We start from the raw sequence: 57671 nt of genomic DNA on the forward strand, positions 1-57671 counted from the left end.
GGGGTGGATACAGTTGTTTGTTTGGTGTAACTTGTGCTTGTTCTGCTCGGAGATTGGCAGAGCATGCAGGTTGACCCAAATATTTACACGGAGGTTGGGCGTTATGTTCAAGATTATTCATTGGATGGTGGTGTCACGTTCACATTTGCTGGGTGACTTGCTGGATTGTCGTTGGCCCCAGGAGTTTTTGGTTAAATTGACCAAGGCTGAGCCTGAGGAAATGAGCAATAAATTACACCTCAGCCAAATTTCATTGGTGATAATCGATCTGGCATCTGTGGATATGCAAAAGGCGTATCAGCTTCAGAAGCATATCGAAAGAGAATATTTATCCGTTAAAGTGGTGTTTATTCACTTTCCACGTCAAACAGATGCGCGTTTTCTTATAAATGCTTCGGTTACAGCTGGGGTATTTTATTTTGATTCCAGCCTTGCACAAGTGGGTGAAGGGCTGAGTGAGATCCTCAAAGGCCGTCACCAAATCCCTGCCATGTTGCGTCGCAGTATGACTGGGCAACATGATGAAGAAGACAGCGATAAGCTGACCATTCGTGAGCGAGAGGTATTGCAGGCACTCCTGTCCGGCAATACCAATCAGGATATCGCCAACAGACTTTATGTCAGTGAAAGCACTATTAAAACACATTTGTACCGGGCATTTCGGAAAATTGGTGTATCCAGTCGTGGGCAGGCTATCGCGTGGGCTCAGACACATTTGCACGAAGTGCATGTATAAAGCGCTTGTATCTTACCTGGCATTAATGTCGGACGTAGTAATAGGCTTGCATTGACATAAATTAAAAAAGGCGTGATAGCGCCTTTTTTTAATTCCATACTTCTGCCTTTTAAGTAAGCCCGTCGGGGCGACTTAAATCCAACGGCTTGCCAACGTATTTTCCATTAAATGCAATGATACGGTATCCAGAGGCGCTTCCTGAAGCACCAGCGTTGCGGTATGGAGCTCGTCGCGGCGAAGGAAGTGAATATCCATTTCGTTGCCAACGGCATAACTTTCCAGTTGTTTCTCAAGTCCGGCACCCGCCTGCAAATAATCCACAGCAATCAGTAAATCACCTGCTGAAAGCCCGGCTTGATGGGCGCTGCCACCTTCTGCCACGGTTTGAATGCGCACGCCAACGGCTTCCGGTTTAAATTTTGCACCCAAACAGACCTTAAGAGTGTCGGGCGTTCCGCCACCGGTATCGCTTTGGCCTGAAGCAGGGCGCAGTTCCATCCGAACCCCAAATTCTGCCAGCAGTGGCTCGAGGGGCAGGTCATCTGTGTTATCCAAGTAGGCGAAAATGTCGCCAGCATCTCTGCCCAAAAGTTCACTCACCAGTTCAAGGTGACTGGCTTCTGTAGTGCCTGTGCCTGTAAGGCCAAAACGTTGCCACAAGAGTTGCATCAGAGAATCTATGTTTTTTTCACCGTCGGTTTCTTTGCGAAGTGTCAGGTCAAGATACAGCGCAAACAGGGCTCCTTTGGTGTAATAACTGACGATGGCGTTCTGGGCATTCTCATCCTGTTTGTAAAATTTGGTCCAGGCGTTGAAGCTTGAATCCCGCAGACTTTGCTTAAAGCGCCCTTTGCCGCGGTACACCCGGGTCATGGTTTCACTCAGCATATCCAGGTATGCCTCTGGGTTTACCCGTCCTGCGCGCAGGGTGAGCAGGTCGTCATAGTACGAGGTAATGCCTTCGTAGGCCCACAGCTGGCGGGTGTAGCTCTCGCTATCAAGGGCGTAAGGCAGAAACACCTCGGGCTTGATGCGCTTAACGTTCCAGTTGTGGAAATACTCGTGGCTGCAAAGGGATAAATAAGTGCGGTAGTCCTTGCTGACCGCTTCGTCCATGGTGAGCGGTAAGTCCTTGCGTGAGCACACCAGCGCGGTGGAATTTCTGTGCTCAAGACCGCCAAAACCGTTATCCAGTACCATGGTCATAAACAGGTATTCATCGAAGGGGGCGCTGCCACCAAACAGGCGGATTTGGGTTTCGCAGATGGCCTTGAGGTCGGCGCACAGCCTTGGCATATGGCAGCGATGACGTCCGGTCAGCACTATATGATGGGGCACGCCGCAGGCCTCAAAACTTGCCAGAGTGAAATCCCCCATCTCCACCGGATGGTCAATCAGGGCATCGTAATCATCGGCAATGAAGTCTCCGAAGTGCCATGCCTCGCCGCTTTGCCGTTTGAGTCCGGTGGCAAGGCGCCAGTGAGTAAGGTCAGGTAAATCAGGTGCCTGCATTGAAACCAGCAAAGGCTGCCCGGTTTGACCTTCCACTGCCAGAAACACGCTGGATCCATTGAAAAAGCCGTGGCTCATGTCCAGATGAGCACTTCGCACTGACATATCGAAAGCATACACCTGATACTGCACTGTCAATGGTGCGCCTTGGGCGCATGCCAGCTGCCAGCGCTGTTTATCGAGCTGATTGAAGGCAACAGCTGCGCCGTTTTGGCTGGCACGGATGGAGATCAGATTGCGGGCAAAGTCCCGGATCATATACGAGCCCGGGATCCAGGACGGCAGCGATAAAACCTGGTTTGCCGCAGGGGAAGGAATGTCGATGCTGACCTCAAACAGATGGGCTTTGGGATCGCTTGGAAGAATGCTGTAACGGATCATAATGGTTCCCGATGTTTAGGTGTTGTTGATCTTTTGTGGTTGTATTTTGTTCGAGATAAAAGCGTTTTAATCAAGGCGAGTCTTTGCCGCCTGGTGATTCTAAGCAAAGAGCGTTCGACGCAGAGTAAAACGCCTTTAGCCGAACCCTTCGGGCAGCGTTTGTGGATTCTTTCTCAGGCGTTATAGGCTTATCAGGTCGAATGACTACCTTTGAAATTCTCTGCCTTGTGTAAATAATCCTCAAATTGCTGCGATAATCAGCACGAAAGGTAAACAGCCCCCTGGAATGCTCGCATGCTGCCAAAAAAAGCAGGTGTTGGCAAAGTCTGCAAAAGACGTTCACTCTCTATAGAGGCTCATCCAAAAGACGCTTACCCAAATACCGTTGGCCTTGCTATCATAAGCCCATTGAATTTCTGGCAGAATGCCGAATCATTTTTTAGGGCAAATCTGTCTTTTGGAACAAACTGTCCTTTTAGGGCAACTTTGGGCAAGCCACTGGCAAAGCCTGGCAGCATATGGAGTTCACCATGGCCGAAGAAACCATTTTCAGCAAAATTATCCGTCGCGAAATCCCCGCCGATATCCTGTATCAGGATGAGCTGGTCACCGCTTTTCGGGATATAGCCCCCAAGGCGCCAACCCATATTCTGATTATCCCCAATCATCTTATCCCCACCGCCAATGATGTGAAGGCCTCTGATGAGCAGGCGCTGGGGCGTATGTTTACTGTGGCGGCCAAGCTGGCTGCTGAGGCAGGTATTGCCCAGAGTGGTTACCGTCTTATCATGAACTGCAACAGCGACGGCGGCCAGGAGGTGTACCACATTCATATGCACCTGGTGGGCGGCGAGCCGCTGGGCCCCATGTTGAGCAAGCGATAAGCCATGAAAGTAAATTCGGATTTTTTCCCGTTGACCACACTGGCCAAACGCTTTGTCAGTCAGTTGGCCCAGTGCCGCCGTCTTGGGATTGAGGTGCTTGAGGGCAGCGAGCACCATGTGCTGCTGCAGCTGCCTTATAGCTCAGCGCTGATTGGTTATCCTGATACCGGAGTAATTCATGGCGGGGTTATTACCACCTTGATTGATACTGCCAGCGGTACTGCTGTGGTGTGCGCCATCCAAGAGAAGTTCAGCACCCTGGAAATTTCTCCGACACTGGATTTGCGGGTGGACTACATGCGCCCAGCAGAACCGGGAAAGCCTGTGTACGCATTTGCAGAGTGCTACCGTTTATCAAACAATATCGCCTTTACCCGCGCCATTGCCTATCAGGACAGCATTGACGAGCCTATTGCCCATGCTGTGGGCTCATTTATGCGTATCAGCCCGGAAATGGTCGGTGAGCAGTTCCGCGGCGCCCTGCTTGAAGATGGCGTAGTACTGGGGCCGGAAGTGACCGAGCTTTCTCACTGTCCGGACGAAGCCACCCGCTCAGCGCCCATGGACGTCAAAGAAATCGTTCGCCGGGTCACCGAGCTTAATGACTTTGGTCATCTGTTGGAGCAAGTGCCTTACGCCCGCTTTATCGGCATGGCGGTTGAGCGCTTTGGCGATGAACTGGTATGCCGTTTGCCAGCGCGGGATGCCAACATCGGCAATCCTGTGCTGCCCGCTATTCATGGCGGCGTGATTGCCGGTTTTATGGAAATGTCGGCGATTGTACAGCTGATGGTGTTTATGCAAACATCCAGGGTACCCAAGGTGGTGGACTTTTCCATCGACTATCTGCGGGCAGGGCTGAACAAGGACACCTTTGCTGAGTGCATCATCACCCGCCAGGGGCGCAGAGTGGCCAATGTGAACATTAACTGCTGGCAAACCAACCGTAAGCAACTGATTGCCACCGCGCGGGCACACTTCCTTATCGACTGATAGCAAAGTTGATAAGCTTGGATTCAGCAAAGCCGTGGCACTCTGTTGAAATTAGTTAATCGGGAGGCAAGATGAAAAAAGGAATGACATTGATGCTGGCAGCCGTGCTGGCCATGGGCGTTGCCGGTTGTGCCAAGCACACCGCAGGCGTATCTGTGGCATCCAGCGGCGAAAGCCGAGTCGATAACGCTACGTTCAGCCGCGAAGTCTCGGTTTCAGATGTGCGCTTGATTGGCAGTGGTGATTTGCTTAAGGGCTCCGCCCTGATTTCAAGCAAAGTTTCCACGGATCTCAGATTGCAATACAAGTTCAGTTGGTATGACGCCCAGGGGCTGCTAGTGGAGGCTGAGGGTCAGAGCTGGCAATCGCTGAAATTGCATGGAATGCAGCAGCAACAGGTGAGCAGCGTGGCGCCCAATTCAAGTGCAAGTAGAGTGGAAATTTATGTGCGCAAGGCTTTTTCGAACTGATTCGTTGCGATTCGTGTAATAAAAACACCGGCATTGCCGGTGTTTTTTCTTTATGCCTTAACCCAACTGAATTCGCACCTGGTCACAAAATGGTGTCTGATGGCGCAATTTTCATCAAAGCCCTTGCAACAAAAGTATCATCTTTGACTTGGATGAGCGTATAATTGGCCGCGCCAAGGGGTGTCCGCCGCAGGCGGACTGAGATGTCCACCGACAAACCCTTAGAACCTGATCCGGCTGATACCGGCGTAGGAATGGGCCAACGATTTTCTTTGCCGCTCCGAGCTTGCCGGATCTCATACAGTTTTTGTTGAGGTCCCAATGTTTACACCACACCGCAGTTCCCGTTTTCCATTATGTAATCTGGCGCCGGTTGCGCTTGCCGTGGCATCAGTGATGTCGCCGGCTGCGTTTGCCAATGAAGCCGATTCAGATGAGCCAATTGAAGTGATGCTGGTCACCGCTGATTTCCGTGGTCTGGCGATTGAAAAAATCCCCTCCAGTGTCACAGTAATTGATGCGCAGCAGCTTGAGGATGAAGGTGCACAGCACTTTGAAGACATACTTGGCGCTGTGGCCAACTTCAACTGGTCCGGTGGCACCTCGCGCCCGCGTTATTTTCAAATTCGCGGCGTTGGCGAGCAGGAAGAATACAAGGGCGCACCAAACTCCTCTGTTGGCTACCTGATTGACGATATCGATCTGTCTGGTCTTGGCATGGTGTCGTCCATGTACGATATGCAACAGGCTGAGGTGCTGCGTGGTCCCCAGGGAACCCGCTATGGCGCCAATGCCCTTGCAGGCCTGATTTACCTCAAAAGTAACGACCCCACTGAGCAATTCGAGCATGGTGCTCAGCTCAGTCTGGGCTCGGATAATCTGCGTACCTTTTCCGGTTTCAGTTCCGGCCCCATGGTGGACTCGGGTGAGCTCTTGTATCGGGTGTCGCTGCAGCAGCATAACCAGGATGGTTTTCGCGACAACCTGTTCCTTAACCGCTCCGACACCAATGAACGTGACGAACTGAGCCTTAGAACCAAGCTGCGCTGGTACGCCAGCGACAATACCCAGGTGGACTTTACCCTGCTGCATGCCGATTTCGATAACGGCTATGATGCATGGACGCTGGACAATAACGGCTTTGATACCCTGACTGACAAACCGGGAGTGGATGCCCAACGTACCACCGGAGTTGGTCTTAAGGTCCATTATGATGGTTTCAAATCTGCCGAACTCACCTCGCTCACCAGCTTCGCCGGTACTGACCACAGGCACGCCTACGACGGTGACTGGGCTAACCCTGAGTATTGGGCAAGCCGAGAGTGTGAAGCCTATGACGACGACTGGAATGTGATTGGCACTGAGCCTTGCGTGTATGACTACACCTGGGATAAACGCGGTGATCGCACCACTGTATCCCAGGAATTCCGTCTGGCGAGTAAAGAAGAAGCGCGTATTTTTGCTGGCAGCACCGACTGGCTGCTGGGTGTCTACGGCATGCAGCTGAATGAAGACAACGATCTTGCTTCTTTTTATAACGGCTGGGCTGATGAAACACTGCGCTCTGAGTACGATGCCCGTAACCTGGCGGTATTTGGTCAGCTTGATACCGACTTCGGTGATGGCCTGAATCTGTCGGTGGGCGCCCGGGTTGAGCGCCGCGATGCCGAATATGTGGATGATGCCGGTGATGCCTTCAGCCCGTCAGAAACCATGTGGGGTGGGCATATCGCCCTTGGCAAGCAGCTTAATGACAGCCATAACCTCTATGGCCGTATTGCCCGAGGCTATAAGGCCGGTGGCTTTAACATGTCGCTGCCGCCAGAGTTTGCCGACAAGAAAGAGTTCGATACCGAAGTCCTGTATAACTACGAAATTGGTCTCAAATCCAGCTTCCTTGATGGCAACCTGGGCACCAACGTGGCGGTCTTTTTCATGGATAGGCAGGATCAGCAGGTATCCGCATCGCAGCAGGATCCAGAGCGGCCACAGCGTTTTATCCTGTTTACTGAAAATGCCGGCAGCTCAACCAACTATGGCGCCGAGCTCGATGCCAACTGGTACGCCACCGATAGCCTGCATTTCTATGGCAGTCTGGGCTATCTCAAGGCCGAATACGGTGATTACAGCTATCAGGACAAATATGGCAATACTGTTGACCTCAGTGGCCGTGAACTGGCCCATGCGCCAAACTGGACCTGGTCTGTGGGCGCTACCTGGCGCGGTGACAGCGGCTTTTTTGCCAATCTTAACGCCAACGGCAAGAGCAAGTTCTATTACTCTGACTCCAATGATTCGGTGTCACAGGCTTACTCTGTGCTAAATGCCCGCGCCGGATATGAAGGCGATAGCTGGTCTGTGTACCTGTGGGGACGTAACCTGCTTGATGAGCAATATGGCGTCCGTGGTTTCTATTTTGGTAATGAGCCGGACAACGGCTGGGCCGACAAGCAGTACATTCGCTACGGCGATCCGCGCAGTGTGGGTCTGACTGTCGATGTCAGACTCTGACACCTGCGTGATTCATTCGATTTTGCGGCGCCCGCGGGCGCCGATGGAGACAAGTAGATGAAACTTACCGCTGAAATCAGCATGTATCCGCTGCATGAAAATTATATTGAGCCCATTCGTTGGTTTATTGGTCGCCTCGACAGTTACCCGGGCATCACCCGTCGCACTAACGCTATGGCCACTCAGGTTCAGGGCGATTATCAGGAGGTGATGACCATGCTCGCCACGGAAATGCAAGCGGCACATGAACAGTTCGGTAAGGCCGTATTTGTGTGCAAGTTTATTGGCGGCGCCCTGGATTTGTCGCACTCGGAGTAACCCATGCAAGTGGAAAATTGGAGCTGGATTGGCGGCGCCCTGCACAGTGCTTTTGGTGAAATGCAGGCGTTGTCGGTATGGGAGGCTGTAGCTGTAGCGCTCGCTTTGGCGTACCTGCTGCTTGCCATGAAGCGCAATCGACTGTGCTGGGTGGCCGCTTTTGCCAGCACAGCCATTTATACGGTGCTGTTTTATGAAGTGGCACTGCTGATGGAGTCGGCACTCAACGTGTACTACATGGCGATGGCCGTCTATGGCTATTGGCTGTGGCAAAAGGATACAGACGATGAGCTCAAGGTCAGCAGTTGGTCGCTGTCACGGCATCTGCTTCTCATTGCAGTGACCACTCTGGTATCACTTGGCTGCGGTTATCTGATGGCCAACTACACGCAGGCTTCTTTCCCGTATCTGGATGCGGCCACCACCTGTTTTGCGGTCATGACTACTTATCTGGTTGCTAAAAAGGTATTGGAAAACTGGCTCTACTGGGTGGTGATAGATGTAGTGTCGATTTATCTTTATCTCAGCAAAGGGTTGATGATGACGTCACTCTTGTTCGTGCTCTACGTTGGGATGGCGGTTGCGGGATACTTTATCTGGCGTGCCGCGCTCGCTGAGCAGCGTGAGCCTGTACTTGCGCTCGGATAGTGATGAGCGAATCCGCTGATAACATCGAGTGCTACCCCTGGGAAACCCCGGGGGTAAGTGCTTTTATCTCGCAAGCCCTGGGTGGTGACGTATTGGCAATGGCCAATGTCAGCGCGTTGACTCAGGGACTCAGTAATGACAATGCCCTGATTGAAGCCAATGGCAGAGCCTGGGTGCTGCGTATTAATCGTGATGAAAGCAGCGCTTTTTGTCAGCGTGCCTTTGAAGCCGGTAATTGGCAATTGGCGGCGAGGGCAGGGCTGGCACCGCCACTGCTTGCAATTAGCGACGATGGTCGCTGTTATTTGTCCCACAGGCTTGACCACGGCGACTGGCCGGAAAAATACGCCGAAATTCCTGCCTCTGGTTTCAGGGGCTTGGCAAGCAGTGATGAAGGAAAATGGCTCGGCGCTCCTGTGGATAGCGCTCAAGCTGATGCCCGCCTGTTACTTGCATTGCTCAAAGGATTACAGCAGTTACCGCTGCCAGCTAACGCCAAGGGTTTTACTGAGCAGTGGCAGGATTACCAGCGGGCACTGGATTCTGGTTTGCCCCAGTGGCAATACTGTGATGAATGGCGGCGGGCGCAAATGCAGCTGGCGTCATGTGCCTGGGACATTCAAGCCGCGTTGGAGCGAATTGAGCGCAAGCCGCTAAATTTTCAGTACAGTCATCGCGATCTGACGCCCCATAACCTGCTCTGCCACGGTGGCAAGCTGTATTGCATTGACTTTGAATATGCCTGTGCATCCCACCCGTTGTGGGATCTCGCCACCGTGCTGGCATCCCATCGGCTGACTGCCGATGCCCAGACGGCGCTGGTTCATGCGTATCTGGATTTTCACCCACAACTCGACCAACGCGATGCCCCCCTCATTGTTGATGCTGTTGCCCTGCATTGGTATTTTGGCGCCATTTGGGCGCTGTTGATGGCGGGGCAAAGTGGAGACAACAATTATCTTTCCTGGTTTCACAGATACTTACAATTAGCGAACAGTTGAGACATTTTCAGCTCCGGCCACCCTTGGTAACCTTGAAACAGACTGATGTGGAAGGATCCTCAATGAAATCTCGAGCCATTATTACCCTGATGCTGCTGTTTACGCTGGCGGCCTGTTCCACCAAGATGAGCTACTACTTCCTCGACTGGGCCATTGAATGGCAGCTGGACGATTATGTCAGCCTGAACAAAAGTCAGCAGCAGGCGTTCGACAAGGTGCTGGATGAGTTTATTGTCTGGCACCAAAAAGAAGAGTTGCCGCGTTATGTGGCGCAGCTGGACAACCTTAAAGCCCAGATGCAATCCAATACCCTTACGCCCGCGCTGTGGGCTGAGCATGTTAATTATGCCCAGTCCCATTGGTTCAGGTTGTTCGACCATGTGTTCGACGGTATTTTGCCGATTATTCAAAGTCTTTCAGATGAGCAGGTTGATGAACTGATTGCCCAGCTCAGGAAAGATGAAGCGGAAACGGTGGCCGAGTATGCCGGTAAGAGTCAGGCCGAGTTGGTTAAAGACTCGGATAAACGCCTCGAAGAGCGGGCCGAAAAGTGGCTTGGCAAAGTAAGCAACAAGCAGAAAGCGATGATCCATGACTCCAACACCACCCGGCTGGCAACGCTGGATATGTGGCTTGAGTACCGCCACGAATGGCTCAGGCAGTTCGAGCAGGCGCTCAGGCAGCGCAGCGATACCGAGCAGCTCGCCAGCCGTTTGCGCCAGTTGATGACGGCACCGCATACCCTGCGCTCACAGGCGCATCAGGACGCTATCCGTCTGAATCAGGAGAACTTTGGTCGCCTCGTGATGGACATCTACCGCGATCTGTCTGATAAACAACGTAAGAAACTGTGGCGTGAATATGATGCTCTCACCGTTGACCTGCGTGAGTTGGCTTTGGAGGCGGCGGACAGTTCCGGTCAATAACAGACTTACGCCGAAATAAACTGTTGCAACATCGGGTCTTCATAACATAGCCACTTTTCATACGTCTCCTTGGCTGAGAGGAACCCATGCTGCAACTTATTCAAAAGCTCAACACCCAGGGCCGTCATATTGGCGACGCCCTTGCCCCTTTGGCACTCAGGCTCTATCTGGCACCGGTACTGATGCAGGCCGGTTACAACAAGTTGGCACACTTTGAAGATACTGCCGCCTGGTTCGGTAATCCAGATTGGGGATTGGGACTGCCTTTTCCGTCGCTGATGGCGGGCCTTGCCGCCGGAACAGAGTTTTTTGGTGCCATCCTGTTGATCCTTGGACTGTTTACCCGCCTTATTTCGATTCCACTGATGGTAACCATGTTGGTGGCCGCTTTTACCGTGCACTGGCAAAATGGCTGGCTTGCCATTGCCGACCCCTCCAGCTGGCTTGCCAATGACCAGGTGATGCAGTCCGCCGAGCGTTTGTCCCGTGCCAAAGAGATATTGCAGGAATACGGGAATTACGACTATCTCACCGGCAGTGGCAACTTTGTGGTGCTCAATAATGGTATCGAGTTCGCCATCACTTATTTTGCCATGTTGCTGGCGCTGTTCGCCCTGGGCGGTGGCCGCTACACCAGTATCGACTGGTACGTGGGCAAGCGTTTTGGCCTGACCAGAGACTGATGCAACAGGGCTTGCCAAGCCCCTGCCATGGACATCCCAACAATCCCGTACGCCTGTGGCGGCGGGATTTTTGTGTTTTTCATGCTATGCTGGCGCCATGCATGATAAAGAGGATAAATCATTGGATGCCTTAACCTTATTGACGACCCGCCAGTCCTGTCCACGGCTGTTGGCCCCGGCGCCGGATGCAGCGCAGCTGAAGCTTATTCTGGATGCAGCGGTGCGGGTGCCAGATCACGGTGCCCTCAATCCATGGGAGTTTATTATTGCACAAGCTGAGGGTCTTTCGCGGCTCGGGGAAATCTTCGCCGAGGCAGCAAAAGCCAACGGTGGCGATGAGGCGTTTTTAAGTAAGGCCGAAGGCATGCCCAAGCGGGCGCCCATGGTGATCACCGTCGTTGCCAAGACTCAGGCGCACCCCAAGGTGCCTGTACTTGAGCAGCAAATTGCCGCAGGCTGCGCTGTCATGGCGATGCAGCAGACTGCCTTTGCTTTAGGGCTGGGCGGCATCTGGCGCACCGGTGACTTTGCCTTTGATCGCAAAGTGCATCAGGCGCTTGGGCTTGGAGATGATGACCAGATAGTCGGCTTTTTGTACTTGGGTACCCCCGCGGTAGACGCGCCTATCAAGGCGCCGCGGGATCCAAGCCCTTACGTGCGCTACTTGTGATTAACCTGCAAAGCGGCTAATACGTCCGCTGATTGCCATTCATGGGCATGCAAAGGCTAAAGAACAGTAGCTATAGGTCTCAACACACTAACTCCGGTGTTGGTGACAATAAAAAAGGCCCGTGTGGGCCTTTTTTATTGGGGTAAGAACACAGTTCTTTTACAGGGCGATGCCCACTTCCAGCGTATCGAACCAGTCGAGAAATTGTTTTACCTGATGGCCTTTGAAAATTCGCCCGTGTTGGGGGCACATATACTGAATGTCCAAATCGCGCATGCGGCTGACCCAATTGCTTTTGGCGCGGTTTGATGGCATCCAGCGGCGGTGGAAATACTCCATTTTGCTTACGTGAGTGGCAAAGTCATCCACAAAAATATCGGCTTCGGCGGGCTCAAGCGCAGCACCTATGTCTCCCGACATCAGCACTTTGGCAACTGGGTCGTACACGTGGAAGTTACCCGAGGCATGCAGATAGTGCGCCGGAATAAATTGAAGTTCCACTTCGCCGACCAGCAGTTTGCCACCTTTATCTTTGATGGGCTCGTAGCTGATGTTGTTCATGCCGAAATGGCGGATAAAGCCTTCCCACAACCAGGGGGCAAACAATTTGGCCTTGGGCAGAGTTTGATCCCATAGCCCCAAAGATGAAATGATGTCGGGATCCTGATGTGAGGCGAACAGGTATGTGAGCTGTTCCAGCGGCAGATGGCGGACCAGGCTGGCTAACATGGGGGCGAACAGCTCAATGCCACCGGGATCCATCAGCAGCGATTGATTGCCGCTTTGTACCAGATACTGGTTGGTATCGATTATTTTTTCGTTCTTTTCAGGATCGCGACCAAAATACAGCCACTTATGTGTCGGCGTCTCTACCAGTAATTGGGTCTTCATGGTTAATCCTTAACGTCAGTGATAATCAAACAGGCGAATGGCAGTATCCACACGTCCACGAATCTGTGCCGCAACCGTATCGACTTTATTGGCAACATCCACAAAAATTGCCTGGAATTTGCCATCGACGCGGCAGGCTTCTACGCGGCAAATGCTGGCAAGGGCATTGGCGCTGCGAAGGTTTTGTTTTAAGTCAGTCAATTGCACCTGCATTTTGCCAAGCACCTGATTGAAATCGCTCTGTAGCCTGGCGTAGTTATCTTCGGTGGTGTAGATGGCGTTTTTCATGCTGTCAGCGTAGGCTGCATTGATGGCTTTATCCCGGGCGGCATGGAAGTAGCGCAATGCGGTTTCTGTTCTGGCCGTCTGGGTTGCAAGTTTGCTTGCTTGTTTTGCCAATAGGTTAATTTCATTGGCAGCACGTTTTGTGTAAACAGCGAGTTCGTCTATGTAGTGAGTTAACGCCTTGAACCCCAATGCGGCACTGCCAATCCGGCTTGAGGCGGCCTGAGCATTACTGGCGGTGAGATTAATCTCTTTACAGTAGGCGAGGGTATGGTTCAGCTCAGCGGCAACCATGGCGGCCGTAACATAGTAAGGTCGACTTCCCCGTGAAGACGTTTTCATAGCTGTTCGTACTCCTGTTGATCACCATATCCATACTCAGGAAACAACGTCGGCACGTTACACTGATTGTGCCCTGCGGCCAGCCATTCACAATGCCGCCCGAGCTATGTACATTCGCATATCTGTGGCCTGTAGGTTTGCTGTTGTATTGGCACTAACAAGGCTGTCAAATGTTGGTGCTAAACGGTTTAAAGTATAGTCACAGTTACGGTTTTTGCATGAAAGCCAGAGTAGCGCCTCAATAAATTTTCATTGCAATATTCGGGCGAGCGGGGTGATGATTTATCACTCAGCCAAGGAGGCAGAATGCAACCCTTTCAGACAAAACGACTCGCTTTGCGCGAATTTTCACAAGAAGACTGGCCAGAAATGCTGGCCTTGCTCAATACAGCGGATTTTATTCAGAATATCGGTGACAGAGGTATCAGGGATGAGCAGGGCGCACGTAAATATCTGCTTGATGGGCCGATAAAAAGCTACCGGGAACATGGGTTTGGCTTGTGGCGGGTATCGCTTGTTGAGAACGATGTTTTCATCGGAACTTGCGGCCTTATCAGACGTGATACCTTGCCGGAAGTGGATATAGGATACGGCTTGTTACCCGCCTACTACGGCAAAGGATATGCTGTTGAAGCCGCGGCGGCATGTGTTGCCAGGCGCGGAGAATTTGGCATTGATGGCTTGGTGGCGATAGTGACAGAAGCCAACCTGCCTTCAAGACGATTGCTTGAGAAAATCGGCCTTACATTGTCACATCAGATCCAGTTTGGTGAGCCTGCGGAGGATTTGTTACTTTATAAGCTTGTAACGGATTGAAATTGTGCGGTTTATTTTGATTGCTAACCACCCGGTTCTATCCTAGAATTTGCACGTTTTCCGGGGCAAAGGTTGGCATACTGCCTTTGCCGTATTGACGCCCTACCTCGAAAAATTGGCTCACTTTTCTCTCCTTTCGGGCCCTTGAGTACAGCGAAAGCGTAGCTTTTGTTTGGATCTTGCAATCATGGTTTGTAAGTTCAATGAGTCTGTACTCGATGAAGTAGCAGACAAGCTTGTTGATCGCGGTTATGTCTGCATCGATGACTTATTCGACTCTGAGTTGGTGACTGGACTCCGCCAGAAGGTATTCAGTCAGGCTGACGTTACATTTAAACCTGCCTGCATCGGCAGAGGGCATGAACAGCATCGTAATACCGATGTCCGCCGCGACAGCATTCGTTGGTTGGAACCGGGCTGCACTACTGACAATGGTTACTTAAGTCTGATGGACTCCCTTAAAGACGGGCTTAATAGGCGCTTGTTTATGGGACTGTTTGACTACGAAAGCCACTATGCGCTCTATCGTCCCGGTGCGTTTTACAAAAAACATGTGGATGCACTGAAGGGAAGTCAGAACCGTATTCTCACGACAGTGTTTTTTATGAACCCGGATTGGCAGGCATCTCACGGGGGCTTTTTGAATCTCTATGATGAGCAGGATAATCTGCTGGAAAATATTGCTCCTCAAGCGGGTCGCCTGGTGATTTTTTTATCTGAGCGTTTCCCCCATGAAGTCTTGCCTACCACTGTTGACAGGGCGAGTATCGCAGGATGGTTCAGGGTTGCCGGCAGCCAGCACGGGATTTGATCCTCACTCTTTTTTTGGGGAATGGGTGCAGCAACTGGCAGATTATTGCTAATAAAAGGCATGAATTTCAGCCTCGTGTTTGATACAACTTCGGGACGATTATCTTCCAGGGATTGAATATGTCAGACACACTTTCATCATCGCTTGTTGGTGAACTCGTGATTTTGGAACCGGTTAGCCTTGATCACGTGCCCGCTCTGCAGGCAGCCGTAACCGATGGCAAGCTGTGGGAGCTGTGGTACACCAGTGTGCCCGAGCCGGACGCGGTACAGGCTTATGTGGAAAAGGCTCTGGCACAACAGTTGGACGGCTCGGCCATTCCTTTTGCGGTGCGCTCCCGTGCCAGCGGACAGATTGTGGGTGCGACCCGCATCTGCAATATTGAACCTGAAAATCGTCGTATGGAGATTGGCTATACCTGGTACGGGCAAAGCGCTCAGCGCACCGGCATCAATGCTGAGGCAAAATTGCTCATGCTGGAATATTGCTTCGAGACATTACATGCCATCGCGGTGGAGTTTCGAACCCATTGGCACAATCATGCATCAAGACAAGCAATTGCCCGCTTGGGCGCAAAGCAGGATGGGGTGCTGAGAAATCATAAAATTCTCAAAGATGGCACCATTCGGGATACGGTGGTGTTTTCTATTCTCAATTCCGAGTGGCCGGTGGTTAAGCAGGACTTGTGTTTCCGTCTTGCCAGACACGCAAATACCTGAAATAACTTGATTACAGGGCGTTCGTCCGGTAGTTTTTCCAAAAAACTTTGAGGGAAATCACACTTATGTCCATCAAAAAACAGGCGTTGCTGGCTCTGGCTCTGATGATTACCGCTGGTGCAGCCCAGGCCGATGATGCCGAAAAGGCGCTGGCCGGTGAGTTGCTGGATTGCGCCGCCTATTATCAAATCAGCTCTGAGGCTATTGCCGCCATGAATGCGCCTCAAATGCAGGCTGTGGGCGAACGTCTCAAGCAGTCTGGAGCCGACGCCTACGGGCTGGCGGGTAAGTATTTTGGCGAGGGGGATTTGGCCGCAGCACTGCAGGCCGCCCGTGACAAACAGATTGCCTCCATGGCGGGTTCTTCCAGTCTGGGTAATCTGATGGCCAAGTATAAGGAGAGTTGCAAGGTGCTGTTGGCAGACCCGGAGAGTCGTCTTGCCTATTGGCAGATGGCGACCATGTAAGACCTATCCTTGATTTATATGAAACGCCTCGTTGGGTTTATCCAACGGGGCGTTTTATTTATTAGAGTATGGAGCGCGGAGCCGTATCCATCTCATGAGGTTTTTACCGGATCCCGCTGGTGTGGTTAACTTGTTTGCTCATGGTAATTTCCCTGATTTCGGGCTCAGACGTTAACCTGCCACATTGATTGATGGCGCGGTGAGATGGCAAACCTCATAAGATTAATGTTCACAACAAGGTGGTGCTGGATTTATTTTTTGAAATCACAGCCTGTTTAAACACAGGGCGTCACTTTGGAGTACATTGATTGAGTCGACTGTTACTCAGTGGTGCAAACCATAAATACCAAGGTGTTTGCCGATGGTATGCCGATGTGGTTTGTTAAGGAAGGTGCGAATGAAGCCATTCTTGCTCTGCGTGAGTTCACAGCAGTATAGATGCGCGGCACTGCTTGCAGCGAATGACAAGGCGTTTTCGACTGCTTTCCTTAACGCTGCTTCAGGTAATATTTGTTCAAAATGTCCGCAAAAGTTCCTTCAGATTCGAGTTGCCCTATCAGTAGTTGCAGTTGCTCTTTGGCTATTCGGCTTTGCGGATGGATGAGTGCGGCATGTTGGTACTGCTGATCCCAGCGGGATGAAATAAAAATTCGCTCGGCTTTCTGTGGATTTTGGCCCAGGTACCAATTCAGGAACGACTGACTGACTGGAGAAACATCACCCCGTTCAAGTAACAGGCCTTCAATGGCGGCTTGGGTGTCAGGTACCAGGGCGGCCAGAAAATCATGCTTCAATTTGGCCTCGTCGGTTTCAAACCCCACTATCCGATAATGGTAACCACGAACCAGGAGTAGGCGCTTTTGTTGCAAATTATCAAAATAACCCTCTGCCGCGGCCTGAGGTTTCAAACCGATAAATACTTCTCCATCTTCTACGTTAAGCGGAAGGACAGATTTTGCTGTATTTTCCCATCCCCACTCGGGGCTTTCAAAAAATAGCAAATCGAATCTGTGACGGGAAAAGGCTTCATAACGGTTGGAAACACTGGTAGGGACGAAACTGAAATTATACTGGCTTTCCAATTCGTTGAGTGCTTCAACCATCTCCGGCACAACGCCTGTATAACCGGAAGAGTTAACCACCACATAGGGGGGAAATGAGTATCCCCCAACAGTGACATTAATTTTATTGTCGTCCGTTGCATGGCAAATGCCTGTGACAAGCCAGAGTACCGGTAACCAGTACGCCAGTATGGTAGGGTAATTTTTTTTGCTCATTCAAGGGCCTTATGGCAATGTCAATTCAACAGCTGATAAGTTTACTTGCGATATGCAGATATCAAAAATAAGCAATTAGGCGAATTTACACCAGCAAAATAATCGACTTTCGACTTTACACCATGATAGGTGGCAGGTAGGCAGATGAAACATCTCTTTCCGGATAAAGAATCTGATGCGGCAAAGCTTGCAGCCTGGCTTGAGCAAGGCAAGGTCCGTAAGCATGCGGCAGCTGATGCATGGGCGTTGGCTGATGATGCCTCCAACACAGCTCCTCAAGATTGGCTGGCAAGGTTTTCCGTGGTTGGTATCTATCTTGGCGCGCTGTCGTTTGCGGTGGGAGTGATTTTCTTCTTTGCCTACAATTGGGATTATCTGCATCGTTTTATCAAATTTGCGCTTATAGAGTCGGCGTTACTCTTAATTCTTGCGGGTCTTTACCGGTTTGGTAAACGAGACTGGCCTTGGGGCATTCCTGCGGCACTTATGTTGCTTGATTTATTGGTTGGCGCCTTGTTGGCATTGTCGGGGCAGGTTTATCAAACCGGTGCGGATCCCTGGCAGCTGTTTGCAATCTGGTCTGCTTTTTCTCTTTTTCCGGCGTTTGCGTATCGCAATGATTTACTTTGGTGCGCGGCGATACTGCAGGCCAATCTGGCGCTGTGGCTGCATTTTCAGGCTCTGGGACGATTTTTTGTATTTGATTGGAGCGCTGACACCATGTTGCTGGTTGCTGCGATCGCTAATCTGTTGCTTCATCTTTTGGTTAACCAGCGTCAGCGACTGGCTAATCGGCAGGTAAAGCTGCTCCTGGCTGATGGGCTGTTATTAACGCTGGGAGTCGGTCAGCTTGCATTATACGCAGGCATGAAGGTAATGGGCGATGTATTGGACCCAGAGCATAGTATTCATGGCGTCGCAGGCGTGACCTCAGGTCTCGTTATCCTGTTTTTTCCGGTATTTTTATACTATCGCCGGCTGCAAATTTATGTGTTGGGCTTGGGGATGTGGGGCTTTGGTGCCATAGCGGTATTCAGCTGTGTGCTGGGCAGACTCTTATTTGAAATAGATGACCCCGTTGGTGGCTTTTTACTGGTTGGACTATTCATTGTTGGCAGCAGCAGTGCGCTGACTGTCTATTTACGACGCCTGATAAATACCGGTCAGGGGGAGCTTGTTACAAGGCTGCAGGAGTCGAAAAGATGAAGCATGCAGATTTTCGACAGCAACTGCTCGGTGCCGGACTGCTGCAAGACGCTACTGACAGCCCACACCAGCCACTGTGGCTTGCTTTGTTTACCGGACTTGCCGGTTGGTTTGCGGCGTTGTTTTTTTTGGCATTCTCCATTGCTCTGATTGATGGTTTCACTCCCTTTGATGGGGCACATTCGATAGGTGTGGGCATGGTATATGGCGCGATTGCTCATTATGTATACCGCCGTGCCGGACATCTGGAATTTATGCTCCAATTCGGGTTTGCGGTGAATATTGCCGCGATGGCCGCCATCATCTTGGGCTTGCACCGATATTTCAGCGGACACAGTGCTGGTTTTTACCTGATTGGGATAGGCGTGTTACTGACTAACGCCTGGTTTGTCCGTTATGGCGTGGATGCACTGGTTTCCCTGGGCGCAGCACTGGTGTTGGCCGGATTAGCTTTTGAAGAAGCCCGGATGTTGGCATGGTATATGCCGATATTGCTGCTGATGTTGGTGATATTCAGTGGCATCTGTCTATCCTCCTGCCCGTGGCAACTGCGGGTCCACCCTTTTGCAAGACGTTGTCAGCATGCGTTGTTTGTCTCAGTCCTGTTGCTGCCATTGTTGCTTGATAACAGTCTGATGTTTGGTGACCAGCAGATGTTGCGACATGGTGTTGCTGCGGATGCGTTACAGTGGGATCTATGGGTTTCCACTTTGCTGTTTATGCTGTTGTGTGCGGCGACTTTTCGGCGAATCCAGGTGGGTCTGGGTCTGGCACTGATATTGGTCATCGGGATTGCCGGCGTATATTGGTACTTTCCGGGGTTGGCCTTGGCCATCGGGCTTTGGCTTCTGGGATGGCTGTTGAGAGAGCGGCATTATGTGGCATTGTCGTTGTTGGCGGTAGTGGGGTATTTCTTTGCCTATTACTATGAGATGTCTCTCAGTTTGCTGGTGAAGTCCGTTGTATTGATGCTTTTAGGTATTGCTATGGCGTTGGCTGGCATTTATTGCAAAAGAAGGAGCGTGCAATGACGGCGCCAAAAGGCTTTTGGATCTGTTTTTTGGCGACCCTGTCATTATTGATAGTGGTTAATATGGACATTGTTAAAAAAGAGCGGCAGTTGGCTCAGGGTACTGTTGTTCGTGTTGCGCTGGCACCGGTAGATCCCCGCTCATTAATGCAGGGGGATTATATGGCGCTGAGTTATGCTCTGGAGGATGGCATTCAAGCCGCGTTGACACAAGATGAACTAACACGGAATATCGATGGATATTTTTGGGTAAGTCTTGACGACAGGCAGGTTGCGCATTTTATTGCCATAGACAGGGGGGCGTTGGCACCCGAGCATGCATTGAGGTTGCAATTTCGACAGCGGGAAAGGACAGTGAAATTGGCAAGCAATGCATGGTTTTTTCAGGAAGGCCAGGCAGCCAGATTTGCCCTTGCCCGATACGGGGAGTTTCGTCTTGGAAGCGATGGCAGCTTGTTGTTAGCGGCGTTATTGGATGAGAAATTAAATCGGCTTTAATCTCAGTTCGTTATGAATGGCATATTGACTGGCACATGAAGTTCTATCGCAGCAGATTCATATTTCACTGATTTAAGTCATTGCTATATAAGATGTATTAGTTGATCGCGGTTTTAATGCGCAGAAGTTATCCGTCGTTGGTATGTGCGGTTTTTAGCCCTCTGCGCTAAATTTCATCCCTGGGTAACGAATCATACAAAACAGTACCCCATAAATAGAGTTCGCCTGGCTTTACTACGGATGGGAATTTCTCTTTGCCACTGAACCACTGGCTATATATATGCACCGCTAGCTCACTACAATAATATTTATCTGGATGATTGACTCCGACAGTCCCCAAAAAATCATAATCACTGCCAACGAGGCTTTCAGCGTTTTTCCATGCAAGCTCTGCGTTTTCTACCGTTTTCCATCTTGGGCGGATAATGATAAGACGATAAGATTTATCTATAAACTCATCTATGTTTGAAAAATGAATACCTTGTCCATCAGCCTCTACCACCATCTGCGTTTCATGATTTATGATGCCTACATGACTTATGGGGAGCCCAGTGGCGTTGGCAACCAAATTGTCGGTGGAGTGGTAGCCCCTTATGACCAGCCAATCGCCGGTTTTTGCGATATCCAAAACGCTTTTTTTAATGATTTCGCTTTGTTTATCATGATTCTCTTTATCAATAATGCTGACCGTGGTTCTGGCCATGCAAGCTGTAAGCGTAATAATAGCGACGATCAGCAGAATCGATTTTTTCAAAATGAACATACCAAATAAAATTTTGGGTGATAATGTACACAAAACTGACAGCGTCAGCTAGGTTTATCAGCTTTTGTGGATTTTATCCAGTAGATTTATCAGCTCTGTTAACATAGTAAATAAATTCCTTGGTGTTGTGGTTAAGATATTGTCTTATGATTCTGATATGTTTTTTCAGGTATTTATATTTCGTATAAGTAATTATTATTGATTGGGTATTTAATTTTTTTAAAAGTGAGCTATCCAGCTTTTAGTAGATGTTATGTATTTCTTTTGGCATTGAGAATGGGAGTAAAGGCTTTTATTTTTGGGTATATGCTAACAACCGGTGCAATAATCGCCTGAATACAGGTTGAATGGTATTAATGGTGGTGTTAAAGGCATTGTTACTGCCTGATAGTGAGCTTTAGTCAACAAGCGTGAACCTAATTGTAAATCCTTCTTTGCTGCCGTCGCTGACTATGGCATTCATCTCGCCTTGTGCAACCTGTATATATTCAATTCTTTTGGGAAAGTCATGAGTTGTGTTTTCGAAAACGGCGTTTTTATCACTGCATTCTGTGAGTTTGAATGCAACTGGCAGCGAATTTTGGCTGACCTTGGCCAAATAAAATATGTCATCCGACATGCTTACGACTCTCATAGACTCATCAGTTTTTTTTACTCCATGAACATAGGTTGAGCCAGAACCTTCCAGAGTCAGATTGCTGACAAATTTCCATGACTCTGTGATGCTGGTGTCGGCATGTTGATGTTGCCAGGAACCGAGCATCCAGTGCAGTGAGCCTAAAGAATTACAGGTGCCAGCAAGCGATAATAATGGGGTAAAAACCAAAACGATGGTAATGAAAGCTTTCATGACTCTTACCCCTCTATGTCCATCACAAGACACTGCATTAATCCCAGATGGTTAGGGATGGTTGTGTTTTGGGACGGTTGAATATCAACCTGGCCAATACTGCCAGGCCAGGGGTATTAAGGTTCAGCAGCAGACTATTTTTTTATCCACTTGCCTGACTCATCCTGAATAAAATGGCCCTTGTCGGCGGCTTTCATGGCTTTTTCTGCGGCCATTTTCGCTACGTCTGCGGTGGCAATTTTGTTTTTAGCGGCAATTTTTTCGTAATGGGCGCGCCGCTTGGCGTTTACTTCTTCCATTACGGCGCGTGCCTCGGCGTTGTCTGTTACCAGACCAAGGTAGCCGTTTTGCTGCTCACCCAAATAGCCCTGTGATTTTGCTTCCTGTAAATCCATGGCAAAGGCGTTGAACGAGAGCAGGGCTGCGGCAGTAATTAACATGAGTCTTTTCATCGACTTCTTCTCCTGTTAGAACAACTTGTCATCGGCAAGCAGGGCATCAAGTTCCTTGTCTACCTTGATACGGATTTCGTGTTCAATTTTTACGTTCAGATTAATAACAATCGGCTTGTCCGGCGGCTCAATTTTGACCGTCGGTGTGCAGGCTGTTATCAGTAGCGCCATCATGGCGCCAACGCCGGGTGCGACTAATTTCACGGGCAAGTCCCTCAGTTAACACTCTGTTCAATATGACTTTGCAGCTTTTCACTAATGGTAAGGCTGCGGATTAGTTGCAGTAAGTTCTCTTCGTGAGAGTAATTCAAGTGGATGGGGCGTTCAATGCCCCGGCTTTTACCTTTGACTTCAACATTTATGGTGGCATCGCCGCTATCAAACATGTCGAAGCTGCCGGCAAGGCTTGAATATTCAAGGTGCTTGAGTGCATCAAATACCAGAGCCAGATGAGGCTGAGACGCCACCAATTCATCCACAGCCGGATTATTGGCCACTTCGATCAGGCCTCCGGGTGCACGGGCGGCGAGGCGACCACCGCTGACACTGACTTTGCCATTACGCATATCCATCGGCAACACGCCGTCGAAAATGCCATCAGCCTTGATGCCTTCCACGGGTTGCAGCGACAACAATTCCTTAAGGCTAAGCCCGGTAAGTATCAGGTAGGCATGGGATGGCTGCTTGAGGTTAAGCTTGAACTGGGGCAGTAAAAATTCCCCCTCCAGCAGTTTGCCCTTGCTGGTCAGGTCGATGTCAAACTCTGACAAGGTACCATCTTCGCCACTTTGCAGAGCCAGGGTGCCCTGACCGCTCAGGTCGCTGATGATTATACCGGGTTGAAAGTTTGCCAAAGACCAGCTCAGCATATCGCAGCCCAGGCGAAAATCATTATCGCGGCGTTTATCCTGAAATAGGGCGCAGTTGGCGTTCAGGTTACCACCGTGAAACGGATAGCTGCCGACGCTGCCCTCGAGTTCGGTAAAGCCGGTTTCCAATTGAATGTTGGTGGTTTGCTTAATCAAATCCAGCTCAATTTCAGCATTGAGGTGAGTATCTCCGGCCAGGGGGATGTCGCTGGATAAATTCAGGCTGCCCGCCAGCGCCTGGCGCCAGTTTCCCAGGCTGTTTTGACCCTGCCAGTTTGCGCTGATGGTCTGCAGGTTATCTGCGGTCAATATCAGTTGATGTTGGCTACTGAGCCGTATTGGTTGATATTGACCTATTTGCCATTGCTCTTGGCTTTGTACCTTACCCGCCCTGGCGTTGAGTTGTTGATTCAACTCTACCGAGTCGATATGGAATCGGGTGGATTTAAGTCGCTTTCCGCCGGCATTGCGGGATGTTTGTCGTTGTGCCCTGATATCAGATAAACGCAGGCTGGAAGATATCTCCGGCTTTGCTGCTAACAGCTGGCCAAATAATGGCGTTTCAGTATTGTCGTGGTTTTTTTGGGAAATGGGTTCACCCAGTGGCACTGACAATTCCAAAGGTTTACGCAGTTCAGAGCTCAGCAGAATTTCTGTTATGTCCAGCTTGTTCTGAGGGGGATTTGATGAAACTTGTGTCGCCGCCTTTTGGTTTATCGATACGTCTTGCAGCCGAAGCTCAAAGGCGGCATTTGGAGGCTGCGCGTTATTAGTTTTCAGTGCCATGGTAAACGCTCCCAGCCCGGATGGTGTTGCCGGATAGTAGCGCGCTATGAGGTGGCTGTTGTTGCTTTTATTTAGGCTAAGTACGCTTTTACCCAGTTGGAGTTGGGAGATCTGATCATCGTTTTCGCTGGTAATGGCGGCCAGATCCATGTCCGCCTTTAAATCATTAACCTGGATAAAGATGCCGTTTGAATCTGCCAAGCTGTTAACCCCCATCGGGGTTGCGCCACCGGAATCAGTGGGGATGTTGGTCAGGGCCGCGCTTGCTTTCTTTGACGTGGCATCAGGAAGGGGGCTGGCAATTGAGGATATAAGCACTCCGAGCGCGACTTGGGGCTGGCCAAGGCTGATGCTGGTGTGCTTACCAGTATCAGGCGTTATACCGAGCGCGGTTAACAAGGTGCTGAGGTCCAGGTCATTGTTATACGCCAGTTTCAGTTCCATCGGGCTTTGAATATGGCTAAATGGGGCGTCCAAATCGCCACTCAGTTCAGGTTGTGCAGATAAAGCCAGTTGCCAGGCTCCTGCGCGTGCATCGGCCATGAACTGTGTCGATACCGGCTCGTCGCTTGCCAGTGTCATACCCTGTGGCATGGCGAAGATCAGGCTGAGGGGGTGCGCTTCAAGCAGCACTGAGTCGAGCCGTGATAACCATGAGATGCCGGCTTGCGCTGGGTCGGTGGAGGCTGACTTGTCAGCATTGACGAGAGAGTCCGAGGTGCTGTTAGCTGACTCTCTTGCAAGGTTTTCAAGCAATGTCCGGCGTTGGGGTTGGCTGAGATTGGTTTCGAGCCGCACAGGACTGATATGGACCCTCGTTTTCCCTGCATTCTGGTCGGCCTTAATATTGACATCACTCAAGCTGAGATGAATTTGCGTCAGCGCATCCAGTGTAAGGCCTGCCTGTTTCAGACTGAGTTCACTGGAAAGTGCAGCGGTTTTCAGTGTGAGATTACTGTGGATGGTAAGCTCGCCGGTAATGACCGGGGCAAATCTGGACTCCAACAGGCGTACCTGATGCAAAAAGCCAAACAACGGGTTGTCAGGAGGTATGGGCAGGGCTGTGCCAGCCAGTTGTTTAACTAACCCATGGGCAGCGGGCAGTGACAATCCCAGCTCCGTTTGCCAGCTGTCTTGTCCCAGATTGGCGTTAAAATTCACAATGTGATGACCATCCGGGTTGGCGATGCGGCTGAAAAGTTTTCTGTCTTCACTGAGCGACAGATATTCCAGTCGCAGCAGCTTGCCTTGCTGAGTGTCTATTTCAACGGAACCCAGCGCGATATGGGGCAGGTTATTCAAATCCAGTGCCATGGCAGCTCTGTTATCAGCCTGATGGCTGCCTGCCGCCATCAGCGATCTGCTGCCAAGGAAAACATAGCTATGCTCCAGCGCGATACTTTGTGGCAGGGGCAGACTCAGCTCGCCATTAACGTAGTCGGCAATGAGCTTCCGGGTGAGCTCCGTAAGAGGCTTGTCGAAGGTAATACGTAATCCACTGAGTTGTAGACGACTGTCTTCGATGTCCAGATTGATGTTTTCGAGGGTGATGCCCTGAGGCTCGAGCCGCCAGGCAAGACTGTTGAGGGTAATACCGGATTTTGCCAGCTCTGTGCGGGCAAGGGATGTCAGCCAGTCCTTGCCCTGATACCACAAGACCGCCGCACAGCCCGAGATGAGCAGCAGCAAGCACAGCAGTAAGATCCCAAGCAGGCGAACAGCGCGTTTTGCCAAAGTCCCGTTACCATAAAATCCATCTATGGCGCGAGTTTAGCATGATGGAGCCGGCGCGCTACACCCTCGGAGCTTAGAAGAGAAGATGCTGTGGCTGAAAGACAGCCACAGCAGGGAGGTGATATCACGTTATTGCCTGGCACCTTCAATGGCCAGTAATCTGGTCAGAGCCTCATCGAGCGTGCTGATGAGCTTGTCGACATCGGCAACGCTGGTGTGGGGACAGCACAGGGTCATGTTGTGGAACGGCGTTATCAGAATGCCACGGTTGATAAGGTACAGATGAAGTGCCATCTGCAATTCATCATGAAAGGCTGCTTCCGCCTCGGCGCCGGTGCGTGGCGGGGTTTGGCAAAACTGAAATTCGCAGCGGGCGCCAAGTTCGGTCACCGACCAGGGCAGAGCATGCTTGGCGATAATTTCCCGAAATCCTCCGGCGAGGCGCTTGGCCAGCGGCAGCATATGATCATATGCTGCCTGATTCATTACTTCCTCGAGGTTTGCACGCATGCAGTGCATGGCCAGTGCATTGGCCGACAGCGTGGTGCCCATGCCGCTATGGCCGTGGCCCTGGGAATCCTGATTGATTTTTGCCTTGGCCGTCTGCATGGCCTGACTCATGGCTTCGCTGCAACCAAATACGCCGCAAGGCACCCCGCCGGCTACGGGTTTGCCCATCACAAAAAAGTCAGGTTCAAGATGCCATAACCTGGTACAACCACCGATGTCCGTGGAGATGGTGTGGGTTTCATCCACGACCAGCAGCGCGCCGTATTGGCGGGTCAGTTCACGACACTTTTGCATAAAGCCGTCGTCGGGCATCACCATACCTATATTGGTCATGGCAGGTTCACACAGCAGCGCACACACGTCACCTTGTTTTAGTGCGTTTTCCAGCGCCTCCACATCGTTAAAGGGAATAGCGCGGCTGTACTGGCTCAAGTCGTACACCTGACCCACAAGCCCCGAGCGATGCACGGTTTGCGAGCCATCGGTACGTACCATGACATCGTCCACTGTGCCGTGGTAGCAGCCATCAAATACCAGCAGCACCGGTTTTTGGGTGATGGCGCGAGCCCAGCGTACGACATAACGGTTTGCGTCGGTGGCTGTGGCAGTCACTTGCCAATAGGGCAGGCCAAATCGCTCGCTTAAAATTTCACCACAGACAATGGCATCTTCACCGGGGAGCATGGTGGTTAAGCCTCTTGTGGACTGGCGTGCCAGCGCCGATGCCACAGGCGCAGGCGAGTGACCAAACATGCTGCCGGTATCGCCAAGACAGAAATCGACATATTCATGTCCATCTACATCCCGAAAACGGGCACCGCTGGCGCTTTCGACAAACAATGGAAACGGAGTGGACCAGTCGGCCATCCAGTGCATTGGCACGCCGCCATAGAGGGATTTTTGCGCGCGTTCGGCCAAATTGCGGGACTTGGGATTTCGCTCAATAAAGTGGCGTCGCTCGTGGCTCATAAAAGTTTCTACGGCGTGTGAACTTATCCCGCTGGCAGTCATATATCGGTTCCTCTGTGTTTGTTTTATTGAACGCGGCGTTCATTATTATCACTGGTTACAGAGGTTGGCAATAGTCGTGAATGCGGAAGCTGATGGCAGGAGGATTTTGGCAAAATATCGGATGAAAATATTATGCTGGTAATAAACAAAAAAGGAGCCGTCAGGCTCCTTTTTTCATTTTTAAGCAGGTGGTTATTGCTTATTGAAGGTACCTGTCAGCGCTTATAGCTGATGTGCTGATGGAAGCGCACCACCATATCCTGACGCTCTCCATCAATTTCAATCTGGCGGGCAAATTGACGCAGTGCGTCTTCCACTTCATTCATGAAGCGGCCAAAGCCTGCGTCAGTATGGTCTTCGGCACCTGCAGCCACCACAAAATGGGCGGTTTCCACCAGATTCTCAGCCTGCCAGTGTGCTAGGAACTGAGGCTCGGCGGTATTGGGGTCAAAACCCAGCATTTGCACGCCTTTGTCGGTACTCAGACGGTCGAATTTTGAATTGCGAACCAGTGGCAGCAATCCGTTGGCCACCATGGCAGCGCGCTTCAGACCTTGCTCTGCAACTGCGCTTTGGAAGCTATCTTGCAGCTTTTGATAGATGGCACCGTAATTGGCATTGTTGTCACCACCGAGGCGCTGCTTGAGGCGACGGCCCAGCGGTAGCGTTACTGTGACATAGCTAAGGGCACTGACATCCTCGGGCAGGTCACATTTACGGGCTTTGTAACGCTGGGCTATGCCTCGAAGCTTGTAACCATAGGTTTTTTTGTTGCCCTTGGCACGGGCAAAAAGGTCGTAAGTGAGATGCTGATGGTCACGGATCTTGATGGGTTGTTCGAGCGCGAGCTGCGGTGCAAATTCAGCCAGCAGTCCCTGAACCTGAGAATGCAAGGTCGCCGAATTGGCGCGCACTTCATCTCCTACAGCCAAAAACAGGAAGCGGATTTTTCGGGTGCGGTAGTCGGCTCGTGCGAACAGATTTTGTGCTTCGTGGTAACGTGGGTTGTAGAAGAAGATAACCTGCTGATCGGTCTCCAGGCAGTAGGCTTCTGTGTGGAAGCGGACAACGGGGAGCTTGTCATTGGCGATAACGTGAACATTGCGCAGATCATGCTTGTCGGCCAGTTCAAAGAACTGTTTTGCCAATGCCTGATAGCAAGTCGCGTAATCGGGATATTGGTTCAGCAGGGCGTCCGTTAGTTTAATCTCTGCCGTAATGTACTGGTTGGTACGGGCGTCCGTGGGCAGATAGACTTTTTGCTGATGGTTGAAAGACATAATCACTCCTTGGGTACAAAGAACCACATTGGGGTTCGTATTGCAGCGGATCCTACCGGGGATTTGCTACAGAAATGTTGTTCCGGCACACATTTTTTAATCACTCTAACCGGGGTGTATGAGTTTTTGCTTAAAAACTGCTTTGTTGACCACAGCCTCAGCCTGCTTTTTTACGGTTTGTGATCGCCACCTCACGTTGGCTCAGTCAAGGATGCCAAGTCAGAACGCCAATTATTGTTGGGGAGTCGTTCTGTATCCGGGCAATCCACATAAGCGATGCAGACATATCTGATGGATAAGTAAGCCGTGACATGGAAGGAATAATTGCCGGCGTTTTTTTCGCCAGTAAGCAGTCATTCGTATGCATTTTTGCCTGTGCCTTTGTCTGCCGGAACTGTCCGACAGCCATTAGTATCAGGCTGTCCGACGGTGCAGCCCTGAACAGCGACATTCGGCTGTGGTGCCAATGACGGTCAGTGCCAATACACGCACCTTACGCAGCGTTGTTTGTCCACGCAGCTCACCAGTTTGAAGCATTAAAAAAGTGACGGATTTTAACGTTCGCCAAACAAAACATTCAATGCTTCAACTGATTATTTTAAAAGGATAATACTTAAGTAGGATCGGGCTTTTGATGCTGAAGCTGCCCTGTAATCATTGATTTAAACCATGGGTACATGATGTCGGCAATGCCGGGCTGGGCATCTTCGTTGGGATGTATTCCGTCCCTTTGCATTAACTCAGGGTGTGTGATGATTTGTGTCATAAAGAAAGGCATCAGGGTTACGCCATCACGCTGACCAAGACTGGCATACACCTCGGCGAATGCCCTGGCATAACGGGGGCCATAATTAGTGGGGACCATGACTTCACTGAGCAGTACCCGAGCACCGGATGCCTGAGCCAGGTCAATGATTTTTGTAAGATTCTTTTTCAGTTCTGCGGGTGAAAAACCGCGCAGGCCATCGTTGCCACCCAGCATTACAAACACTACCGAGGGCTTGGCAGAGTCAAGCAGGGCGGGCAGTCGGCGCAGACCACCGGCTGAGGTTTCACCGCTTACGGCGCCATTCACCAGGGTGTGCCCCCCCAGTTTGGGGCGCAGCAGATTGATCCAGCCTTGCTTTTCTTCCATACCATAACTTGCACTCAAGCTGTCGCCGAGGATTAATATAGTGTCGGCCTTCAGGGGGAATGCCAGAAACAGGCAGGCCAGCATCCAGCCCATGCTACGCAATTTACGGAATTCAGAAACTATGTCACAAAGCCATGCCATCAAAGTCGCCCACCTTAAAAAAATCGTTCAAACCCAGGAAGGGGAGCTCACTATCCTGAAAGGGGTGGATATGGAAGTCAAGCCGGGACAATCGGTGGCTATCATAGGTCCTTCGGGCTCGGGTAAGTCGACCCTGCTTGGGTTACTGGCGGCCTTGGATACGCCCTCTCAAGGGGAGATTTGGCTGGATGGCAGTCCGCTGTCGGGCCTCGATGAAGAGGCAAAAGCGGCACTGCGTAAAAAGAAAGTCAGTTTTATTTTTCAGTCGTTTATGTTGGTTGATACCCTGACAGCACTGGAAAACGTGATGCTGCCGGCCGAACTTGGCGGCATGAAAGACGCCAAAGAACGGGCAATGGCGATGCTGGAGCGGGTAGGGCTTTCACACCGTATCAACCACTTGCCACGTCAGCTCTCCGGCGGCGAGCAGCAGCGGGTGGCCATTGCCCGCGCCTTTATTGGCGAGCCTCGGGTGCTGTTTGCCGATGAGCCTACGGGTAATCTCGATGGGGGCAATGCCCACCGGGTTGCCGACATGTTGTTTGAACTCAATGCTGAACTTGGCACCACCCTGGTGCTGGTCACCCACGATAACCAGTTGGCACTGCGCTGTGAGCGTCAGTTCACCATGACAGAAGGCGAGCTGGCCGAAACCACAGCTGTAAAAGATCACGGTGCTGAAGCCGCTGCCAAGGTGCGGGAGGCGGCATGTTAAGAGCGCTCGCCTTACGCCTTTTCTGGCGTGAGCTGCGCCAGGGGCAACTGATGTTGATCCTGCTGGCCATTGCCCTCGCGGTTATGGCGGTCACAGGCCTGGCCCGGGTCAGCGAGCGGCTGCAGGTGGCCATTAACGGCGAGGCGGCCAAATTTACCGCGGCCGATCGCATCATAGACTCGCCTCAGCCACTGCCGGCAGCACTGCTTGCCAAAACCGATGCGCTGGCGCTTAAACGCACCGACAGTATGCTGTTTAACTCCATGGCCTGGTCGAACGATCAGTTTCAGCTGGTCACAGTGCGCGCGGTTGGTCCTGGCTATCCGCTCAAAGGCCAGATTGAGCTTGCCGATGGCCCTACCGCTGCGCTGCCCGAGCCCGGGGCTCTGTGGTTCGAAGGACGGCTCGCCGGGTTGATTGGCAACGCCGATAAGCTGGAGATAGGCGAGCGAAGCTTTACCCTTACCGCAGAAATCCGCCGCCTGCCGGATGCGGGCTTCAACCCCTTTGCCTCATCGCCCGTGGTGCTGATGCGCATGGACGATGTGGCTTCCACCGGTATCGTCGGTCCCGGGAGCCGGGTGACCTATCTGTATCAGTTTACCGGTGACAGCGCGGCATTGACTGAGCTTGACACTCTGATGAAAGCCGAGCTTTCAAGTTCACAGCGCTTAAGAGATGTGAAAAGTGGTGACTCCCCCATTGCGGGCGCGGTTGAGCGGGCCGAGCGCTTTTTGCTGCTGGCAAGCTTGCTGGGCATTGCACTCGCATGCGCTGCCATTGGTATTGCGGCGCAGCGCTACTGTCAGCGCCATTATGATGTGGTTGCCATGTTCAAAACCTTTGGCGCGTCTGCAAAGGAAATCCGTACCCTGTTTGCCCTGCATCTGGGGCTGGTTACCACGGTTGGTGTCATGGTTGGGGTGCTGGCCGGGCTTGGGCTCGATGCGCTGGTGGCGGCATTCCTGCCCCATGAGCTTAAAGCCTACAGTGCGCCGCTGCTTCGCCCCATCCTGCTTGGCGTCCTGACCGGCGGGATCAGCGCGCTGATGTTTTCAGCCTACCCACTGCTGAGGCTGCTTGCCATTCCGCCGCTGCGGGTGCTGCAGCGTGAGCTCACCGGCCAGGGTGCCGGTGTGTGGCTGCATGCAACTCTGAGCCTCAGTGCCATGGCGATTCTGGGTTATGCCTATTCGCGCTCGTGGCAATTAACCGGCGCTGTGGTGATTGGCGCCTTGCTGCTTGGCGCCATTTTGTTTGTGCTGGGTTTTGTGATGATACGCCTTGGTCATGGCGCCGGGCTTAAAACCACCAATCCGTTGCAACTGGCGCTGGCGGGGCTTCGGCGCCGCGCGGCACAAAATTCGGTGCAACTGGTGGGCTTTTCCACCGCGCTGGTACTGCTGCTGACCATTTTGGCGCTGCGTCAGGATTTGCTGGACGACTGGCAGCGACAACTGCCGCAAGGGGCGCCCAACTTTTTTCTGGTGAACATTGCCCCTGAAGATGAGGCGCCGCTGGCTGAGTTTCTTGAGCAACACCAGATAGATCGCACAGACATTTACCCTGTGGTGCGTGGCCGCTTAGCCTCTATCAATGGCGAGACACTTATCAGCCAGCAGCAGGCTGAGGAAGGCGCTCAGGGCCGGGTGGGCATTGGCCGTGAACTCAATATGACCTGGCGCGATACCCTGCCGCCCAATAACAGCCTGCTGGAAGGCGAATTTGGCGCCGATCCCAATGGGGTATCGATAGAGACTAAGGTTGCTGAGCGTCTGGGGCTGAAACTTGGCGACAGCTTGGGCTTTGTGATTGATAACCAGAGACTGGAGGTTGAGGTTACCAGTATTCGCGGCGTGCGCTGGGAAACCATGCAGCCTAACTTCTTCATGATTTTCAGTGAGCAGGCGCTGCAGCGTTTTGCTTATACCTCGATGTTGAGCTTTCATCTGGAAGAGGCGAAACGGCCGCTGGTGGTTGAACTAATCAAGGGCTTTCCCACCATTTCAGTGATAGATGTGGGCGCCATGGTGGCGCAGCTCAGGAACATAGTGGCGCAGGTGTCCCTGGCGCTCGGGGTTGTGCTGGCACTGGTGATTGCCGCCTCAAGTCTGGTGCTGTGGGCACAGACTGAAGCGGGCATGTCGGTGCGCCAACGTGAGCTTGCGGTGCTGCGAACCTTTGGGGCGGGCGGCCGCTTGCTGAGGCTGGCGACTACCATGGAATTTGCGGTGCTTGGCGCCGTGGCCGGGGTGGTTGCTGTGGTGGTCACCGAAGCTGTGCTGTTTATGCTAAAAACCTGGGTGTTTGAGCTGACAGTAAACTGGCATTTGCAATGGTGGCTACAGGCACCGGTGCTTGGGGCTGTGTTGGTTGCGCTGCTGGGCTACTGGCGTTGCCGCGAGCTTTTGTCCCGCAGTTGCCTGGCGTTGCTGCGCACCCAGGAGTAGTGGACAGGAACTTAAGATACTGTCATTAAAAAGGCGCCCTTGGGCGCCTTTTCTTGTCACCCTAAAACCACCACCTATGGAGGTGGGGATCGTTCTAGTGGGGCTTTGCCCGTAGAATGCCCATGCTAAATACTCCCACTACAGGTGACGTGAGTGGTTGGATTATGATAAAAAGATCGAGCGTAAGTAGTTTAGGGAATACGCAATTATTTATGTCGAATAGTATCAGAGAGTTAAAGGCGATTAGACAAGAGTATAATAATGACCCCAAAGGGGGCCTCTATAAGAGTTTGGCGGTTGACTATATAAAGTTAGAGGCGGTGAAATGAACGTCGTAAAGTGTTTTTTGGTTGGTGGCTATGCGTACTATAGAAAAAAAAAGTTTAGTCACCATGGTGCGATTAATATGGTGGCAACAGTAGTTTGTGGACTCCCTTCATTAATCTTAATGGGTTTGATTGATAATTTTTTAAGAGGTAAGTCAAATTTTTTAGTTCACTATAGTGTAGGGTTGATAGTTGCTTTTGTAGTTACTTACTTTTTTGTTAGTAACAAGCTTGAAGGGTGTTTGAGGAGCTTTGAGGGACGCGAGTCATTAAGTGACTTTTCTAAAGAGATTAGATTTCACAGTATTGTTGTATATATAGTGTTATTTGTTTTCTTTTTCGTCTGGAACTTACATTACATTAAAAAAACAGTGTTGCCATATTTTTTTTGATAAAGTGATAAGGCAGTAGTAACAAAGACATATATTGTATTAGGGAAGCTGCGATTAAGTTGTACCTATCTTCCGAGTTGATGCCCAAGAGCATCTTTTTTCGGCTTCCTACACTCAAATTCCCAGTTTTGAGCCCAAAGTCGGCTTTACACTGCTGATTTAGGCCCTTTTTCGGGCCAATTCCCAGATTTTAGGTAGATCTCGCCTGTGCCCGTATCATTTGGTTGACTCGAACCACGTTCGCCAGGGTGAATAACATCGCCAGCTGACCATCATTTTTAGCCAATCCCTTGTACCTGGCTTTGACGAAACCAAACTGGCATTTAATGATCCGAAATGGATGTTCAACCTTGGCTCTGATACTGGCCTTCAGGTACTCGTAGCGGATAGCGAGTTTGTTCTTTCGTGGGTGTTTCTTCAGTGCATTCACCTTACTGGGGCGGTCGGCGATAAGCCAATTTGCGCTGCTGCACTTTTCCAGGATTCAGAGCAGATTTTCCAGAGCCTGGCGCAGTTGCGGGTAGCGAAAGCCAAACCCTGCTTCCTGCGCATGGGTTGGCAGCACAAATTGCCCATCCAGTAACAGGGTCGCGGCTTCGCCAAGCAGCAGCTTCATCGCAAAGGCCGGTGCGGGCACCAGCGCCGGGCGATGCAGGGTTTCGCCGAGAGTATGGGCGAATACGGCATTGCTGACGGGATTGGGCGCAGTGGCGTTGAAAATACCGCGGCAACTGTCGTTTGCCAGTAAAAACCGGATCAGGCCAATCATGTCTTCGATATGGATCCAGCTCATGCCCTGGGTGCCTTTTCCAATAGGGCCGCCAAGGCATGCCTTAAAGGGGGGCAACATTTTGGCCAATGCACCGCCATGTTTGCCCAGCACTATGCCGGTGCGCAAAACGCATACCCGGGTTTGCTCACTGGCTGCATTTAGTGCCAGTTGTTCCCAGTTGGCGCACAGCATATGGGTAAATTCGTCATGGGGCTGTGAAGACTCGGACAGACGTTCATTGCCCTTTGCACCATAGAAGCCTACGGCGGAGCCGCTGATAAATACCGTTGGTGGTGTATCGCTTTGTTGGATCAGGGCTGCCAGTAGCTCTGTAATATCCCAGCGGCTGTGACACAGAATTTTTTTCTGTGTATCGCTCCAGCGTTTGCCTACTATGGGTTCTCCGGCAAGATTGATGACCGCATCAAAGTCATTGAGATTTTCGAGCTTATCGAGATTTCGCAGGTATTGATGTTCATCGCCGAGCTTTTCCCGGGCCGCTTCGGTATTACGGCTCAGAATAGTCAGCGTGTGGCCGGTGAGTGACCCAACCAAATGACGACCTATAAAGCCGGTGGCACCGGTCAGCAGAATGTTCATGCAGGGCTCCCGAAACAAGGCTTTCTACAAGCATATACCCAGATTGAAGTTTTGGAGGTCACTACGCCCGTTTGAAACTGAGCTCCATGGACACTGAATCGGCGAAACGCAGGGCATGGGGTTTGTCGACTTCAACGCGGGCTTCGTTAACGCTGGGATGCTCGCTGGCAATATCCAGGATACGGGCGGTGAGGTGTTCAAGCAGGGAAAAGCGGTTGTCTTCCACCAGAGCTATGATGCGTTTGGTGATGGTTCGATAGTTGAGTGCATCGTCCATGTTATCGCTCTGCTGAGCCTGTTCTGCGTGATATGCTATAACGACATTGATGATAACGTCTTGTTTATTCTGGATCTCATCTTCTTTGATACCTATGTGGGTACGAAGACGCAGATTTTTGATGCGAATGGTAGCGATCTCTGATTTCATAGCCGTGTCAACTTGCTCATGTTTGATGAGATTTAAGGGCAAGGTTAGCAAGTTTAGCTTGAAATAGAAGGATTTTATTTTGGTTAATCCCCTCGAAAAAACCTCGGTAGCCTTCCGTGGTTTTGCCATTATGGCGTTTCTGGTGGTGATCCTTGCAGGGATCAAGGCGGCAAGCCCAATAGTGGTTCCATTTGTATTGTCAGCTTTTATTGCCGTGATTTGTAATCCGGTTATCAGTTGGATGATGCGTTTTAGGGTTCCCAAATGGCTGGCGGTCATGCTGCTGATGTTTTTTATAGTGATGTTGGGGTTGTGGCTGGCATCATTGGTGGGCAGCTCCATCAATGAGTTTTCCAAACAGATGCCCCAGTACCGGGACCAGCTTATTCAACAATTCGGATGGATATTGGAAAAGCTGCACTCTTTAAACATCAAGATTTCCAAAGATCAGGTGCTGGCCTACTTTGACCCTGGCATGGCGCTGTCGATGACCACCAATATGTTGTCTGGGGTGGGTAATGTGATGGCTAACCTGTTCCTGATTATTCTCACCATTGTGTTTATGTTGTTTGAGGCCCAGTCGCTGCCGAAAAAAGTGCATCTGGCATTGGATGACCCCGAGATGCGTTTGCAGCAAATTGATAAATTTCTGCACTCGGTAAATCAATACATGGTAATCAAGACCTTGGTGAGTTTGGCTACCGGTGCTGTGGTAGGGATTGGCCTTGCTGCCATCGGGGTGGATTATGCGCTGCTGTGGGCAGTTATCGCTTTTTTGTTTAATTACATTCCCAATATTGGCTCGATTATCGCGGCCATTCCCGCTATTCTGCTGGCCTTTATTCAGCTGGGCCCTGCAGCAGCAGGCGGTACTGCGCTTTTGTATCTGGGCACCAATACGGTAATGGGAAATGTGGTAGAGCCACGATTTATGGGTAGGGGCTTGGGTCTTTCTACCCTGGTGGTATTTCTCAGTTTGATTTTCTGGGGATGGTTACTTGGCTCTGTGGGGATGCTGTTATCGGTACCCCTGACCATGATTGTAAAAATTGCCCTGGAGCGCAGCAGTAGTGGCCGATGGCTGGCGATATTGCTGAGCGATGACGTTGATGAGCTGAAACCGGTCGATGATAAAAGTAGCAGCGAAAAGGCCTAAGGAAGGTGCGAATAAGTCCCGTGCTTGCTCTGCGTGTGCTTAAAGTGGATAGATGCAAGGCACAGTTCGCAGCGAATGGCCCTAGTCCTTCGCAAGAACTGTAACGCAGCAGATACCGCTGTAAGCCACGCCCAACGGGGCTTTGATAGCAACACCATTTCAGCGTTATTCAACTTCAGCAGGACGGCGGGGGCGCCCAGCCATGTCCTCAGTTGAATGCCTTGAACTGTCGCTGCTATCAAAGCCAGAGCTGTGCGACGACTTGTTTGCACCTTCCCTAAGCCTGCGCTATTTGCCGATTGCGGCGAAGCTACAATCAGCTATTGCGGGTGGCCTGGCCGCCCGCTTTGTTTTTACCCTGCCAGCAACCATGGCTGGTGGCGCAAGCATGTGTTAACCCGAGTTTGAAAGGAAACAGGCATGAACGCCTTTTGTGAATTTATGCAGCACGCAAGTCTGCCGGAAGATTGTCAGCGGATTTTTCATGGCCGGGGAGGGCGTTTTACCGGCGCCGAGCATCTGTGTCTGGATTGGTATCCGCCGGCATTGCTGCTGACATCGTTTCGCGAGCTTGATGAGCAGGAACTTGCTGAGGTGCGCTCGGCGATAGAGGCATTCTGGCAGCGGCAGTCACCCGAATTGCCGCTGAATCTGGTGTTTCAGCATCGCAGTGGCCTGGGCACCCGTACAGAGTTGCTATCCGGCGAACTGCCCGAGACCCATGTGATAACCGAACTTGGGCTTAAGTATCTGGTGCATCTGCTTCGCGGTCAAAACCATGGTTTGTTCCTCGATATGCGCGAAGGCAGACGCTTTGTGCGCGCACATGCCGATGGTAAGAAGGTGCTTAATCTATTCAGTTACACCTGCGCCTTCTCGGTGGCAGCACTTGCGGGCGGTGCTACAGAAGTGGTTAATATCGACATGGCCAAAGGTGCGCTGTCGATTGGCAAACAAAATCACCAGTTAAACGGCATTGAGGGGCGAGCGCGCTTTCTTGGCCATGATATTTTCAGCAGCTGGGGCAAACTGACCCGTTATGGCCCCTATGATTTGGTGATTGCTGATCCGCCCAGCAATCAAAAAGGCAGTTTTATTGCTACTAAAGACTATGTGCGCCTGCTGCGCCGGTTGCCTGAGTTGGTTTCACCCGGTGGCGAAGTGCTTTTATGTCTTAACGCGCCAGAACTTGGCAGTGATTTCCTGATGGAGCAGGTGCGAGAAACTGCGCCGAGTCTTATTTTTCTTGAACGCGTGTCCAACCCCTTGGTGTATGCCGACATCGACGAGGAAAAGTCGTTGAAAGTATTGCGCTTTCGAAAGGTTGAAACCTGATTGCGATTGGTTATCTGAGTGACAACACTGCCGCCGGTCGCCTTATCTATGCCGGCGGTATGTGGGAAATATTCTGGAAGAAAGTCGTCAGTGGTTCAATAACTCAGTCGCTCCGGGATAATTGAACGGCCATTGTCTTCCAGCCAGGAAGCAATCCGTGTCGGATCGCCACTGAAGCTGTTCATCTCACTGCACAGCCTGTCTTGCACATCCAAAGGTATATGCATGTTTTCCATGAACATCCGTATCCCCAATACATCTCCGCGTCCTATAAGAGCGGCAAGCCGGTCAGCCTGAAAATCGATCAGCGCATTCATATGACAGTCTCCTGCTGTTGACTCTCTAACTAATAGCACCGCCGAAAATCGATTGCCTATACTGTTTAGTTGCTAAAAGCAAGCGCTAATAGTCAGGGTGAATAAGCAATCTGACGCCTGATTTTGTTAACACGACTTGAAAGACTTTCAGTTAAAATTACTTTTGGCGGGGGTTGTTAGGCATAAAACACCGTAATTCAGCTTTTTTTGGTCACAAAACTGAAAGTAAACTGTAATTGCGCGATGCTTATTGGTATACTGCGCCCCGTGGACAGCCGAAACAGTTTAACCTCAGGGTTAACGGCAGTATCTCACCTCAGGATACCGAGCCACACAGAGTTCATGTTTGCATAGAACAAACAGAACCTCAGTACCCGACCCAAAACCAAAGCCGGAGCCCGTTATGGAAATTCATGAGTACGAAAACGCCTACTACCAGGTGCAGGATGAAGTGATTGAGTCACTGCCGCTGGAAAAAGACGAAGAAGCGTTTTTGGATTGAGATAATTCCATGTCCCGGGACATGCAGATCTAAAAATAATAAGCATTAAAAAGGCCACCTTTGGGTGGCCTTTTTAATGCTGTGTGGCTGAGCTATCCGTTTACGGCATGTCTTTCGTTCAGGATCTCAACAATAACCCAGTCCTTGCCAAGCTTATGCAATCTGACGGTTCGGTCATCAATCCAGGGCTGACCGCCCCGTTTCCCCATAAGTTTTACTTTAACGGTTACATCGTCGGTAAACTTGCGGAAAAAGTCGATATCAATTTCCTCCACTTCCATTTGTACATCGGTCATGGATAAATTCAGCATATGGCGCTGAACCGAAGCGGCAATATGATAATGCGTCAATATTTCCTGCATGGGAGGATCGACAAATTGCTTTGCCAATTCAATGTCTCTGTCGATATAGATAGCAGTAAAAAAACCGATACTGACTTGCTCCGGAGTCAGATTAGGACTCGTTACTCTGTCATCTGACTCATTGCAACCGCTGATGAAAAAGACTAAAACCAGTAATAATACTCTCATGAGGTACGCACTACGTTTGAAGATCAGTGGTCTTAAGTATCAGGAATTTAGACAAACAGTACAAGACATTGGCGCGATCTATTGCGATCAGCAACAAATTCTGTCATACATTGAAAGTTAACTTTTCAATCTTATCCACAGAAACTGTGGACAAGTGTGTTGAAGAGTCAGGATAAATTCCTTAAGTGATTGTAGCCATACGATTTTAGTGGTTGGCTAAAAAATTGCCGCTCATCAGCACCGCTTTTTCAACCCGTGTTCTGACCACTCACCAACCTAATCAAACGCATTTATGGATCGTTAAAAGATCCCGAACGTAAATGCCTGTTTGTGTAAAACATACATTTGCCAATAAAAAACGCCGTCATATGACGGCGTTTTTGGTGTACAGCGCAATTAAGGCACTTGATGCAATTATTCCTGAGTTGCCTGAATGGCGGTCAGGGCGATGGTGTAGACGATATCGTCAACCAATGCACCACGGGACAAATCGTTCACCGGCTTACGCATACCCTGCAGCATAGGGCCGATACTGATAAGGTCGGCGCTTCGCTGTACGGCTTTGTAGGTGGTGTTACCTGTGTTGAGATCGGGGAACACAAACACGGTTGCCTTACCGGCCACCGGGCTGTTTGGTGCCTTGCTCTGGGCCACGTTTGGCATTACAGCCGCATCGTACTGCAGTGGGCCGTCGATGATAAGGTCGGGGCGCTTCTCTTTGGCGATACGGGTAGCTTCACGCACCTTGTCCACGTCTGAGCCTGTGCCCGAGTTACCGGTGGAGTAACTGATCATGGCAACCCGAGGCTCGATGCCGAACGCCTTGGCTGATTCTGCCGACTGAATGGCGATATCGGCCAGTTGCTCGGCGTTAGGGTCAGGGTTGATGGCGCAGTCACCGTATACCAGTACCTGATCCGGCATCAGCATAAAGAAGATAGACGACACCAGGCTGGAGCCCGGAGCAGTTTTAATCAGCTGCAAAGGTGGGCGAATGGTGTTGGCTGTGGTGTTAACAGCGCCTGATACAATACCGTCCACTTCGTCTTCAGCCAGCATCATGGTGGCCAGCACCATGTTATCTTCCAGCTGCTCACGGGCAACCACTTCGGTCAGACCCTTGTGGCGGCGCAGGTTCAGCATTGGCTCGACGTAACGTTCGCGGATCTCCTCCGGATCGAGGATTTCAATGCCTTCACCCAACACTACGTCCTGGGTGGCTGCGATGCGCAGAATGTCGTCTTTGTTACCCAAAAGTACACAGCGGGCAATACCACGCTCGGCGCAAATGCTGGCCGCTTTGATGGTGCGAGGTTCTTCGCCTTCTGGCAGTACAATGGTCTTTTTGGCTTCGCGGGCAAGCTCTGTGAGCTTGTAGCGGAAAGCCGGCGGCGACAGACGGTGCTCGCGGGGCGAGTTCTGGGTCACGCTTTCAATCCAGCTCTGGTCGATGTGGCTTGCCACATATTCCTGCACCAGCTCGATACGTACTGCGTCATCTACCGGCACTTCGTGGTTAAAGCGCTGAATATTCAACGAGGTTTGCCAGGTGTTGGTGTCGACCATAAACACCGGTAAGCCAGTATCGAAGGCCTGTTCACACAGTTTCAATACCTCAGGCTCAGGTTCATAGGAGCCAGTCAGCAGCAGAGCGCCGATTTTAACGCCGTTCATGGCGGCAAGGCAGGCGGCTACAATCACATCGGAGCGGTCGCCTGAGGTTACCAGCAGTGAATCGGTACGAAAATGCGTCAGCATGTTCGGGATGGAACGGGCGCAGAAGGTCACTTTACGCAAACGACGGGTGTTCATCTCGCCTGCGTTCAGAATCCGTGCGTGCAGGTGTTTGGCCAGATCCGAGGCCCGGGGTGACACCAGATCCAGGTTGTACGGCACACTGCCCAGAATACGCAGCTTGCTCTTGCCTGGAAGCTGGAACATGGCGGTGGCATCGCCTTTTTGGATGTCATGGTGGTCAAACACTTCCGACAGATCAGGACGGGTACGGCCTTCGTCATCCACAGGGGCACCGATTTTGTTGATAACCGCACCAATCAGGCGTTTGTTCTTGCTGCCACCCCAACTGTTGTAGGCGATTTCCAGACGGTTCATCAGCGCGTTCGGGGTGTCGTTGCCCGGGGTGGCGATGAATATCACGTCGGCATCCAGCGCCTTGGCGATGGCGTAGTTCACATCATCGGAGAACGAATGGCTGCGGGTGGGAACCAGACCTTCGATGATGAGGGTCTCGGTGTTGCTGGCGATTTCCGCTGCGCGGGCAATGATTTGCTCCATCAGCACATCGGTCTGATCGGTACGGATCAGGGACTCGGCGTGCTGCATGTCGAAGGGCTCCAGCGGGTTGACCGTGGGCGACTTGGACAGAATAGTGGTGGAGCGCTCAGGGCCTGAGTCGGCAGGGCGCTGCTGGCTGATGGGCTTAAAGAACTGCACCTTCACGCCGTGGCGTTCCAGCGCGCGCACCATGCCAAGGCTCAGTGAGGTGAGGCCGACACCTGTGCCTATGGGAACCAACATGATGTTGCGGGACATAAAGTACCTCTTGTGGTGTTGCTGTGATGGCCGGGCCATCGTGATGCGTTGAAATGCAAAACCGCCCACGGGGTGTCCCGGGGCGGCTGGCACCTTATTTACTGACCAGGCGCAGTGAGTCTTCGGCAATAACCCACTCTTCGTTGGTGGGGATCACCATGGCAATCGGGCTGCCATCTTTGGTGATAACCCCTTGCTTACCGAAGCGGGCGGCCTTGTTGCGTTCGCTGTCGACGTCAAAGTTGAAGATTTCAAGCAACTTCAGCACCTTCTCACGGATAAGGTCTGAGTTTTCACCGATACCGCCGGTAAACACAATCGCGTCCAGACGGCCCAGCGGCACAGTGTAAGAAGCGATGTACTTGGCGAGGCGATAGCAGAAGATCTCCAGCGCCAGGGTCGCACCCTTGTGGCCTTCGGCGTAACCTTCTTCGATGCCACGGCAATCGTTGGTCAGCTCGGAAATGCCCAGCAGACCACTTTGCTTGTTCATCAGGTTGTTGACTTCATCCAGGGTGTAGCCCAGCTGGTGCACCAGATGGTAGATGATGGATGGGTCCAAATCGCCGCAGCGGGTCCCCATCACCAGGCCTTCCAGTGGGGTCAGACCCATGGAAGTATCTACGCTCTTACCGCCTTTTACTGCGGTCACAGAGGCGCCGTTACCCAGGTGGGCGCAGATTACGTTGGTGTCGTTAATGTCTTTGCTCAGCGCTTTGGCGGCCTCGCGGCTCACGAACAGGTGGCTGGTGCCGTGCATGCCATAGCGGCGGATACCGTGTTCGCGGTACAGCTTGTAGGGCAGGGCATAAACGTAAGCGCGGTCGGGCATGCTCTGGTGGAAGGCGGTGTCAAACACGGCTACCTGAGGCAGCGCAGGGAAAGAGGCCTGAGCGGCGCGAATGCCGATAAGGTGCGCCGGGTTGTGCAGTGGTGCCAGAGAGGCGCAGTCTTCTATGCCTTTAAGTACGGCATTATCGATGATAACCGAATGGGTGAACTTCTCGCCGCCATGGACGATGCGATGGCCGATGGCGATAAGCTGAGCCTTAAGCTCAGGCTCGTTCACCAGAATTTTGTTAACGATAAACTCCACCGCCTCGCGGTGAGCGCTGAAGGCTCCCAGGCTGGCTTCGTGTTTCTCGCCGCTGAGTTTCCACTTGATACGGGCATTTTCCAGGCCGAAGCACTCGGCGAGACCTGAAATCTTCTCGTCGCCATTGGTGGCATCCAGAATGGCAAACTTCAACGAGGAGCTGCCGCAGTTGAGGACCAGAACCAGTGTATTGGACATGATAAAAACCTTCTTGCGTCATGAATTGGCTAACCGGGAATAGGCCCGGCGCTGTGGCACCGGAGGTGCCGAAAACCTTTGTCACATTCTCGCCAAACGCAGGCGCTTGGGGAGCTGACCGCCTTTGTGCTAAGGTAAAGACAGTCTGTAGCTGTTTTAAGGTGGCTTTGGTTGAAGCTTCAACTCATCACCACCCTGGGCGATGGCCGCCGTTATATGAAAGCCTGGCCCATGGTGAAATCTTTAGGGTTCTTTTTCCCTGAATATCGCATTGTTAAGGCGACTTCACTGGCGGTGCGTTTTATGCCGCCCCTAGCAGTGCTTGCCGCTGCCAGTCAAATCTATTTGCATGGCTGGGACTTCTTGCCACAGGCCATTGCCATTGGTTTGTTTTTCTTGAGCTTGCCGCTGCAGGGCCTGTTGTGGCTTGGGCAGCGTGCCCGACATCCATTGCCGCTGTCTTTGCTCAGCTTTGGCAACCAGCTGCAGGAGCGTTTGGCTGCCATGGGGGTTACCTATGTGCCCCTGGGTGCCAAGGCCTGTTACCTCGATATGGCGAATCTTCTGAAGATAGCCTTCGAGTGCCTTGATGCAAGTTACTGGGACGAGCTTTAAGTCTGGCACGTCTTCGTTTTGTCTTTACCTTGCTATCTTTTTCTGCCACGAATCACTTCTGAGCACCCCGTCACTTCAGATCAGTAAACTGCGTTCAGTCCACGGGCAGTGAAGGCTGCTTTAACAGCTTCCATGGTTTCTTTGCCGGGAGGCCGCACACCCTTGAGTGGATAATCTTCACCCATGGCTTCCCATTTATGTTTACCAAGTTCGTGGTAGGGCAGCAGTTCCACCTTCTCCACGTTGCCCATGGGGGCAATAAAACTGGCGAGTTTTTCAGCACTTTCCACATCATCGGTAAAACCGGCTACCACCACATAGCGGATCCAGGTTTTCTGGCCGCGCTTGGCGAGGTACTCGGCAAACTGCAGCGTGCGGTGATTACTGACCTTGGTTAAATCCTGATGCCTGTCATCATCAATGTGTTTGATATCCAGAAGCACCAGATCTGTGTTGTCCAACAGCACATCAATTGCGGGGGTGTACTTACGCACAAAACCATTGGTGTCTAAACAGGTGTGAATGCCTTCGGCGCGGCAGGCTTTGAACAGCTCGGCCACAAATTCGGCTTGCAGTATGGCTTCGCCGCCGCTGGCGGTAACACCGCCGCCGCTGGCTTCCAGAAAGGGCCGATAGCTGATGATTTGACTCATCAACTCATCGACCTGCATCTCTTTGCCACCGTCCAAATCCCAGGTGTCACGGTTGTGGCAGTATTGGCAGCGCATCAAACAGCCTTGCATAAAGGTGATAAACCTGATGCCGGGACCGTCCACTGTGCCGAAGGATTCCACAGAATGAACCCTGCCTGTAACTGTCATTGAAACTCCTGGTTGATGGGAAGGGGGACAATTGTGGCGAGCCACAATTGTCCTTTAGCTACCAATGAATTACCAGCGCCTGAATTACAAACCTTGCGTAAAGGTGCGGGTGATCACATCCTGCTGCTGCTCTTGGGTCAGTGAGTTAAAGCGCACTGCGTAACCGGATACACGGATGGTGAGCTGTGGATACTTGTCAGGGTTTTTGACTGCATCTTCCAGCATTTCACGGTTCATCACGTTCACGTTCAGGTGCTGACCACCTTCACGGATTTCGCTGTGACGGAAATAACCATCCATCAGCGCGGCGAGGTTACGCTCACGGGCCTTTTCATCTTTACCCAAGGCATTGGGCACGATGGAGAAGGTATAAGAAATACCATCCTGTGCGTGAGCAAAGGGCAGTTTGGCCACTGAGGTGAGCGAGGCGATAGCGCCTTTTTCATCACGGCCGTGCATTGGGTTGGCTCCCGGCGCAAAAGGCGCACCGGCGCGGCGACCATCTGGGGTGTTACCTGTCTTCTTGCCGTACACCACGTTGGAGGTGATGGTCAGGATTGACTGAGTTGGGATGGCGTTGCGATACATATTTTTATTGCGGATTTTGGCCATAAAGCTTTCAACCAGCATACAGGCGATATCATCCACACGGGCATCGTTGTTACCGAACTTGGGATAGTCACCGTCGATTTCAAAGTCAACGGCAATGCCATTTTCGTCGCGAACCGGCTTCACTTTGGCGTACTTGATGGCAGACAGGGAGTCGGCCGCAATCGACAGACCGGCGATACCACAAGCCATGGTGCGGCGCACGTCACGGTCGTGCAGTGCCATCAGCGCGGCTTCGTAAGAATACTTGTCGTGCATAAAGTGAATGGAGTTGAGGGCGGTGACATATTGGGTTGCCAACCACTCCATAAAGCCATCCAGACGGGTCATGACATCGTCATAATCCAGATACTCGCTGGTGATAGGCTCTGATTTCGGGCCAATCTGCACTTTCAGTTTTTCATCCACGCCGCCGTTGATGGCATACAGCATGGTCTTGGCGAGGTTGGCACGGGCTCCGAAGAACTGCATGTGCTTACCAATCACCATGGGGCTGACGCAGCAGGCGATGGCGTAATCATCAGACTCGAAGTCAGGACGCATCAGGTCATCGTTTTCGTACTGGATAGAGCTGGTATCAATCGACACCTTGGCACAGAAGGTTTTGAAGTTCTGTGGCAGTTTTTCAGACCAGAGCACAGTGATGTTTGGCTCAGGGCTTGGGCCCATGTTGTACAGGGTGTGCAGGAAGCGGAAGCTGGACTTGGTTACCAGAGTACGGCCATCGAGGCCCATACCGCCGATAGACTCGGTGGCCCAGATGGGGTCGCCGGAGAACAGCTCATCGTACTCAGGGGTACGCAGGAAGCGCACCATACGCAGCTTCATCACGAAGTGGTCAATCATCTCCTGCGCTTGCTGTTCGGTCAGTGTACCGTTTTTCAGATCGCGCTCGATGTAGATATCGATAAAGCTGGAGGTACGGCCAAGTGACATGGCGGCGCCGTTCTGACTCTTCACTGCGGCGAGGTAGCCGAAGTAGGTCCATTGAATGGCTTCCTGGGCGTTTTTGGCAGGGCCAGAGATGTCGTAGCCGTATTTGGCAGCCATTTTTTTCATCTGGGCCAGGGCGCGGTGCTGCTCGGCGATTTCTTCGCGCAGCTGCATGGTGGCCTGCAGATCTTCACCGGCTTCGAAACGCGCCTGCAAAGAAGTGAACTGCTTAAGCTTATCGGCCATCAGGAAGTCGATACCGTACAGGGCTACGCGGCGATAGTCTCCTATGATGCGGCCACGGCCGTAGGCATCCGGCAGACCGGTTAATACGCCTGATTTACGACAGGCAAGGATTTCCGGGGTGTAAATGTCAAACACGCCCTGGTTGTGGGTCTTACGCAGCTCAGAGTAAACATACTTGATGTCTTCATTGAGCACACGGTCATAGGCCGCGCAGGAGCTTTCCACCATACGGATACCGCCATTTGGCAGCATGGCGCGCTTGAGCGGGGCATCGGTCTGCAGACCAACAATGGTCTCCAGCTCTTTTTCAATGTAACCGGCATCGTGGGAAGTGATGGTGGATACTTTGTCGGTATCAAAGTCTATTGGCGCATGGGTGCGGTTTTCTTCTTTGATGCCTTCCATCACCTTGGCCCACAGGGCGTCGGTGGCTGCAGTTGCGCCGGCCAGGAAGCTGTCGTCACCTTCATACGGGGTGTAGTTGGCTTGAATAAAGTCACGTACATTGACATCGGACTTCCAATCACCGGGAACGAATCCTTCCCACGCGGTTTGGAACAGCTCAGTTTTATCGGTCATCGTACTTCACCTTCTATTGGAGAAAAGGGTTGGAGTATTACCCCAAAAATAAAGTCTTTTACATTCCGGCCTGACATCCTCTGATGAGGCCAGAACCCCGGAAGACATTCCGGCGGATTCTGTGGACTAGGTTCCAGATGATATCATCCTGGAATTAATTGGTAAGACCAATTGCCCAAAAGAATATTAACATAAGCAGACAGGGGCTGCACTCAAATGCGGACAGGAAAAAGTCAATAGATGTAAAATTTGCTACCGGCTTATCATTTTTTAACCACCAAATCCAGGTTGGCATCAGGGATTGCTGAATTGAGTGTTGTCTGACAAATCAGATAGCGCCAGCTGATTGTTTTGAGGAAAATAAAAAAAGGGGCATATTTGCCCCCTTTTTTATCGTATACCGCGGTATCAGAGCAGCGCTGGAATACCTTCAATCATGCCCACGGCAAGCATGGCGGCAAGACAGATCACGAAGGCAAGCCCCGGGATCACCACCCGGTCAACAAACGACAGACTGGCGGCACGCTCCTTGTCACCAATCAGGCCGTTGTTGTCCAGCAGCATAGTCAATGCCCAGGCAAGCACAGGGTTGGCCACGAAGGAGCCGAAAATACAGATCCCGGCGGCCTGGCTGCTTTGGCTATCTTTCACCATCTGCAGACCGGCTTCCAGCAGCGGCAAGAATACACCTACCAGCAGCGCAATCGACATCACTGGGCGCCAGGTGGTCAAATCCATGGGATAACCCACAATGGCCACAATAATACACAGGGTGCCCAGCAAAATGGCACCGGCAGGGATAGGACGCTTGGCGATGGCGGCCGGGATCATATAGGTGCCCCAGCTGGAGGTGATGTTACCGCCACCCACTGCAGTGCCCACCATCTGACGCAGCGAACAGGTGGTCATGGTGTCATCCACGTCCATCAGCACTTTCTCGGCGCCCTTGGGATAGTTCAGTTCCTGGAAAATCCGGTGGCCGAGGAAGTCTGGCGACCACATGGCCACCGCCAGAATGGCAAACGGCAGTGAGGCAATAAAGTGCTGCATATTGGGCAGGCCAAGCTGCCAACCGGTTTCGGTTGAACCCCACCAGTACACAGGATTCAGGTTGGGCAAACCGGGCGCGGTGGTGAATTTAAGATCCAGCCCAGCACCCAGGGCAAAGGCCATCACAATCGCAGCAATCGAGCACAGCGGAATGGCGAGCCAGCGCTTACCCAGTTTGGCAAGCAGGGCGTAAATCACCACGTTTGCAAGCAGAATAAAGAAGGCCACATACCCCAGGGAGTAATCCAGCGCGTGTTTGGCCTCGAGGCCCCCAGCCCAACTGAATAAAGACTCAATCTGGCTCTTTGCTCCCATGAAACCGAGGAATACCAAAAGGCCCCCGGCGACCCCGCTGCTGGTAAGGTTCACCAGCCTCGACCCCCCTTTAAAGAAGGACAGCAAGAGACCGAATACCCCCAGCAGAATTGCCAGCGCCAGTGGGTGAGCACCGGCAAGGGCGATAGCACCAATCAATGGGATCATCGGGCCATGGTTGCCGCCAAGGTTGGCGCGCGGGTTTAAAAAACCTGAGCTTAAAATACAGAACAGCAGGGCAGGAATAAGCATTTCTACCCGGATAACCGAGATGATGAAGTCGGCACCAAGGTTAATATGATCCCAGCGCTCGGTCAGGCCTGAGGCCCAGGCGGCCATTACCGCTGAATACATGACGGTAATGCCTATGGTACCTGCGATGGCGGGTACCAGATCTTCCCATTCAAAGTTAAAGTCGCGACCGGGCAGGTTAAGGCCCCAGCGTCTGGGTTTCATGATTTTAAGTTCATGATCCAAATAGGCTTCGCGGGATGGAAACTCCGAGGCTGGACGATGCAGCTCGCGGTAACTTTTTTCCGCGATATCGCTGGCAGAGGCCATTTCGGTCTCATTGAGGCCGGTGGCCCCGGTGGGTTTTGCTGCTTCTGACATGTTTGATCCCCAAAAAAACAGCGGGTTTGAGCCTGAGTGACCAGCTTGAGGTCGTCCTTGGCGTGGGGCATGTCCACCTGAGTGAACGGCCCGTCAGAGCGGCTTTAGGTAGGTGCGGAATTAACCTTAAACCTTCGAAAACCCGGGGTCCTGAAATCTGCTCAAATTGGTCTTACCAATTTACCTGTTAAAAATGTTACCACAGCTGTTATCCGCTAACATTAACTATCAATGTTTCTGAATTGCCCTGTTTGTTAATTTGCGACATAGGGCACATACCCGCATTTTTAGCACATCTCCCCCTTGCGCCGGAACATGATAACTGCGTAGGGAAAATGCCGCTTTGCTACAAGATAGTGGTGTTTTACCCCAAGTGCACTTCATCTAGTCTCCTTCAGTAGTCGGTATACATTCATTTTGTGCGCCATATACCGGATTACGTTGCCTGCGCTGCTGCTTTTCTGGTGCCTTGGCATTGGTCGTTAGCCTTATTCACGCTCATTTTATCGCCAGCACGGTTTTGAGTATCAATGCTACTGATATCACTCATCAAAACTCTTCGATATTTTCTATCGTTTTTGCTTGTTAAATTGGCGCCGTGGTGGTGAAGCATTGGGCTTTAACTCATTGATTGAAATGCCTAAGCCTTATTGCAGATGCCAATCTGCGGCGATGAGTCTCTGCTTGCGTCTGAGCCTGAGTCGTGTTGTGCAACCACTGAATGAACCTATATCCAAAATACACAAGGGACAGCCTATGTATGTCAGTCATCAAGGTGGCCAAGCGGCTCCGGATGTCGGCACTTCGCCGCCTGATGGACGCGTCAATCGCCTTAACTCCTCGCCGGGTGCCAGCCCCGACCGGCTATCGGTTGCCGATGAGGTTGCAAGCGCCATGGCGCTCAAGCTGGCCAAGCCTGCGTTGGCGCGTTTTGCCAGAGCGCTTTATGCCGGTGTTTTTATCGGCCTGGCGTTTGTGTTTTACCTAACTGTTACCACGGGCGCAGCAGGCGCACCCTGGGGGCTGGTGCGGCTTATGGGCGCACTTGCTTTCAGTGTCGGGCTGATTTTAGTGGTGCTTTTGAATATGGAGCTGTTCACCGGCACCGTGCTTGGAGCCATTCCCTGGACAGAAGGTCATATTGGCGCAGCCAGGCTGTTAAAGAGTTGGGGTACTGTGTTTGTGGGCAATGCCGCAGGCGCCTTTCTTCTGGTTGCCATGGTCAGTCTGGCCGGACTTTGGCAGCTCGATGGCGGCCTTTGGGGCATCCATGCCATCAACACGGCGCTGCATAAGCTGCATCACGGCTGGTGGCAGGCGTTCTTCCTTGGCGTGCTTTGTAACCTGTTGGTGTGCCTTGGGGTATGGCTGACATTTTTAACCAAATCGCCTGGCACCAAGGCGCTGCTGCTGGTTTTGCCGGTGGCACTTTTTGTCAGCAGTGGTTTTGAGCACAGCATTGCCAACCTGTTTTTGCTGCCCCTTGGCGCGGTGTTCGCCGCGATTATCCCTGAGCCTCAGCTGCTGGCCCATGGTCTGGATAGCCAGGCGCTGGCGGCGCTGGCTCCGGCCAACCTGCTTGTTGCCAACCTGATCCCTGTGACTCTCGGCAACATCGTCGGCGGTGCGGTGTTGGTCGGTCTTGGATTGTTCCGGCTTGAGCGCCTTGGCTCATGCAAAGGCACTGCCGCGACCAACTCTGCAATCAAGCTGACAACACCCGGGGCAAACGTGAGCAGAGCGCTGAAACTGGTCCCCGCATCAACTGCCAGAGCCAATGCTGTCAATCAACACGCCATCTCCGCCCAAACCTTCTTTGCCGTAAAAGAGAACAAACTTATGAACACACACTTAAGCATATTGACCGTAAAAGACATTCTTGAACCTGCAACCAGCCTTGAGCCCGGCATGGGCCTGTGGCAGGCACTGGAAGAAATGCACCGCGTGGGCGAAAGCCTGTGTCCCGTGACCGATAATGGCGGGCGCCTGGTGGGAGTTCTCAGTGCCCAGGATGCCATACGAGGCCTGTGGGCCGAGGAGTTTGGCGCTGATAGCAGTTATTGCGTGCGGGATCTGATGCAAAAGTCGCTCAGTACCCTGTCACCGGACGAAGCCCTGCTGCCGCTGCTGGAGTTTTGGGTAGTTAACCGCGAGGCGCTGTTTCCTGTCAGCACAGAAGGGCATTGGCTGGGGGGGCAGTATCAGGCCTATGAGGAGCGTCTGCGGGGGGCGGCGGCTGTGACCCCAGCGGTACTGCCGGTGGTGGAGGCCGGAGTGCTAAAAGGAATGGTGCGCCGTGAAGCTCTGACAGGATTGCTTTGTAGCGCAGTCGCATCACCAGCCCCATCGCCAGCCCAGGTTTAAGGGGGTGGATTTAGCGTCCCGGGCTTGATTGAGTCAGCTCAGACTTCCCGTGATTGCCGGTGGCGGGCCAGACGGCGGGCCTCGGCAATCACGCAGTCCCGCAGCGGGCTTTCACCGCTGTCACAGCGCCAGATAAACGACAGCTGGCGCTTCATGTTCAGTTTGGGCGTTGGCAGTATGATCAATTGATTGGCTGCCACGTCCTTTTCCACATCCAAATAGGGCAGTGCACTCAGGTAGGGCCCATTTTTGACCAGGGTTTTCAGCACTGTCACCTGCTCGTACTCCCGCCATACATTCAGCCGGTCGAGATTGCCATGGATGGCAGCATCGAAAATCCGCCGGGTGCCCGCGCCTTGCTCCCTCAATACCCATTTGGCCTGCTCCAGCTGCGACAGGCTGACATTACCGTACTTGCCATAGGGGTGGTGCGGGGCGGCTATCACCACCAGATGATCGTCAAGCCAGGGCTCGATACACAGGCGACTGTCATCACTGCGCCCCTCGATTATTCCGAGCTCTATCTCATAGTCCAGCACTGCCTGAATCACGTTTTCGGTGTTTTCTACCATCAGCCCAATATGAATTTGCGGGAAGTCGGCATCAATCCGGCTGATGAGATCCCCAAGCAGATGTTTGGCTGCGGTTTGGCTGGCGCCGACCGGCAGACTGCCGGATAACAGATGCTGATCGTGCAGGCCCATAGTGATTTGCTGGGCGTCGGACAACAGCTTGCGTGCCCGGGGTTTAAGCCAGGTTCCCCAATGGCTGAGAATTAAGCGGTTGCCCTGACGAATAAAAAGTGGCCTGCCCAACAGGTTTTCAAGCTGCTGCAGTGACATGCTGACCGCCGACTGGGTCATCGACAGCTTACGGGCCGCCCCGGAGACACTCTCAAGGCTTGCCACCGCATCGAAAACTGCAATTTGTTTGAGTGTGTATTTCATGATTGATGAATATAAAAGTGACTGATACCCATACGAAATTTTATAAAGCGGCCGGGCAATAAAAAAGACTGCGGCAGGGGAATAGTTACAAAGCTTTAACTGGCCCACGTTTTTACCAGCAACAGGGCCTGTGCATCATTTGCTATCTTGCAACGGGCGTGGGCACAGCAGCTTAAGGACAGGGTAAGCCAACTCAGGTATAGTGCTGGGTTTTGCTCAAGGCTTTGGATAAACACAATAATATGACTGCCAACACCCAGGCTGCTCCGGTAGCCAAAACCGCAATGCCGATGCCAGATACCCTGGTTATCATCTTCTTTGTGGCGCTGCTTGCGGCGGCGCTGACTTACCTGGTGCCTGCGGGCTCCTTTGACACCCAAACCGTGACTTTTGTGCAGGACGGGGTGGAGAAGAGCCGCGATGTGGTTGACCCGGACTCCTTCCGTTATGCCGTGGATGAACAGGGTGAACCGCTGCTTAAGCCGGTGCCGGCGTTCGACCCGGCTGGCCAGGGCTTTTTCAACTACATGTTCGAAGGTCTGGTATCCGGTGATAAGTGGGGCAGTGCTGTCGGCGTTATCATGTTTATGTTGGTGATTGGCGGCTCTTTCGGGGTGGTAATGGCCACCGGCACCATAGATAACGGCATCTTGCGGCTTATTCACCACACTCAGGGGCGGGAGTTTTTGTTTATTCCTGTGCTCTTTAGCCTCTTTTCCCTCGGCGGCGCCGTGTTTGGCATGGGGGAAGAAGCCATCGCCTTTGCCATTATTATCTGCCCGCTGATGATCCGCCTTGGTTACGATGGTATCACCACTGTGATGGTGACTTACGTGGCCACCCAGGTAGGCTTTGGCGCCAGTTGGATGAATCCCTTCAGCGTGGCCATTGCCCAGGGCATTGCCGGTATTCCTGTGCTTTCGGGCTCAGCGGTGCGGGTACCTATGTGGATAGGCTTCACCCTGCTTGGTATCGCCTTTACCATGCTCTACGCCCGCAACATTAAGAAAAACCCTGCGCTTTCTTATAGCTTTGCCACAGACTCGGCTTTTCGCGACGGCGACAACAAGGAGTCAGGGCACCAGAGCCGCTTTAATCTTGGCGATATATTGGTGCTTGCGGCCATTACTGCCACCATGGGCTGGGTGATTTGGGGCGTGGTGGTTAAGCACTGGTTTATTCCGGAGATTGCCAGCCAGTTTTTTACCATGGGGCTGGTGGTTGGCGTTATTGGTGTGCTGTTTAAGCTGAATGGTCTTACGTTGAACGGCATAGCCAGGGCTTTTAAAGAAGGCGCTGCCACCATGCTGGAGCCTTGCCTCTTGGTTGGCAGCGCCGCGGGCATCTTGATTTTGCTCGGTAAAGGTGGCCCAACCGAGCCATCGGTGCTTAACAGCGTGCTTGCTGCCGCCGGCGGTTTTATTGGCCACTTGCCCGATGCCTTATCTGCCTGGTTTATGCTGCTGTTCCAGTCGGTGTTTAACTTCTTTGTGACTTCAGGCTCGGGTCAGGCTGCCCTGACCATGCCACTGATGGCACCGCTTGCGGATATCGTCGGTGTCAGCCGTCAGGTGGCAGTGCTGGCGTTCCAGCTTGGCGATGGTTTTACCAATATTCTGGTGCCGACGTCGGCGTCTTTAATGGCGACACTGGGTGTGTGCCGGGTGGAATTCAGCGCCTGGGTGCGCTTTATCTGGCGCTTTATGCTGATGTTGTTGCTGGCCGCCAGCGCCATGGTGATAGGTGCTCACTATTTGGGCTTCAGTTGATAATTAATAATTGAAAGACGAAAACGGCACCAAAGGGTGCTGTTTTTTTGTTCTTAAAAACTCATGCAATATCGGTACATTCCCCTTTCATTATGTACGCAGGAAAAAGTTGCTTGAAAAATCATGAGTAAGCCGAAACTGAGTTTTCTAAATAGTTGGTAATGAAATTGGTAATGAAATGCGTGGGGTATGGAGTTGCTAATTGCAAGGGTTTAGGTTTGGCAGGCGCCATTTGATTAAATTGCGAGTGATTTTTACATGTTATTGTTTTTCTGCACTGGAAAGAAGCTTAAAAATTGCGCAGTCAATAAGGTTGATAGCAGATGATTTTATTTTGAATGTGAGGTGGTATTAGGGTTTTACAGAATGCCATTATGTGAAATTTTAAATGATTTATTAGCAGTGTTTAAATAAAAAGGCTCGATTGCTCGAGCCTTTTTTAATTACACCTGAATTATTAGAACTTCTGGGTGTAAGTCAGAACGAAAGTACGGCCATACAGATTGTACAGAGATGCATCATACTCGAGATCTGAGTCCAGCACTGGATCTTCGTCAGTCAGGTTACGGATACCAACAGACACTTTACCATTCCACGAAGTCGCATAAGCATAACTTACGTCGAACGTGGTCTGAGAGGTCAAGTGACCAATTTGCTTGTAAGTGTTCGGATCGGTACGTTCCGCCTGACTATCGATGTATTGAGTTACGACAGATGCGGAATGGTCACCGAAGGTCCAGTCGACAGTCCAGGTAGAACGGATTTGAGGCATGCCGTTACGACCAATCATATCGTTTACTGGGCCATCGAAGTACTCTTCAGAGTTGTACTCGAGTACATAGCTTACGTCGAGATTGGTACCAAAGTCACCGATGTCAGTTTCAAAACCTGTGTAGTTGATGTTGAAATCAATACCAGAAGTATCGAAGCCGTTGCCGTTGGCTTTAGGCGTGGTTGCAGACAACAGTTTACCGTCAGCCGAGTCACCGGCACGCTTGATTTCACCGCGGCTCAGGTTGCCGTAGCCTACCTTCTTCTCTTCTTTGAGCAGAGAGCTCAGAGAAACGAAGGTGATTACGTTGTCAACTTTCAGGTTGTAGTACTCAACCTTAGAGCTCAGGTTATCGGTGATGTTCCAGATCAGACCCAGGTTGTAGAAGTCAGAGGTTTCTGGCTGCAGATCCTGGTTGGCTGTACGGGTTACGTCGTACTGCTTGGCTTTACAGTCAGCAATGGCGGTGCCCTGAACTTCACAGTAATGGTAATCGGTCGCGGAGTCGGCACTGAATGAGTCAGCAGCGAACAGATCCGACAATGATGGAGCACGGAAGCCCTGACCCCAAGAGGCACGCAGAACTACGTCATCCAGCACCTGATAGCGCAAAGCTACTTTTGGTGTGGTGGCGCTGCCGAAGTCGGAGTAATTGTCGTAGCGATATGCCAGGTTCAGTTCCAGATCATCAGTTACCGGAACAATGGTTTCTGCAAACACAGCATAAACATCGCGGTCGCCGCCTGAACCGTTACCAGAAGAACCGATTACGTCGCCAGCGGCAGTTTGCGCGTCTACGTTGGCTTCATATTTGTACTGCAGAGCCTCGGCACCAATGTACCAGCCGATGGTTCCCGCTGGCAGTTCGATGGCCTCGAAGTTAACACCGGCGTTCAGGCTGTTGAACTCCATGATGTCTTGCTTCAGTGTCTCATGAGACATGTCTGCAATTACTGAAGGAGTGTTGCCTTCTGGGCCAAAGTTAAACAGGCCGTCTTTAACATAGCGCTCTACGGTTGGGCGGTGAACGTAGCCAGTGCCGTAGTTGCTGTTCTCAGCCAGGTTGTAGTGGTAGGTTACATCCCAGCCGAAATTGTCGTGGTTACCAACCAGACCGAGTTGGATATCGGTGCCGTAGTCAATAGTTTTTGCGTCACGGGTACCGATGTCGTCAAAACGATAGTACACACGGCCGGCATTGGTGTTTTTGCTGTTACCAGTGTGGTTGCCGTTGGCATCATAGTTCATCACGTCAACCTGACCGGCGGCTACGTTAAACCAGCCTGCGGCTGGCGCATAGCGACCAAAGGTTTCATTGCGGGAGAACAGACCCTGACCTTTGAATTGGATTTCATCGGAGATTTCGTACTCACCGTTTACATAACCAGCGGTGTATGAACGGGCTGCGTGGTCAGCAGCTTCAGCGGTATAGTCATAACCGCAAACGTAGTCGCCGCTGCCTGCATCATAGATATGGCCGCCACCCACCATGTTGGGGTTATCACAGGCGGTCAGCGGGGCAAGGCCACCGGTCTTCAGATCGAGGAAGTTACGGGCATAGATAGATACACCAGTGGTGTCATCATATTTTTCTGCCAGAGTGTTGGTTGAACGGGAGAACCAACGGTCGCGCTGGAAAATGATTTCACGGTTTAGGTGTTCGAAAGAGAAGGTTACGCTACCTTTGTCACCCACTGCACCACCAACAACGTGGGCTTTCCATTCTTCGCCACCTGGTTGTTCTGGGTTGGTGCCGGTCGCAGAAACTTCCAGACCTTCATAACCGGATTTCAGAATGATGTTGACCACACCGGCTACGGCGTCAGAGCCGTATACTGCTGATGCGCCGTCGGTCAGAACTTCGATACGTTCGATGGCGGCAGTTGGAATGGTGTTCAGGTTAACAGCTGTTCCGCCAAGGGTAGGAGAACCAGGCATACGCTTGCCATTGAGCAGTACCAGAGTACGGTCTGAACCAGCACCACGCAGGTTGATGGTGGCTTGAGACTGAGCACTGGAACCTGAACGCTCGGAGAAAGAGCCGAAAGAGTTGAGGTTGCTGGAACGCAGTACGTCGGTAATGCTCAAATCGCCAGACTTTTCAACGGCAGAGGCATCAATAGTGGTAACGGGTGATGCGCCTTCCATATCGGTGCGCTTGATGCGTGAACCTGTTACTTCGATTCGCTCTACTTTGGCACCGTCTACGGCTTCTTCGGCGAATGCTGGGGTGCTGGCGGCGACGGCAGCGCCACCAATCAGCGCAAAGCGAATGGCTTTGGCCAATGTATTATTAGCAAGCATGAATTTCTCCCTGACACTTAATATTGTGTTTTGCTTTTTTATATAGAACGAAATCCGGATACAAATAAAAACAAAAGTAACCGAAAATCATCTGGCCGGAGATATAACCACATCATATTCACAGGTGCAACATAGGGTGGTTGTTAATAAAAAACTGCAAAAATGATGATAAAAATATGGGGTATTAACATCTTTGATGATTTATCTTCGCGTATCGTGTTTTATTTTATGCGGATGTTAAGAAATTGATGTTGGCTGGCGTTTAGTGTCTACCGATTGGCTGTATTTTATTGCTCAGTTGTAATGGGTTGGTTTCTAAGAATGGTCTGGCTTGCTGTTTTTTTTACAAAAAAAGATCTAAAAAAATTGCTGTGGAATATAAATTATCAGTAATTAATCTGTTAGTGCCGTTTATTTCCACTGCGTGCGGTTTAATTTATGCTCTAAATTAAGGCGTGGTTAATATATCTGCTCTGCTAATATTTTATGGTTGGCTAATTTATCATCATGGTAAGGGGATTAAGTTTATTTAAGTAAAGTCCGCTGAGGATAATAAAAAGCCAGATATTTTAAGCACACAAAGCTGACCACGACCACGGCGATACAAAGTTCAACCAATGCAAGGTAATGGATACTGCTGCGGAAGACTTGAACCTGAGTGGTTGCATCCAGCCATTGGCAGGTTTTAAACAGCGCGGTGGCGCCTATGACCATGGGGAAGGTAAAGGCGGCAAACCCCGGGCTGAATGGCAGCTTCAGC

General features: G+C 51.7%; 50 protein-coding genes, 1 pseudogene and 1 riboswitch (1 of these 52 running past the window's edge). Of the genes and pseudogenes, 26 read left to right on the forward strand and 25 right to left on the reverse strand.

What is annotated here, in order from left to right; translation table 11 throughout:
• Positions 1 to 103: 103 nt before the first annotated feature.
• Positions 104 to 736, forward strand: a complete 633-nt coding sequence (locus tag ABYK60_RS02715) for a LuxR C-terminal-related transcriptional regulator (RefSeq protein ID WP_372870389.1) — start codon at positions 104 to 106, stop codon at positions 734 to 736.
• A 132-nt stretch (positions 737 to 868) separates the two neighbouring features.
• Here the strand turns inward: ABYK60_RS02715 and ABYK60_RS02720 are convergent, their stop codons facing one another.
• Positions 869 to 2629 carry a M61 family metallopeptidase gene (locus ABYK60_RS02720; protein WP_372870390.1) on the reverse strand — a complete coding sequence of 587 codons (1761 nt, stop codon included), beginning with the start codon at positions 2627 to 2629 and terminating at the stop codon, positions 869 to 871.
• A 530-nt stretch (positions 2630 to 3159) separates the two neighbouring features.
• Between ABYK60_RS02720 and hinT the strand changes: the two genes are divergently transcribed.
• From hinT to ABYK60_RS02770, 10 genes are all read left to right on the forward strand, one after another.
• Complete coding sequence (gene hinT, locus ABYK60_RS02725) at positions 3160 to 3513, forward strand: purine nucleoside phosphoramidase (protein WP_372870391.1); 354 nt, start codon at positions 3160 to 3162, stop codon at positions 3511 to 3513.
• 3 nt (positions 3514 to 3516) lie between these two features.
• Complete coding sequence (locus ABYK60_RS02730) at positions 3517 to 4506, forward strand: PaaI family thioesterase (protein WP_372870392.1); 990 nt, start codon at positions 3517 to 3519, stop codon at positions 4504 to 4506.
• A 71-nt stretch (positions 4507 to 4577) separates the two neighbouring features.
• Positions 4578 to 4976 (forward strand): YcfL family protein, encoded by a 399-nt coding sequence (locus ABYK60_RS02735; RefSeq protein WP_372870393.1) that lies wholly within the window; start codon positions 4578 to 4580, stop codon positions 4974 to 4976.
• 166 nt (positions 4977 to 5142) lie between these two features.
• A riboswitch (TPP riboswitch) is annotated at positions 5143 to 5248 on the forward strand.
• A gap of 49 nt (positions 5249 to 5297) precedes the next feature.
• Positions 5298 to 7487: a TonB-dependent receptor gene (locus tag ABYK60_RS02740; RefSeq protein ID WP_372870394.1), complete on the forward strand. Its 2190-nt coding sequence runs from the start codon at positions 5298 to 5300 to the stop codon at positions 7485 to 7487.
• Positions 7488 to 7544: 57 nt separating this feature from the next.
• Positions 7545 to 7805 (forward strand): hypothetical protein, encoded by a 261-nt coding sequence (locus ABYK60_RS02745; protein WP_372870395.1) that lies wholly within the window; start codon positions 7545 to 7547, stop codon positions 7803 to 7805.
• 3 nt (positions 7806 to 7808) lie between these two features.
• Positions 7809 to 8453 (forward strand): nicotinamide riboside transporter PnuC, encoded by a 645-nt coding sequence (pnuC, locus tag ABYK60_RS02750; protein WP_372870396.1) that lies wholly within the window; start codon positions 7809 to 7811, stop codon positions 8451 to 8453.
• A gap of 2 nt (positions 8454 to 8455) precedes the next feature.
• Positions 8456 to 9454: a phosphotransferase gene (locus tag ABYK60_RS02755; protein WP_372870397.1), complete on the forward strand. Its 999-nt coding sequence runs from the start codon at positions 8456 to 8458 to the stop codon at positions 9452 to 9454.
• 62 nt (positions 9455 to 9516) lie between these two features.
• On the forward strand, positions 9517 to 10380 hold the full coding sequence (locus tag ABYK60_RS02760; protein ID WP_372870398.1) for a DUF6279 family lipoprotein: 864 nt from the start codon (positions 9517 to 9519) through the stop codon (positions 10378 to 10380).
• Positions 10381 to 10466: 86 nt separating this feature from the next.
• On the forward strand, positions 10467 to 11063 hold the full coding sequence (locus ABYK60_RS02765; RefSeq protein WP_372870399.1) for a DoxX family protein: 597 nt from the start codon (positions 10467 to 10469) through the stop codon (positions 11061 to 11063).
• Between the two features lie 121 nt (positions 11064 to 11184).
• Entirely contained in the window at positions 11185 to 11733 is a 549-nt protein-coding gene (locus ABYK60_RS02770; protein WP_372870459.1) for an NAD(P)H nitroreductase, read from the forward strand.
• A 159-nt stretch (positions 11734 to 11892) separates the two neighbouring features.
• On the opposite strand, the gene ABYK60_RS02775 is transcribed toward ABYK60_RS02770, so the two are convergent.
• Complete coding sequence (locus ABYK60_RS02775) at positions 11893 to 12624, reverse strand: MBL fold metallo-hydrolase (protein ID WP_372870400.1); 732 nt, start codon at positions 12622 to 12624, stop codon at positions 11893 to 11895.
• A 15-nt stretch (positions 12625 to 12639) separates the two neighbouring features.
• On the reverse strand, positions 12640 to 13251 hold the full coding sequence (locus ABYK60_RS02780) for a chemotaxis protein (protein ID WP_372870401.1): 612 nt from the start codon (positions 13249 to 13251) through the stop codon (positions 12640 to 12642).
• Between the two features lie 306 nt (positions 13252 to 13557).
• Here ABYK60_RS02780 and ABYK60_RS02785 point away from each other — a divergent pair, with 306 nt between their 5' ends.
• The 4 genes from ABYK60_RS02785 (at position 13558) to ABYK60_RS02800 (ending at position 16064) form a co-directional block, all read left to right on the forward strand.
• Positions 13558 to 14067, forward strand: a complete 510-nt coding sequence (locus tag ABYK60_RS02785) for a GNAT family N-acetyltransferase (protein WP_372870402.1) — start codon at positions 13558 to 13560, stop codon at positions 14065 to 14067.
• Positions 14068 to 14254: 187 nt separating this feature from the next.
• Entirely contained in the window at positions 14255 to 14878 is a 624-nt protein-coding gene (locus ABYK60_RS02790; protein ID WP_372870403.1) for a 2OG-Fe(II) oxygenase, read from the forward strand.
• Between the two features lie 119 nt (positions 14879 to 14997).
• Positions 14998 to 15597 carry a GNAT family N-acetyltransferase gene (locus ABYK60_RS02795; protein WP_372870404.1) on the forward strand — a complete coding sequence of 200 codons (600 nt, stop codon included), beginning with the start codon at positions 14998 to 15000 and terminating at the stop codon, positions 15595 to 15597.
• 65 nt (positions 15598 to 15662) lie between these two features.
• Positions 15663 to 16064, forward strand: coding sequence for a hypothetical protein (locus ABYK60_RS02800; protein ID WP_372870405.1), 402 nt, complete (start codon positions 15663 to 15665; stop codon positions 16062 to 16064).
• A gap of 488 nt (positions 16065 to 16552) precedes the next feature.
• On the opposite strand, the gene ABYK60_RS02805 is transcribed toward ABYK60_RS02800, so the two are convergent.
• Positions 16553 to 17341, reverse strand: coding sequence for a substrate-binding periplasmic protein (locus ABYK60_RS02805; RefSeq protein ID WP_372870406.1), 789 nt, complete (start codon positions 17339 to 17341; stop codon positions 16553 to 16555).
• A gap of 144 nt (positions 17342 to 17485) precedes the next feature.
• Between ABYK60_RS02805 and ABYK60_RS02810 the strand changes: the two genes are divergently transcribed.
• The 3 genes from ABYK60_RS02810 to ABYK60_RS02820 are packed head-to-tail and all read left to right on the forward strand — an operon-like array spanning position 17486 to position 20075.
• Positions 17486 to 18547, forward strand: coding sequence for a DUF2157 domain-containing protein (locus ABYK60_RS02810; RefSeq protein ID WP_372870407.1), 1062 nt, complete (start codon positions 17486 to 17488; stop codon positions 18545 to 18547).
• On the forward strand, positions 18544 to 19578 hold the full coding sequence (locus ABYK60_RS02815) for a DUF4401 domain-containing protein (RefSeq protein WP_372870408.1): 1035 nt from the start codon (positions 18544 to 18546) through the stop codon (positions 19576 to 19578). The genes ABYK60_RS02810 and ABYK60_RS02815 overlap by 4 nt, the downstream gene beginning before the upstream one ends.
• Positions 19575 to 20075: a GDYXXLXY domain-containing protein gene (locus ABYK60_RS02820; RefSeq protein WP_372870409.1), complete on the forward strand. Its 501-nt coding sequence runs from the start codon at positions 19575 to 19577 to the stop codon at positions 20073 to 20075. The genes ABYK60_RS02815 and ABYK60_RS02820 overlap by 4 nt, the downstream gene beginning before the upstream one ends.
• A 166-nt stretch (positions 20076 to 20241) precedes the next feature.
• On the opposite strand, the gene ABYK60_RS02825 is transcribed toward ABYK60_RS02820, so the two are convergent.
• The 8 genes from ABYK60_RS02825 to ABYK60_RS02860 form a co-directional block, all read right to left on the reverse strand.
• A complete protein-coding gene (locus ABYK60_RS02825) occupies positions 20242 to 20829 on the reverse strand; it encodes a YiiX/YebB-like N1pC/P60 family cysteine hydrolase (RefSeq protein ID WP_372870410.1) in 588 nt (195 codons plus the stop codon).
• Between the two features lie 406 nt (positions 20830 to 21235).
• The gene (locus tag ABYK60_RS02830) at positions 21236 to 21688 is read right to left on the reverse strand and encodes a DUF6265 family protein (RefSeq protein ID WP_372870411.1); all 453 of its coding nucleotides are present in this window, start codon (positions 21686 to 21688) and stop codon (positions 21236 to 21238) included.
• A gap of 134 nt (positions 21689 to 21822) precedes the next feature.
• A complete protein-coding gene (locus tag ABYK60_RS02835) occupies positions 21823 to 22140 on the reverse strand; it encodes a YdbL family protein (protein ID WP_372870412.1) in 318 nt (105 codons plus the stop codon).
• 15 nt (positions 22141 to 22155) lie between these two features.
• Positions 22156 to 22314, reverse strand: a complete 159-nt coding sequence (locus tag ABYK60_RS02840; protein ID WP_372870460.1) for a YnbE family lipoprotein — start codon at positions 22312 to 22314, stop codon at positions 22156 to 22158.
• A gap of 41 nt (positions 22315 to 22355) precedes the next feature.
• Positions 22356 to 25529 carry a YdbH domain-containing protein gene (locus tag ABYK60_RS02845; RefSeq protein WP_372870413.1) on the reverse strand — a complete coding sequence of 1058 codons (3174 nt, stop codon included), beginning with the start codon at positions 25527 to 25529 and terminating at the stop codon, positions 22356 to 22358.
• 129 nt (positions 25530 to 25658) lie between these two features.
• Complete coding sequence (locus ABYK60_RS02850; protein ID WP_372870414.1) at positions 25659 to 27050, reverse strand: aspartate aminotransferase family protein; 1392 nt, start codon at positions 27048 to 27050, stop codon at positions 25659 to 25661.
• Positions 27051 to 27265: 215 nt separating this feature from the next.
• Entirely contained in the window at positions 27266 to 28330 is a 1065-nt protein-coding gene (locus tag ABYK60_RS02855; RefSeq protein WP_372870415.1) for a DUF3083 family protein, read from the reverse strand.
• A gap of 613 nt (positions 28331 to 28943) precedes the next feature.
• Positions 28944 to 29558, reverse strand: a complete 615-nt coding sequence (locus tag ABYK60_RS02860) for an arylesterase (protein ID WP_372870461.1) — start codon at positions 29556 to 29558, stop codon at positions 28944 to 28946.
• 28 nt (positions 29559 to 29586) lie between these two features.
• Between ABYK60_RS02860 and ABYK60_RS02865 the strand changes: the two genes are divergently transcribed.
• Entirely contained in the window at positions 29587 to 30321 is a 735-nt protein-coding gene (locus ABYK60_RS02865) for an ABC transporter ATP-binding protein (RefSeq protein ID WP_372870416.1), read from the forward strand.
• Positions 30315 to 32771: an ABC transporter permease gene (locus ABYK60_RS02870; RefSeq protein WP_372870417.1), complete on the forward strand. Its 2457-nt coding sequence runs from the start codon at positions 30315 to 30317 to the stop codon at positions 32769 to 32771. Before ABYK60_RS02865 ends, ABYK60_RS02870 begins: the two co-directional genes overlap by 7 nt.
• 908 nt (positions 32772 to 33679) lie before the next feature.
• Here the strand turns inward: ABYK60_RS02870 and ABYK60_RS02875 are convergent.
• From ABYK60_RS02875 to folX, 3 genes and pseudogenes are all read right to left on the reverse strand, one after another.
• Positions 33680 to 33949: pseudogene (locus ABYK60_RS02875) on the reverse strand (transposase); the annotation flags it as partial.
• Positions 33950 to 33973: 24 nt separating this feature from the next.
• Complete coding sequence (locus ABYK60_RS02880) at positions 33974 to 34861, reverse strand: TIGR01777 family oxidoreductase (protein ID WP_372870418.1); 888 nt, start codon at positions 34859 to 34861, stop codon at positions 33974 to 33976.
• Between the two features lie 61 nt (positions 34862 to 34922).
• On the reverse strand, positions 34923 to 35288 hold the full coding sequence (gene folX / locus ABYK60_RS02885; protein ID WP_372870419.1) for a dihydroneopterin triphosphate 2'-epimerase: 366 nt from the start codon (positions 35286 to 35288) through the stop codon (positions 34923 to 34925).
• A gap of 130 nt (positions 35289 to 35418) precedes the next feature.
• Between folX and ABYK60_RS02890 the strand changes: the two genes are divergently transcribed.
• From ABYK60_RS02890 to ABYK60_RS02900, 3 genes are all read left to right on the forward strand, one after another.
• The gene (locus tag ABYK60_RS02890) at positions 35419 to 36444 is read left to right on the forward strand and encodes an AI-2E family transporter (protein ID WP_372870462.1); all 1026 of its coding nucleotides are present in this window, start codon (positions 35419 to 35421) and stop codon (positions 36442 to 36444) included.
• A 202-nt stretch (positions 36445 to 36646) separates the two neighbouring features.
• Complete coding sequence (locus ABYK60_RS02895; protein WP_372870420.1) at positions 36647 to 36841, forward strand: hypothetical protein; 195 nt, start codon at positions 36647 to 36649, stop codon at positions 36839 to 36841.
• 23 nt (positions 36842 to 36864) lie between these two features.
• Complete coding sequence (locus ABYK60_RS02900) at positions 36865 to 37779, forward strand: class I SAM-dependent methyltransferase (protein ID WP_372870421.1); 915 nt, start codon at positions 36865 to 36867, stop codon at positions 37777 to 37779.
• Between the two features lie 95 nt (positions 37780 to 37874).
• Here the strand turns inward: ABYK60_RS02900 and ABYK60_RS02905 are convergent, their stop codons facing one another.
• From ABYK60_RS02905 to ackA, 4 genes are all read right to left on the reverse strand, one after another.
• Positions 37875 to 38096: a hypothetical protein gene (locus ABYK60_RS02905; RefSeq protein ID WP_372870422.1), complete on the reverse strand. Its 222-nt coding sequence runs from the start codon at positions 38094 to 38096 to the stop codon at positions 37875 to 37877.
• 594 nt (positions 38097 to 38690) lie between these two features.
• Positions 38691 to 39128 carry a hypothetical protein gene (locus ABYK60_RS02910; RefSeq protein ID WP_372870423.1) on the reverse strand — a complete coding sequence of 146 codons (438 nt, stop codon included), beginning with the start codon at positions 39126 to 39128 and terminating at the stop codon, positions 38691 to 38693.
• A 414-nt stretch (positions 39129 to 39542) separates the two neighbouring features.
• Positions 39543 to 41681 carry a phosphate acetyltransferase gene (gene pta / locus ABYK60_RS02915; protein ID WP_372870424.1) on the reverse strand — a complete coding sequence of 713 codons (2139 nt, stop codon included), beginning with the start codon at positions 41679 to 41681 and terminating at the stop codon, positions 39543 to 39545.
• A 94-nt stretch (positions 41682 to 41775) separates the two neighbouring features.
• Complete coding sequence (gene ackA / locus ABYK60_RS02920) at positions 41776 to 42975, reverse strand: acetate kinase (protein WP_372870425.1); 1200 nt, start codon at positions 42973 to 42975, stop codon at positions 41776 to 41778.
• A 171-nt stretch (positions 42976 to 43146) separates the two neighbouring features.
• On the opposite strand from ackA, the gene yfbV reads away from it, so the two are divergent.
• On the forward strand, positions 43147 to 43590 hold the full coding sequence (yfbV, locus tag ABYK60_RS02925; protein WP_372870426.1) for a terminus macrodomain insulation protein YfbV: 444 nt from the start codon (positions 43147 to 43149) through the stop codon (positions 43588 to 43590).
• Positions 43591 to 43670: 80 nt separating this feature from the next.
• On the opposite strand, the gene pflA is transcribed toward yfbV, so the two are convergent.
• The 3 genes from pflA to ABYK60_RS02940 form a co-directional block, all read right to left on the reverse strand.
• Positions 43671 to 44411: a pyruvate formate lyase 1-activating protein gene (gene pflA / locus ABYK60_RS02930; protein WP_372870427.1), complete on the reverse strand. Its 741-nt coding sequence runs from the start codon at positions 44409 to 44411 to the stop codon at positions 43671 to 43673.
• Between the two features lie 84 nt (positions 44412 to 44495).
• Complete coding sequence (gene pflB / locus ABYK60_RS02935) at positions 44496 to 46778, reverse strand: formate C-acetyltransferase (protein WP_372870428.1); 2283 nt, start codon at positions 46776 to 46778, stop codon at positions 44496 to 44498.
• A 408-nt stretch (positions 46779 to 47186) separates the two neighbouring features.
• On the reverse strand, positions 47187 to 48704 hold the full coding sequence (locus ABYK60_RS02940) for a DUF3360 family protein (RefSeq protein WP_372870463.1): 1518 nt from the start codon (positions 48702 to 48704) through the stop codon (positions 47187 to 47189).
• An 807-nt stretch (positions 48705 to 49511) separates the two neighbouring features.
• Here ABYK60_RS02940 and focA point away from each other — a divergent pair.
• The gene (focA, locus tag ABYK60_RS02945) at positions 49512 to 51119 is read left to right on the forward strand and encodes a formate transporter FocA (protein WP_372870429.1); all 1608 of its coding nucleotides are present in this window, start codon (positions 49512 to 49514) and stop codon (positions 51117 to 51119) included.
• 38 nt (positions 51120 to 51157) lie between these two features.
• Here the strand turns inward: focA and ABYK60_RS02950 are convergent, their stop codons facing one another.
• Positions 51158 to 52066, reverse strand: a complete 909-nt coding sequence (locus ABYK60_RS02950) for a LysR substrate-binding domain-containing protein (protein WP_372870430.1) — start codon at positions 52064 to 52066, stop codon at positions 51158 to 51160.
• A 242-nt stretch (positions 52067 to 52308) separates the two neighbouring features.
• Here ABYK60_RS02950 and yfcC point away from each other — a divergent pair, with 242 nt between their 5' ends.
• Complete coding sequence (yfcC, locus tag ABYK60_RS02955; RefSeq protein ID WP_372870431.1) at positions 52309 to 53835, forward strand: putative basic amino acid antiporter YfcC; 1527 nt, start codon at positions 52309 to 52311, stop codon at positions 53833 to 53835.
• A gap of 457 nt (positions 53836 to 54292) precedes the next feature.
• Here the strand turns inward: yfcC and ABYK60_RS02960 are convergent, their stop codons facing one another.
• Complete coding sequence (locus ABYK60_RS02960; protein WP_372870432.1) at positions 54293 to 56911, reverse strand: TonB-dependent receptor plug domain-containing protein; 2619 nt, start codon at positions 56909 to 56911, stop codon at positions 54293 to 54295.
• A 525-nt stretch (positions 56912 to 57436) separates the two neighbouring features.
• On the reverse strand, positions 57437 to 57671 hold the 3' end of the coding sequence (locus tag ABYK60_RS02965) for a TDT family transporter (protein ID WP_372870433.1). Its footprint extends 749 nt past the window's final position; 235 of the gene's 984 nt are visible here — the last part of the coding sequence; its start codon lies beyond the right edge, outside the window; its stop codon occupies positions 57437 to 57439.

It is taken from the genome of Shewanella sp. (genome assembly GCF_041630135.1).
Lineage (GTDB): Bacteria > Pseudomonadota > Gammaproteobacteria > Enterobacterales > Shewanellaceae > Shewanella.

What these genes read in the sequence shown, in the direction of transcription:
- ABYK60_RS02715 (WP_372870389.1), top strand. Translation starts at nt 104, where the DNA reads ATGTTCAAGATTATTCATTGGATGGTGGTGTCACGTTCACATTTGCTG.
- ABYK60_RS02720 (WP_372870390.1), bottom strand. Translation starts at nt 2,629, where the DNA reads ATGATCCGTTACAGCATTCTTCCAAGCGATCCCAAAGCCCATCTGTTT.
- hinT (WP_372870391.1), top strand. Translation starts at nt 3,160, where the DNA reads ATGGCCGAAGAAACCATTTTCAGCAAAATTATCCGTCGCGAAATCCCC.
- ABYK60_RS02730 (WP_372870392.1), top strand. Translation starts at nt 3,517, where the DNA reads ATGAAAGTAAATTCGGATTTTTTCCCGTTGACCACACTGGCCAAACGC.
- ABYK60_RS02735 (WP_372870393.1), top strand. Translation starts at nt 4,578, where the DNA reads ATGAAAAAAGGAATGACATTGATGCTGGCAGCCGTGCTGGCCATGGGC.
- ABYK60_RS02740 (WP_372870394.1), top strand. Translation starts at nt 5,298, where the DNA reads ATGTTTACACCACACCGCAGTTCCCGTTTTCCATTATGTAATCTGGCG.
- ABYK60_RS02745 (WP_372870395.1), top strand. Translation starts at nt 7,545, where the DNA reads ATGAAACTTACCGCTGAAATCAGCATGTATCCGCTGCATGAAAATTAT.
- pnuC (WP_372870396.1), top strand. Translation starts at nt 7,809, where the DNA reads ATGCAAGTGGAAAATTGGAGCTGGATTGGCGGCGCCCTGCACAGTGCT.
- ABYK60_RS02755 (WP_372870397.1), top strand. Translation starts at nt 8,456, where the DNA reads ATGAGCGAATCCGCTGATAACATCGAGTGCTACCCCTGGGAAACCCCG.
- ABYK60_RS02760 (WP_372870398.1), top strand. Translation starts at nt 9,517, where the DNA reads ATGAAATCTCGAGCCATTATTACCCTGATGCTGCTGTTTACGCTGGCG.
- ABYK60_RS02765 (WP_372870399.1), top strand. Translation starts at nt 10,467, where the DNA reads ATGCTGCAACTTATTCAAAAGCTCAACACCCAGGGCCGTCATATTGGC.
- ABYK60_RS02775 (WP_372870400.1), bottom strand. Translation starts at nt 12,624, where the DNA reads ATGAAGACCCAATTACTGGTAGAGACGCCGACACATAAGTGGCTGTAT.
- ABYK60_RS02780 (WP_372870401.1), bottom strand. Translation starts at nt 13,251, where the DNA reads ATGAAAACGTCTTCACGGGGAAGTCGACCTTACTATGTTACGGCCGCC.
- ABYK60_RS02785 (WP_372870402.1), top strand. Translation starts at nt 13,558, where the DNA reads ATGCAACCCTTTCAGACAAAACGACTCGCTTTGCGCGAATTTTCACAA.
- ABYK60_RS02790 (WP_372870403.1), top strand. Translation starts at nt 14,255, where the DNA reads ATGGTTTGTAAGTTCAATGAGTCTGTACTCGATGAAGTAGCAGACAAG.
- ABYK60_RS02795 (WP_372870404.1), top strand. Translation starts at nt 14,998, where the DNA reads ATGTCAGACACACTTTCATCATCGCTTGTTGGTGAACTCGTGATTTTG.
- ABYK60_RS02800 (WP_372870405.1), top strand. Translation starts at nt 15,663, where the DNA reads ATGTCCATCAAAAAACAGGCGTTGCTGGCTCTGGCTCTGATGATTACC.
- ABYK60_RS02805 (WP_372870406.1), bottom strand. Translation starts at nt 17,341, where the DNA reads ATGAGCAAAAAAAATTACCCTACCATACTGGCGTACTGGTTACCGGTA.
- ABYK60_RS02810 (WP_372870407.1), top strand. Translation starts at nt 17,486, where the DNA reads ATGAAACATCTCTTTCCGGATAAAGAATCTGATGCGGCAAAGCTTGCA.
- ABYK60_RS02815 (WP_372870408.1), top strand. Translation starts at nt 18,544, where the DNA reads ATGAAGCATGCAGATTTTCGACAGCAACTGCTCGGTGCCGGACTGCTG.
- ABYK60_RS02820 (WP_372870409.1), top strand. Translation starts at nt 19,575, where the DNA reads ATGACGGCGCCAAAAGGCTTTTGGATCTGTTTTTTGGCGACCCTGTCA.
- ABYK60_RS02830 (WP_372870411.1), bottom strand. Translation starts at nt 21,688, where the DNA reads ATGAAAGCTTTCATTACCATCGTTTTGGTTTTTACCCCATTATTATCG.
- ABYK60_RS02835 (WP_372870412.1), bottom strand. Translation starts at nt 22,140, where the DNA reads ATGAAAAGACTCATGTTAATTACTGCCGCAGCCCTGCTCTCGTTCAAC.
- ABYK60_RS02840 (WP_372870460.1), bottom strand. Translation starts at nt 22,314, where the DNA reads ATGATGGCGCTACTGATAACAGCCTGCACACCGACGGTCAAAATTGAG.
- ABYK60_RS02850 (WP_372870414.1), bottom strand. Translation starts at nt 27,050, where the DNA reads ATGACTGCCAGCGGGATAAGTTCACACGCCGTAGAAACTTTTATGAGC.
- ABYK60_RS02855 (WP_372870415.1), bottom strand. Translation starts at nt 28,330, where the DNA reads ATGTCTTTCAACCATCAGCAAAAAGTCTATCTGCCCACGGACGCCCGT.
- ABYK60_RS02860 (WP_372870461.1), bottom strand. Translation starts at nt 29,558, where the DNA reads ATGGGCTGGATGCTGGCCTGCCTGTTTCTGGCATTCCCCCTGAAGGCC.
- ABYK60_RS02865 (WP_372870416.1), top strand. Translation starts at nt 29,587, where the DNA reads ATGTCACAAAGCCATGCCATCAAAGTCGCCCACCTTAAAAAAATCGTT.
- ABYK60_RS02870 (WP_372870417.1), top strand. Translation starts at nt 30,315, where the DNA reads ATGTTAAGAGCGCTCGCCTTACGCCTTTTCTGGCGTGAGCTGCGCCAG.
- ABYK60_RS02880 (WP_372870418.1), bottom strand. Translation starts at nt 34,861, where the DNA reads ATGAACATTCTGCTGACCGGTGCCACCGGCTTTATAGGTCGTCATTTG.
- folX (WP_372870419.1), bottom strand. Translation starts at nt 35,288, where the DNA reads ATGAAATCAGAGATCGCTACCATTCGCATCAAAAATCTGCGTCTTCGT.
- ABYK60_RS02890 (WP_372870462.1), top strand. Translation starts at nt 35,419, where the DNA reads ATGGCGTTTCTGGTGGTGATCCTTGCAGGGATCAAGGCGGCAAGCCCA.
- ABYK60_RS02895 (WP_372870420.1), top strand. Translation starts at nt 36,647, where the DNA reads ATGTCCTCAGTTGAATGCCTTGAACTGTCGCTGCTATCAAAGCCAGAG.
- ABYK60_RS02900 (WP_372870421.1), top strand. Translation starts at nt 36,865, where the DNA reads ATGAACGCCTTTTGTGAATTTATGCAGCACGCAAGTCTGCCGGAAGAT.
- ABYK60_RS02905 (WP_372870422.1), bottom strand. Translation starts at nt 38,096, where the DNA reads ATGAATGCGCTGATCGATTTTCAGGCTGACCGGCTTGCCGCTCTTATA.
- ABYK60_RS02910 (WP_372870423.1), bottom strand. Translation starts at nt 39,128, where the DNA reads ATGAGAGTATTATTACTGGTTTTAGTCTTTTTCATCAGCGGTTGCAAT.
- pta (WP_372870424.1), bottom strand. Translation starts at nt 41,681, where the DNA reads ATGTCCCGCAACATCATGTTGGTTCCCATAGGCACAGGTGTCGGCCTC.
- ackA (WP_372870425.1), bottom strand. Translation starts at nt 42,975, where the DNA reads ATGTCCAATACACTGGTTCTGGTCCTCAACTGCGGCAGCTCCTCGTTG.
- pflA (WP_372870427.1), bottom strand. Translation starts at nt 44,411, where the DNA reads ATGACAGTTACAGGCAGGGTTCATTCTGTGGAATCCTTCGGCACAGTG.
- pflB (WP_372870428.1), bottom strand. Translation starts at nt 46,778, where the DNA reads ATGACCGATAAAACTGAGCTGTTCCAAACCGCGTGGGAAGGATTCGTT.
- ABYK60_RS02940 (WP_372870463.1), bottom strand. Translation starts at nt 48,704, where the DNA reads ATGGCCTCTGCCAGCGATATCGCGGAAAAAAGTTACCGCGAGCTGCAT.
- focA (WP_372870429.1), top strand. Translation starts at nt 49,512, where the DNA reads ATGTATGTCAGTCATCAAGGTGGCCAAGCGGCTCCGGATGTCGGCACT.
- ABYK60_RS02950 (WP_372870430.1), bottom strand. Translation starts at nt 52,066, where the DNA reads ATGAAATACACACTCAAACAAATTGCAGTTTTCGATGCGGTGGCAAGC.
- yfcC (WP_372870431.1), top strand. Translation starts at nt 52,309, where the DNA reads ATGACTGCCAACACCCAGGCTGCTCCGGTAGCCAAAACCGCAATGCCG.
- ABYK60_RS02960 (WP_372870432.1), bottom strand. Translation starts at nt 56,911, where the DNA reads ATGCTTGCTAATAATACATTGGCCAAAGCCATTCGCTTTGCGCTGATT.